At 69.1% G+C, this 57,005-nt stretch carries 54 protein-coding genes and 1 pseudogene (2 of these 55 running past the window's edge); 38 read left to right on the top strand and 17 right to left on the bottom strand.

All coding sequences use genetic code 11. The features are described from left to right. Both OG302_RS18785 and OG302_RS18780 read right to left on the bottom strand, forming a co-directional pair. Positions 1-244, bottom strand: partial view of an enoyl-CoA hydratase/isomerase family protein gene (locus tag OG302_RS18785; RefSeq protein WP_371527836.1) — the start only. 941 nt of this gene lie to the left of the window's left edge; only the first 244 of its 1,185 coding nucleotides appear in the window; the start codon lies at positions 242-244; the stop codon falls past the left edge of the window. A gap of 1 nt (position 245) precedes the next feature. After that, a complete protein-coding gene (locus OG302_RS18780) occupies positions 246-575 on the bottom strand; it encodes a hypothetical protein (protein WP_371527835.1) in 330 nt (109 codons plus the stop codon). Positions 576-990: 415 nt separating this feature from the next. On the opposite strand from OG302_RS18780, the gene OG302_RS18775 reads away from it, so the two are divergent. After that, positions 991-1,848: a hypothetical protein gene (locus tag OG302_RS18775; RefSeq protein ID WP_371527834.1), complete on the top strand. Its 858-nt coding sequence runs from the start codon at positions 991-993 to the stop codon at positions 1,846-1,848. Between the two features lie 30 nt (positions 1,849-1,878). On the opposite strand, the gene OG302_RS18770 is transcribed toward OG302_RS18775, so the two are convergent. Continuing rightward, positions 1,879-2,913, bottom strand: a complete 1,035-nt coding sequence (locus tag OG302_RS18770; protein WP_371527833.1) for a hypothetical protein — start codon at positions 2,911-2,913, stop codon at positions 1,879-1,881. Further along, positions 2,913-3,590 (bottom strand): hypothetical protein, encoded by a 678-nt coding sequence (locus tag OG302_RS18765; protein ID WP_371527832.1) that lies wholly within the window; start codon positions 3,588-3,590, stop codon positions 2,913-2,915. Before OG302_RS18765 ends, OG302_RS18770 begins: the two co-directional genes overlap by 1 nt. Positions 3,591-3,904: 314 nt before the next feature. On the opposite strand from OG302_RS18765, the gene OG302_RS18760 reads away from it, so the two are divergent. Further along, positions 3,905-4,546, top strand: coding sequence for a hypothetical protein (locus tag OG302_RS18760; protein WP_371527831.1), 642 nt, complete (start codon positions 3,905-3,907; stop codon positions 4,544-4,546). 413 nt (positions 4,547-4,959) lie between these two features. On the opposite strand, the gene OG302_RS18755 is transcribed toward OG302_RS18760, so the two are convergent. Beyond that, positions 4,960-5,808 carry a trypsin-like serine protease gene (locus OG302_RS18755; protein ID WP_371527830.1) on the bottom strand — a complete coding sequence of 283 codons (849 nt, stop codon included), beginning with the start codon at positions 5,806-5,808 and terminating at the stop codon, positions 4,960-4,962. Positions 5,809-6,552: 744 nt separating this feature from the next. On the opposite strand from OG302_RS18755, the gene OG302_RS18750 reads away from it, so the two are divergent. The 9 genes from OG302_RS18750 to OG302_RS18710 all read left to right on the top strand — a co-directional run bounded on the left by OG302_RS18750 (position 6,553) and on the right by OG302_RS18710 (position 13,260). Then, positions 6,553-7,287 carry an RcpC/CpaB family pilus assembly protein gene (locus OG302_RS18750; RefSeq protein ID WP_371527829.1) on the top strand — a complete coding sequence of 245 codons (735 nt, stop codon included), beginning with the start codon at positions 6,553-6,555 and terminating at the stop codon, positions 7,285-7,287. 17 nt (positions 7,288-7,304) lie between these two features. Further along, the gene (locus OG302_RS18745; RefSeq protein WP_361836939.1) at positions 7,305-8,177 is read left to right on the top strand and encodes a hypothetical protein; all 873 of its coding nucleotides are present in this window, start codon (positions 7,305-7,307) and stop codon (positions 8,175-8,177) included. Continuing rightward, positions 8,174-9,484, top strand: a complete 1,311-nt coding sequence (locus OG302_RS18740) for a CpaF family protein (RefSeq protein WP_371527828.1) — start codon at positions 8,174-8,176, stop codon at positions 9,482-9,484. The genes OG302_RS18745 and OG302_RS18740 overlap by 4 nt, the downstream gene beginning before the upstream one ends. Before the next feature lie 7 nt (positions 9,485-9,491). After that, positions 9,492-10,550 carry a type II secretion system F family protein gene (locus OG302_RS18735; RefSeq protein ID WP_371527827.1) on the top strand — a complete coding sequence of 353 codons (1,059 nt, stop codon included), beginning with the start codon at positions 9,492-9,494 and terminating at the stop codon, positions 10,548-10,550. Beyond that, positions 10,547-11,482 (top strand): type II secretion system F family protein, encoded by a 936-nt coding sequence (locus OG302_RS18730; protein WP_371527826.1) that lies wholly within the window; start codon positions 10,547-10,549, stop codon positions 11,480-11,482. The genes OG302_RS18735 and OG302_RS18730 overlap by 4 nt, the downstream gene beginning before the upstream one ends. An 80-nt stretch (positions 11,483-11,562) precedes the next feature. After that, positions 11,563-11,814 carry a hypothetical protein gene (locus OG302_RS18725; protein ID WP_361836948.1) on the top strand — a complete coding sequence of 84 codons (252 nt, stop codon included), beginning with the start codon at positions 11,563-11,565 and terminating at the stop codon, positions 11,812-11,814. 104 nt (positions 11,815-11,918) lie between these two features. After that, entirely contained in the window at positions 11,919-12,293 is a 375-nt protein-coding gene (locus OG302_RS18720) for a TadE family protein (protein ID WP_371527825.1), read from the top strand. A gap of 116 nt (positions 12,294-12,409) precedes the next feature. After that, positions 12,410-12,787 carry a TadE/TadG family type IV pilus assembly protein gene (locus OG302_RS18715; protein ID WP_371750161.1) on the top strand — a complete coding sequence of 126 codons (378 nt, stop codon included), beginning with the start codon at positions 12,410-12,412 and terminating at the stop codon, positions 12,785-12,787. Then, the gene (locus OG302_RS18710) at positions 12,784-13,260 is read left to right on the top strand and encodes a pilus assembly protein TadG-related protein (RefSeq protein ID WP_371527824.1); all 477 of its coding nucleotides are present in this window, start codon (positions 12,784-12,786) and stop codon (positions 13,258-13,260) included. The genes OG302_RS18715 and OG302_RS18710 overlap by 4 nt, the downstream gene beginning before the upstream one ends. Positions 13,261-13,286: 26 nt before the next feature. Here OG302_RS18710 and OG302_RS18705 read toward each other — a convergent pair whose 3' ends face one another. The 6 genes from OG302_RS18705 to OG302_RS18680 form a co-directional block, all read right to left on the bottom strand. Next, positions 13,287-13,631 (bottom strand): hypothetical protein, encoded by a 345-nt coding sequence (locus tag OG302_RS18705; RefSeq protein ID WP_371527823.1) that lies wholly within the window; start codon positions 13,629-13,631, stop codon positions 13,287-13,289. Between the two features lie 32 nt (positions 13,632-13,663). Next, a complete protein-coding gene (locus tag OG302_RS18700) occupies positions 13,664-14,299 on the bottom strand; it encodes a hypothetical protein (RefSeq protein WP_371527822.1) in 636 nt (211 codons plus the stop codon). Between the two features lie 70 nt (positions 14,300-14,369). Further along, a complete protein-coding gene (locus tag OG302_RS18695; RefSeq protein WP_371527821.1) occupies positions 14,370-14,849 on the bottom strand; it encodes a hypothetical protein in 480 nt (159 codons plus the stop codon). Continuing rightward, the gene (locus OG302_RS18690) at positions 14,822-16,357 is read right to left on the bottom strand and encodes a putative T7SS-secreted protein (protein WP_371527820.1); all 1,536 of its coding nucleotides are present in this window, start codon (positions 16,355-16,357) and stop codon (positions 14,822-14,824) included. Before OG302_RS18690 ends, OG302_RS18695 begins: the two co-directional genes overlap by 28 nt. Positions 16,358-16,458: 101 nt before the next feature. Then, positions 16,459-17,556: a hypothetical protein gene (locus tag OG302_RS18685; RefSeq protein ID WP_371527819.1), complete on the bottom strand. Its 1,098-nt coding sequence runs from the start codon at positions 17,554-17,556 to the stop codon at positions 16,459-16,461. Then, positions 17,544-18,191, bottom strand: coding sequence for a hypothetical protein (locus tag OG302_RS18680; protein WP_371527818.1), 648 nt, complete (start codon positions 18,189-18,191; stop codon positions 17,544-17,546). The genes OG302_RS18685 and OG302_RS18680 overlap by 13 nt, the downstream gene beginning before the upstream one ends. Positions 18,192-18,719: 528 nt before the next feature. On the opposite strand from OG302_RS18680, the gene OG302_RS18675 reads away from it, so the two are divergent. The 7 genes and pseudogenes from OG302_RS18675 (at position 18,720) to OG302_RS18645 (ending at position 28,217) form a co-directional block, all read left to right on the top strand. After that, complete coding sequence (locus OG302_RS18675; RefSeq protein ID WP_371527817.1) at positions 18,720-21,722, top strand: BTAD domain-containing putative transcriptional regulator; 3,003 nt, start codon at positions 18,720-18,722, stop codon at positions 21,720-21,722. Positions 21,723-21,821: 99 nt separating this feature from the next. Continuing rightward, positions 21,822-22,547, top strand: coding sequence for an A24 family peptidase (locus OG302_RS18670; protein ID WP_371527816.1), 726 nt, complete (start codon positions 21,822-21,824; stop codon positions 22,545-22,547). A gap of 80 nt (positions 22,548-22,627) precedes the next feature. Then, positions 22,628-23,827, top strand: coding sequence for a cyclic dehypoxanthinyl futalosine synthase (gene mqnC, locus OG302_RS18665; RefSeq protein WP_371527815.1), 1,200 nt, complete (start codon positions 22,628-22,630; stop codon positions 23,825-23,827). A gap of 7 nt (positions 23,828-23,834) precedes the next feature. After that, positions 23,835-24,434, top strand: coding sequence for a hypothetical protein (locus OG302_RS18660; protein ID WP_371527814.1), 600 nt, complete (start codon positions 23,835-23,837; stop codon positions 24,432-24,434). Between the two features lie 180 nt (positions 24,435-24,614). Beyond that, positions 24,615-25,307, top strand: a complete 693-nt coding sequence (locus OG302_RS18655; RefSeq protein ID WP_371527813.1) for a demethylmenaquinone methyltransferase — start codon at positions 24,615-24,617, stop codon at positions 25,305-25,307. 216 nt (positions 25,308-25,523) lie between these two features. Continuing rightward, positions 25,524-25,592: pseudogene (locus OG302_RS18650) on the top strand (zinc-ribbon domain-containing protein); the annotation flags it as partial. 24 nt (positions 25,593-25,616) lie between these two features. Next, a complete protein-coding gene (locus OG302_RS18645) occupies positions 25,617-28,217 on the top strand; it encodes a hypothetical protein (RefSeq protein ID WP_371750398.1) in 2,601 nt (866 codons plus the stop codon). Between the two features lie 59 nt (positions 28,218-28,276). On the opposite strand, the gene OG302_RS18640 is transcribed toward OG302_RS18645, so the two are convergent. Together OG302_RS18640 and OG302_RS18635 are read right to left on the bottom strand one after the other, a co-directional pair. After that, on the bottom strand, positions 28,277-28,561 hold the full coding sequence (locus OG302_RS18640; RefSeq protein WP_371750160.1) for a serine/threonine kinase: 285 nt from the start codon (positions 28,559-28,561) through the stop codon (positions 28,277-28,279). A gap of 108 nt (positions 28,562-28,669) precedes the next feature. After that, the gene (locus OG302_RS18635; protein ID WP_371527812.1) at positions 28,670-29,194 is read right to left on the bottom strand and encodes a GNAT family N-acetyltransferase; all 525 of its coding nucleotides are present in this window, start codon (positions 29,192-29,194) and stop codon (positions 28,670-28,672) included. Between the two features lie 97 nt (positions 29,195-29,291). On the opposite strand from OG302_RS18635, the gene OG302_RS18630 reads away from it, so the two are divergent. Together OG302_RS18630 and OG302_RS18625 are read left to right on the top strand one after the other, a co-directional pair. Next, on the top strand, positions 29,292-30,581 hold the full coding sequence (locus OG302_RS18630; RefSeq protein WP_361837010.1) for a geranylgeranyl reductase family protein: 1,290 nt from the start codon (positions 29,292-29,294) through the stop codon (positions 30,579-30,581). Positions 30,582-30,630: 49 nt separating this feature from the next. Continuing rightward, complete coding sequence (locus OG302_RS18625) at positions 30,631-30,957, top strand: putative quinol monooxygenase (RefSeq protein WP_371527811.1); 327 nt, start codon at positions 30,631-30,633, stop codon at positions 30,955-30,957. A gap of 76 nt (positions 30,958-31,033) precedes the next feature. On the opposite strand, the gene OG302_RS18620 is transcribed toward OG302_RS18625, so the two are convergent. Next, complete coding sequence (locus OG302_RS18620; RefSeq protein WP_361837016.1) at positions 31,034-31,849, bottom strand: C40 family peptidase; 816 nt, start codon at positions 31,847-31,849, stop codon at positions 31,034-31,036. Positions 31,850-32,778: 929 nt separating this feature from the next. Between OG302_RS18620 and OG302_RS18615 the strand changes: the two genes are divergently transcribed. The 15 genes from OG302_RS18615 to recQ all read left to right on the top strand — a co-directional run bounded on the left by OG302_RS18615 (position 32,779) and on the right by recQ (position 50,958). Further along, the gene (locus OG302_RS18615) at positions 32,779-33,138 is read left to right on the top strand and encodes an NADH-quinone oxidoreductase subunit A (RefSeq protein ID WP_003992243.1); all 360 of its coding nucleotides are present in this window, start codon (positions 32,779-32,781) and stop codon (positions 33,136-33,138) included. Positions 33,139-33,158: 20 nt separating this feature from the next. Beyond that, a complete protein-coding gene (locus OG302_RS18610) occupies positions 33,159-33,713 on the top strand; it encodes an NADH-quinone oxidoreductase subunit B family protein (RefSeq protein WP_160506582.1) in 555 nt (184 codons plus the stop codon). Continuing rightward, positions 33,710-34,432 (top strand): NADH-quinone oxidoreductase subunit C, encoded by a 723-nt coding sequence (locus tag OG302_RS18605; RefSeq protein WP_371527810.1) that lies wholly within the window; start codon positions 33,710-33,712, stop codon positions 34,430-34,432. Before OG302_RS18610 ends, OG302_RS18605 begins: the two co-directional genes overlap by 4 nt. After that, complete coding sequence (locus tag OG302_RS18600) at positions 34,432-35,754, top strand: NADH-quinone oxidoreductase subunit D (RefSeq protein ID WP_365823668.1); 1,323 nt, start codon at positions 34,432-34,434, stop codon at positions 35,752-35,754. Before OG302_RS18605 ends, OG302_RS18600 begins: the two co-directional genes overlap by 1 nt. A 41-nt stretch (positions 35,755-35,795) precedes the next feature. After that, positions 35,796-36,602 carry an NADH-quinone oxidoreductase subunit NuoE gene (gene nuoE, locus OG302_RS18595; RefSeq protein WP_371750159.1) on the top strand — a complete coding sequence of 269 codons (807 nt, stop codon included), beginning with the start codon at positions 35,796-35,798 and terminating at the stop codon, positions 36,600-36,602. Then, a complete protein-coding gene (gene nuoF, locus OG302_RS18590) occupies positions 36,602-37,963 on the top strand; it encodes an NADH-quinone oxidoreductase subunit NuoF (protein WP_371527809.1) in 1,362 nt (453 codons plus the stop codon). The genes nuoE and nuoF overlap by 1 nt, the downstream gene beginning before the upstream one ends. Further along, entirely contained in the window at positions 37,960-40,473 is a 2,514-nt protein-coding gene (locus OG302_RS18585; protein WP_371527808.1) for an NADH-quinone oxidoreductase subunit G, read from the top strand. Before nuoF ends, OG302_RS18585 begins: the two co-directional genes overlap by 4 nt. Beyond that, on the top strand, positions 40,470-41,855 hold the full coding sequence (gene nuoH, locus OG302_RS18580; protein WP_371527807.1) for an NADH-quinone oxidoreductase subunit NuoH: 1,386 nt from the start codon (positions 40,470-40,472) through the stop codon (positions 41,853-41,855). Before OG302_RS18585 ends, nuoH begins: the two co-directional genes overlap by 4 nt. After that, a complete protein-coding gene (nuoI, locus tag OG302_RS18575; RefSeq protein ID WP_371527806.1) occupies positions 41,848-42,519 on the top strand; it encodes an NADH-quinone oxidoreductase subunit NuoI in 672 nt (223 codons plus the stop codon). Before nuoH ends, nuoI begins: the two co-directional genes overlap by 8 nt. After that, a complete protein-coding gene (locus OG302_RS18570; protein WP_371527805.1) occupies positions 42,516-43,331 on the top strand; it encodes an NADH-quinone oxidoreductase subunit J in 816 nt (271 codons plus the stop codon). The genes nuoI and OG302_RS18570 overlap by 4 nt, the downstream gene beginning before the upstream one ends. Next, positions 43,328-43,627: an NADH-quinone oxidoreductase subunit NuoK gene (gene nuoK / locus OG302_RS18565; RefSeq protein WP_249588397.1), complete on the top strand. Its 300-nt coding sequence runs from the start codon at positions 43,328-43,330 to the stop codon at positions 43,625-43,627. Before OG302_RS18570 ends, nuoK begins: the two co-directional genes overlap by 4 nt. Positions 43,628-43,641: 14 nt before the next feature. Next, the gene (gene nuoL, locus OG302_RS18560) at positions 43,642-45,537 is read left to right on the top strand and encodes an NADH-quinone oxidoreductase subunit L (RefSeq protein WP_371527804.1); all 1,896 of its coding nucleotides are present in this window, start codon (positions 43,642-43,644) and stop codon (positions 45,535-45,537) included. 5 nt (positions 45,538-45,542) lie between these two features. After that, positions 45,543-47,114, top strand: coding sequence for an NADH-quinone oxidoreductase subunit M (locus tag OG302_RS18555; RefSeq protein ID WP_371527803.1), 1,572 nt, complete (start codon positions 45,543-45,545; stop codon positions 47,112-47,114). Further along, entirely contained in the window at positions 47,111-48,814 is a 1,704-nt protein-coding gene (nuoN, locus tag OG302_RS18550) for an NADH-quinone oxidoreductase subunit NuoN (RefSeq protein WP_371527802.1), read from the top strand. Before OG302_RS18555 ends, nuoN begins: the two co-directional genes overlap by 4 nt. 176 nt (positions 48,815-48,990) lie before the next feature. Beyond that, entirely contained in the window at positions 48,991-50,958 is a 1,968-nt protein-coding gene (gene recQ / locus OG302_RS18545; protein WP_371750158.1) for a DNA helicase RecQ, read from the top strand. 247 nt (positions 50,959-51,205) lie between these two features. Here recQ and fahA read toward each other — a convergent pair whose 3' ends face one another. Continuing rightward, the gene (gene fahA / locus OG302_RS18540) at positions 51,206-52,522 is read right to left on the bottom strand and encodes a fumarylacetoacetase (RefSeq protein WP_371527801.1); all 1,317 of its coding nucleotides are present in this window, start codon (positions 52,520-52,522) and stop codon (positions 51,206-51,208) included. A 193-nt stretch (positions 52,523-52,715) separates the two neighbouring features. Here fahA and OG302_RS18535 point away from each other — a divergent pair, with 193 nt between their 5' ends. Both OG302_RS18535 and OG302_RS18530 read left to right on the top strand, forming a co-directional pair. Further along, complete coding sequence (locus OG302_RS18535) at positions 52,716-53,972, top strand: ATP-grasp domain-containing protein (RefSeq protein ID WP_371527800.1); 1,257 nt, start codon at positions 52,716-52,718, stop codon at positions 53,970-53,972. A gap of 49 nt (positions 53,973-54,021) precedes the next feature. Beyond that, positions 54,022-55,224 (top strand): NAD(P)-binding domain-containing protein, encoded by a 1,203-nt coding sequence (locus OG302_RS18530; protein WP_371527799.1) that lies wholly within the window; start codon positions 54,022-54,024, stop codon positions 55,222-55,224. 30 nt (positions 55,225-55,254) lie between these two features. On the opposite strand, the gene OG302_RS18525 is transcribed toward OG302_RS18530, so the two are convergent. Both OG302_RS18525 and OG302_RS18520 read right to left on the bottom strand, forming a co-directional pair. Then, entirely contained in the window at positions 55,255-55,746 is a 492-nt protein-coding gene (locus tag OG302_RS18525) for a hypothetical protein (RefSeq protein WP_371527798.1), read from the bottom strand. A gap of 64 nt (positions 55,747-55,810) precedes the next feature. After that, a complete protein-coding gene (locus OG302_RS18520; protein WP_371527797.1) occupies positions 55,811-56,188 on the bottom strand; it encodes a hypothetical protein in 378 nt (125 codons plus the stop codon). Positions 56,189-56,356: 168 nt separating this feature from the next. Here OG302_RS18520 and OG302_RS18515 point away from each other — a divergent pair, with 168 nt between their 5' ends. Further along, positions 56,357-57,005: the 5' portion of an HAD family hydrolase gene (locus OG302_RS18515; protein WP_371527796.1), read on the top strand. It continues 167 nt past the right edge of the window; the window shows 649 of its 816 coding nt (coding positions 1-649); the start codon lies at positions 56,357-56,359; its stop codon lies beyond the right edge, outside the window.

Genomic DNA, 57,005 nt, shown 5'->3' with positions numbered 1-57,005 from the left:
AGGCCTTGTCGAACGACTCGTGACTCTTCCGTACGAGGGGCGTGACGTCCTGCCCTATGTACTCGGTGAAGGCGAGAGCGGTCTTGCCCTTCCACGCTCCGCACTCGATCCGCTCCAAGTCCCTTACTGCAGCGCCGAGTTCCGAGGCCAGACCGCCCAGCTTCTTCGCGAGCTCACGGGTGTCGGTCACGTCCCCGGGGGTGGGGTCCCAGCCGATGTGCGCGAGGGCAGGCCGCTTCCCCACGTCACTTGCCCTTCTTCTTCGAGTCCGCCTTCTTCGAGTCCGCGTCCGCCGACTTGAGCGACTCGGCCAGCTGCTGGTCCAGCTCCCCGAATTTCTCACCGATCTTGTTGATCATCTTGACGGCGCCGTGCGTGTGCTTGCCGAGCTGCTTGACGCCGTAACCCCACTCGTCGGCGAACTCGTGCACGTCCTCGACGAGCTTGCCCGCACCGACGACCGAGCCATCCGCCCCGCGGAGCGTGCGGCGCGCGGCATCCATGCGGTCACTGACGGTGGAGAACGTCTTCCGCAGGTCTTCGAAGATCGTGTCGTCGAGACGTAGGTCGCTCACGTGGTGTCCCCGGGTCCCTCTGGGTGGTCGATGTACCTGAGCCCGGCGGCAGTCCACACTTGAGGCCCGTGTGGCGAGAGTATCGCCAAGCGCTTTGACGCTATTCGTTGGGTGGAGGCCTTGCTAGGGCGAACGGGGCGGCGGGAGTGGGTGAAAGGGAGTCGAATGTGAAGGGGTGGTGAAGGCTAGATCTCGCGACGTCAGCGCGATTCAGGCGACCACCAGCACTTTTTCCGCCCCCTTTGCCTACCTCTTTGCTTTCATTTACTTCTGAATTTGCGGGGCTGTATGTCTGCTATTGCCGCGACCTCCTGTACTGGACAGGCGCTGGGGCGGGGGAAGTTGGGCGGCGGGGATGCTGGAGCATGGGGGCGGGGCGCACAGGCGCGGCCGGGGCAGGAGTAGGGGCAGAGACATGACCGCTGACGAGGACACCGACATGGACATCCGGGCAACAGTGAACGGCTTCAAGAACGTGGCCCCGCTCCCCGGCCTGCCCGACGCCTGGTACTGGTCCCCGGTCCGCACCCTGAACTTCACGGGCGCGCTCTCCGCCGACGGCAGCCGCCTGCTGCAACTGAGCGGCCGCGACGACTTTGACGAACAACTGGCAACAGCAACACTGGAGTTCGCAAGACGGCGCGAGCAGGACATCTTCAACCGCAACCCACACCTCGGCACGGCGGACGGCTTCACCCCGCCGCGTACGACCGAGGGGGAGGCCCGGACCTTCGACGTGGTGGTCGGCATAGCCCCCGAGGTCCACGACTTCTACAGCGTCGACAATCCCGCCCTCACCCCGCACGTACGCCTCGTCTTCCCGGCGTACTCCCATGAGTTCTCCGGACGCGAGACCCTCGACGAGGCGATCACCCGCTACCGCATGCTGCGGCTGCACGAGTTCGACCGCAGGGTCCCGCAGCCTTTCCTGAAGATGCGGTACGCCAACACCCGCACGCGCTCATGGAGCGACAATCCGGGGCGCGGCTTCACCAAGGAGCAGATCCTCGCGCACGAACTCCGCCTCCTGGAGAACGCCCCCGGCAGCTTCGTGGAGTTCGAGAACCGGCACGGGGCGGTGTGGCGGGTGGAGTGGCACGACGGCCCGTGGCTGCTCGCGGAGTGGGGAACGGCGGAGGACCCTGCGACTCCGGAGGCCCCTCCGGCTCCGGAGGCACCACCTGCGACTCCAGGGGCCCAGGAGGCGGTCGAGCCGCGGGAGATCGAGCTTGAGGAACTGCTCGACTTCGCCGCGGCTCGTCTGAGGGACTAGTCAGCCCAAGTCACCCTGTCCTCATTGTCCTCACCGGTTGATGGACTGGATCTCCTCGACACTGACCGGCTGATCGTTCCCGTACTCGCCGTCGGGGAGGTCACCGCCCGCGCCGCCGGTGCCGGTCCAGGTGATCTCCCAGGTGGCGGTGGCCTGGAGGTTGAAGGTGCCGTCGCCCGACGAGCGCCGGTAGGTGACGCCACAGGGCGGCGTCTGCTTCGACTTGCCCTTGGCGTACGGCTCCCCGATCGAACCGTCTTCGTTCAGCTCGCACTTGCCGGAGGCGGGGATCCGCACGGCGTCCTCGGTGCCCGGCTTGATGCTGAGCGCGGTGGGCTTCGCGGTGGTCGTCGCCTCGATGTGCAGCCCGGGAGCGTTGAGCGAGGCGGTGACGGACACGGGCTGGAAGTCACCCTTGTCCAGCCAGGCCCAGGTGGGGAGATTGACCTTGGACGGCCCGTCGGGGGCGAGGCTGACCTTGGTGCCGGGGACCTCGATCTGCTCGTACGCGAGACCTGCGAGGGTCTCCGGATCGATGGCCTGCGGGACGTCCGGGGTCTCGCCGTTCTCGACCCAGAACGGCTCCCTGTCGCACTTGAACTGGTCGGCCATGGAGGCGTTGGGGTTCTGCTGGGCCCCCCACCACATGCCGTCCTTCTCCTTGTCGATGTTGTAGCCGTCCTTGGCGTACGCCTGGTTCTGGTCGGACATGTCACCGAGAACATCGCGCGGCGCGTCAGGGTCGTGTCGCGCACCGAAGTAGAGCCGCTGCCGGTACTCCTGGAACTCGGTGGCCTTCCACTCCGGCGCGTACCAGCAGGCGGGCGGCGTCCAGTTGGTGTCGACGGACGCGACACGGCCGCCGCCCTTGTTGTTGCCGGAGGAGGTGTAGGAGATCTTGGCTACGGCGGCGACGGTGTTGCCCTTCTTCTCGGCCGAAGTGGTGCCGTTGGTCGGTCCGTCCTCACCGGCCAGTGCCGGGCCTGCGGGGCCCGCCGCGACGAATATCAGCGAGAAGCCGACGCCGGCCAATATGAGTGGCGCTCTGCGCCCCGCCCTCACCATCACCTGCACTCCTTCGCCTCGGTCGCCACCTCGACCTGCTTGGCCCGCCACAACCCCTTGTTGCTGTCGGATGCGGTCATGAGGACCTGCCAGGAGTCGAAGTCGCTGAGGCTCGCCTCGGTGTGGTGCACCTTCTTCGTCTTCACTTCCTTGCTGTACAGCTTGCTGCTGTCGCTGCAGAAGGTGACAACGGCTGACTTCTCGCTCTTCACCGGTTCGACCTTGATGTCGGTGAAGCGCATCTCTCCGGAAATCGTGAAGCCCTTGTCGACGCGCTGCTTGATCTGGTCCTTGGCGTACTTGAACGCCGGGCTCTGATACTCCGAGTAGAACTTGTAAGCGGCGTCTTCCGTGTCCTGCTTCACGATTCCGTAGCGAATCGACTTCACGAAGTTCTCGGCGTCGTTCGCCGCTGCGGTCTGGTTCGGGTCCGACACATTCGGCTTGTCGAAGACGAGCTGCACGCTTGAGGGAAACTTCATCTCGGGGCGGTCGGCGACGGGCGCATCACTCTTCTTCCCGCCCGGCGAAGCACTCTTCTTGCCCCCCTCATCCGCCCCCGCGATCTTGTCCTTGCCGGAGTCCTTGTCGTCCCCACCCCCGCATCCACTCAGCAGCAGGGCAGCGGCAGCCGCCAGCGAGGCGGCGGCTACGGGCAGGTGGCGACTGCGGTTCACGTGTGACTCCCGGTGGGGCGACAGTTCTACAAGCCATCTGAAGGTACTGAAGTGGTCAATGCCTTCGCCAGGCTTCGCTTTGCCGAGTAGTGAATGTCTCGTGAGGCCGAGACCGTACATAGCCCTCAGTTCGGGCGCACGCGGACGAATGTCCGTCCATAAGGCTGGGGCGGATTGCAGAGAAGTCCCGCCGATGTATGGCGAGCAGCCACTGCAGGTGGGACTTTCCCGCAACCGAGCCGCCCGAGTACAGGACAGCGGCATCGCCTCGTACGCTGACAGCCAGAGTCGACAAAGGGGACGGGGACAACAGCATGGCCCGCTACACCGAAGCGCAGACCATCGCCCGCGGCGGTTTCAGCATCAAGGTGCCGGAGACCTGGTGGGAGTTCGACGTCCGCCCGGAGTCGCGCGACGCCGGCATCCGGCAGATGATCAACGACCGCGTACGCGAGCGCCCCGAGCTGGAGCCGCACCGCAACACCTTCGAGGCCTTCCTGCGCAAGGCGTCCAAGGAGGCCTGGCAGTCCGGCGCCCTCTACTGCGGCTGCATGGCGGAGAGCTTCGGCGGCGACACGCCGATCACCGGCTCGGTCACGGTCTCCCTGGTCGGCGCCCGCACGTCGAACGGCGACGTGCTGCCGACCGACCCCGCAGCGATCGTGGCCCAGCTCGGCGTACGAGAGGCCAAGCGCGAGGGCGACACGTACCGCAAGGTGAAGACGGTCGACATCCCGGGAGTGGGGATGGCGGCGCGCACGTACGGCATCGAGGACATCTCGGTCCCCGGCGACGACCGCACGATCCGCGTCGTACTGATGCAGACGTTCATCCCGGTACCGGGCCAGGAGGGCAAGGTCGCGCTGGTGGCGGGAAGCAGCCAGGTCCTGGACCTGGCCGACTCCTTCTTCGACATCTTCGACGCAGTGACGTCAACATTCCGCTTCGCGGAATAGCCGTCGTAGAAGAAGTTGCTGCCCAACATGGTGATGGCACGGCTGCTGGCCGGAGCTGGCGGCCTTGCTCCCGGCCCCGGCATCGGACGCCGCCGGATGCAGCGACCCGCACATCCGCCTGCTCCTCCTCCCGGCGCTGGGTGACGTGGACGCCCCACCTGAAGCCGTGGACATGGTCGTCGAAGCATTGGCCGCGCAGGGTGCTCCGCCCGACTGCGAGCCGACCACCTGCCTGATGGGGAGAGCGCCGCGCTGCACGAAGCACTCGCCGGGGGAACCAACTTCCCGTGATTCGGACGTAGCTGGTAACTCCGCGCCTGAGCACGGGTACTTGCGGGGCGGAACGGCGGGAGAGCCCTGGCCCGGAGGATGATCCCGGCTCTCCCGACCGCACAGCCCAGCAGCGCGGCAGATCAGCGGCGGTTCATCGCCCGCTTTACCTTCTTGCCTGCCGCCGACTCATCCAGCGTCTTCCACAGCTTCGACGAACTCACCGACGTGTAGACGCCCGGTGCGCCCTGTGCCCCGCAGCCGTCGCCGTACGAGACGACGCCTATCTGGATCGGGGCCCTGCGGCCGGGGACGTTGCGGAAGATGGGGCCGCCGCTGTCGCCCTGGCAGGAGTCCTTGGACTCGACTCCCGCGCAGAAGTTGACCTTTGAGTCGTACTCGGCGTAGCTCGTCCTGCATTCCGCGTGGGAGAGGATGGGGACCTTTACCTTGCGGAGGCGGTCCGGGGTGTTGGGGAGTTCCGCGTCCGTGTTTCCCCAGCCCGCGACCGTGGCCTTCTGGCCGGGGCGGATCAGGGCGTCCGTACCCTGGGTGGGGAGCGCGATCGGGCTGATTCCCCTGACCGGCTTGCTGAGTTGGACGAACGCCACGTCGTACGCCTCCTGGCCCTTGAGGTAGCGCGGGTGCACGACCACGCCGCCCTTCGCCACGTTGCGCAGCTGGCCCTGGCCGGAGGCGGAAAGGACCGTGCGGCCCACCGCCACCTGGAGCTTCTTCGGCTTGGTGGGCTTGCCCGCGTCGTCCACCAAACAGTGCGCCGCCGTCATGACGGTGTCCGCGGTGACCAGGCTGCCGCCGCAGAACTGGCGGTCCAGCGGGCTGCCGGCGCCCTTGTCCATCAGGGCCGCCATGAACGGGTACGCGTCGGTGGGGACTTCGGTGCCGCCGATGATCGCGTGCGCCGGCGTCGCCGTGGCGACCAGCGTCAGGGACGCGCCCGCCGTGGCCAAGGCCGTGGCCGCGGACTTCATCCGACGCTTCGCGCCGCGGTCGGTCTTGCTTGGGCGACTTGAGTGACTTGAGTGAGTTGAGTGAAAGGAAAGTCTCATGGGGGGTTGAAATTCACTTCCGTGTCGAGCAGATCAGACCAGATACAACCAGATCAGATCGGGTCGGATCGGGGCAGATCAGAGCAGGATCTCTTGGTGCGGCGCGCACTTGACTCACCGTTGCCGCAGGTCTCGGGCGTGCGTGCCGGACTGTGAGACGGGGGAGCGCGGGTGCGGGTTCATTGAGCGGGGAGGGTTGGCCCCTGGGTTGGCACCCCGGGTGGCCCCCGCCCCGCCCCACGCCACCCCCACAAATGGCCGAAGTCCACCCAACCCGAAACTCCGGGAACCACTCCCGCCCCTCCCCGCGTCATCCGTGCGGTTGATGGATCAGTCGCCCATCGGACAACCGGGCGGCTGGTGTTCCTCATCACCGCACCGTGCGGAGCCCGTTGCGCAAACGTTGGTTATTCGCGTATGCACATCCCTGTCCCTCCCTGCCCTGCGGGAATGCGTGGGAACCATGGAGTACGGATTGCGCGTGGATAACGATGAGGGGTGCGGGCCGCAGCAGTCTTAACGCGCCTTGAGGGGCTTATGTGCTGCTGATACGGTGCGATGACTTGACACTGTGCCTGGGGCTGAATAGCCCGCCCGAGGCGGGCGAAGAGAGTCGCGAGTGTCTGAAAATGACCGAATCTTCTTGGGCGTGCGGGGAGCAGTTGCGTGAAGATCCAAGAGCGTACGGGGGCGGGCAACAGCCGTTCCGCCGCGCCGGTTCAGCCAGCGGTCGGTGAGCGCCTTCCCGCGCCGCCTCGCGAGCGCAAACCGGCACTTGCCGCCCTGGCCGTTCTGCTCATCCTCGTCGGCGCACTCGGCGCCACCGTTCTCGTGCTGCGCGCCGGAGAGCGCGTGGAGGTCGTGAAGGTGACGGCGGAGATCGCGGCGGGTGAGTCGGTGACCGACGACAACGTCACCTCCGTCATGGTCGCCGACGACGCGAGCATCAACTACGTGAAGTGGTCGCAGCTCGCCGAGCTGAGGAAGCTCAAGGCCACCAACACCATCCCCAAGGGTGCCGTCGCCGTCGGCGAGATGTTCTCCGGCAAGGGCGGGCTCCCCGCGGGCAAGTCGGCCGTGGGCGTCTCCCTCAAGGAGGGGCAGTACCCCGCGGACGGCCTGAAGTCCGGCGACAGCGTGGACGTCTACCAGGTCGGCGACTCGGCCTCCTCCAGCAGCCGCGACAAGGAGACCGGCGGCTCCGCCGGATCGAGCGCGAGTGACTCGCCGATCGTCTCGGGCGCCAAGGTCAGCTCCGTCGCGGACAAGAGCGACGCCACCGTGAGCACCGGTTCCCTCGGCATCACGCTCCTGGTGGACACCGCCGACGCCGCCGCCGTCACCAGGGCCGCGTCCGCCGGTGCCGTCTCGCTCGTCCAAGTGTCACCCAACGGCAACTAGAGGCGAGTAGAAGAGACATGGCGCTCATTGCTCTCGCTGCCGACAAGGGGTCCCCCGGAGTCACCACCGCGGCCGTCGCGCTCGCAGCCGTCTGGCCGCGGCGCGTGCTCGTCGCGGAGACCGACCCCGCGGGCGGCGACCTGGTCTACCGCAGTGCCGCCGCGCACGGCGGACCGCTCAACCCCAACACCGGGATGCTCAGCATCGCGGCCACCGCCCGCCGCGGCCTCGTGCCCGACCAACTCTGGGACCACACCCAGCCGTTGAGTGGAGGCCTTGAGGTGCTCGTCGGGCTCGGCGTCGCCGAGCAGGCCGCCGGGCTCGCGGGCCTCTGGCCGACCCTCGGGCGTGCCTTCTCGCAGCTCGCCGACTCCCCGCACGCGCCCGCGGATGTGATCGCCGACTGCGGTCGCATCAGTGGGGACACCCCTGCCGTCGAGCTCTTCCCGCAGGCCGCCCTCGTGCTGCTCGTCTCGCGGACCGAGCCCGAGGCCATCGCGCGCGTGCGTGACCGTGCCGCCGCCCTGGCCGCCAAGCTGCACGGCGGATCGCGTGGAGCCGCGTCGCTCGCGACCCCGCTCATCGGCGTACTCCTGATCGCCGACCCCTCGACTTCCGCCAAGCTCGTCCACCAGGTCAACGACATGCTGGTGGCCGCGCAGACCGGTGCCCGCGTCGTCGGCACCCTCGCCGAAGACCCCGCGGGCGCGGAGCAGTTGGCGGGCCGCAAGCGCGGGCGCCTCGACAAGTCCATGCTCATCCGCTCGGCCCGCAAGGTGACCGTCGACCTCTACCAGCAGTACGGCGCCGCCTGGGCCAACCCGAACGCGGGCATGCACGGGACCGCCGGCACCCACGGGAACGCGGGCACGCACGGGGCCGGCCGATGAGTGTTCCCGTCGATCACCAGCTCGTGAAGCGGTTCCGGCAGGACGCCGGTGACCGCATCGCCGAGCAGCGCCGCCTGGACCAGGTCTCCGGCGTCACCCCCATGTCGGGCGAGGACGAGCGGCAGTACGCCCGCGCCGTCATCGCCCAGATCCTGGAGGAGTACGCCCGGATAGAGATCAACGCCGGGCGGACCCCGCTGGACGCCGAGACCGAGGAGAAGTACGCGGCCGCCGTGCACGCGGCGCTCTTCGGCGTCGGACGGCTCCAGCCGCTGCTCGACGACCCGGACGTCGAGAACATCGACATCAACGGGTGCGACCAGGTCTTCGTCGGATACGCCGACGGGCGTGAGGCCAAGGCCGATCCGGTCGCCGAGACCGACGAGGAACTCGTCGAGCTCATCCAGATCCTGGGTGCGTACTCCGGTCTCTCCTCGCGCCCCTTCGACTCCGCCAACCCGCAGCTCGACCTCCGGCTCCCCGACGGCTCGCGTCTGTCGGCCGTCATGGACGTCACGCGGCGCCCCGCGCTCTCCATCCGACGTGCCCGCATGGGCAAGGTCTTCATGTCGGACCTGGTGGGCAACGGCACGGTGACCCCCGAGGTCGCGCACTTCCTGGCGTGCGCGGTGCGGGCCCGCAAGAACATCATGATCGCGGGCGCGACGAACGCCGGAAAGACGACCCTCCTTCGCGCCCTCGCCAACGAGATCCCGCCGCAGGAGCGTCTGGTGACCGTCGAGCGGGCCCTGGAGCTCGGCCTCGACCAGTTCGCCGACCTGCACCCGAACGTCGTCGCCTTCGAGGAGCGCCTGCCCAACTCCGAGGGCCAGGGCATGATCTCGATGGCGGAGCTCGTGCGCCGGTCGCTGCGCATGAACCCCTCGCGCGTCATCGTCGGTGAGGTCCTCGGCGACGAGATCGTGACGATGCTGAACGCGATGTCCCAGGGCAACGACGGTTCGCTCTCCACGATCCACGCCAACAGCTCGAGTGAGGTCTTCAACCGCATCTCGACGTACGCCCTCCAGGCCGCCGAGCGACTGCCCATCGAGGCCAGCCAGATGCTCGTGGCCGGAGCCGTCAACTTCGTCGTCTTCATCCAGCGGCGCAACAACTACCAGACCGGCGGCAAGCTCCAGCGCATGGTGACCTCGGTCCGCGAGGTCAACGGCGTCGACGGCCGTGTCCTGTCCAGCGAGGTCTTCGCGGAGGCCTCGAACGGGCAGGTCGTCGCGCACGCGCCGATCGCCTGCCTGGACGACCTGGCCCAATTCGGATACCGCCCCGCCGGGCAATGGGGGTGAGCACGACATGAACTCACTCGGCTCGATGGGCGGCCTCTTCTCGCTGCCCGTCCTGTACGCACTGGGCTGCGGCATCGCGGTCGGCGGTGGCCTCGCGGTCCTCGCGATCGCGCTGCGCGGTCTGCCGGTGAAACCCGAGCACGAGAAGCAGAAGGCCAGCGAGCGGATGAGCGAACTCATCCGGTTCGCGGGGCAGCGCGGCTCGCTCGCGATCGGCGTGGGACTGGTCGTCCTGCTGCTCACGCGCTGGGCGGTGGCGGGCATCGCGTCCGGCATCCTCGTCTTCTTCTGGGACAAGCTGTTCGGCGGAGCGGCCGAGGAGCGCTCGCAGATGAAGCGCGTCGAGGCCCTCGCCGCCTGGACGGAGTCCCTGCGCGACACCATCGCGGGCGCGGTCGGCCTGGAGCAGGCGATCCCCGCTTCGGCGCGGGCGGCTGCCCCGGTGCTCCGCCCCCACCTGGACGCCCTGGTGGACCGGCTGCGTGCGCGTACGCCGCTTCCCGAGGCCCTGCAGATACTGGCCGACGAGATCGACGACGCGTCCGCGGACATCATCGTGGCGGCGCTGATCCTGAACGCGAAGCTGCGCGGCCCCGGTCTGCGACAGGTGCTCGGCGCGCTCGCCAAGTCGGCGCGCGAAGAGGTCGACATGCGCCAGCGCGTGATGTCGCAGCGGGCGTCGACGCGACGCTCGGTGCAGATCGTGGTCGCGGTGTCGATCGCCTTCGTCCTCGGCCTCTCGATCTTCAACCGTGACTTCGTCGAGCCGTACGGCACGGCGGTCGGCCAGCTCGTACTCGCCTGTGTCTGCGGCCTGTTCGCGCTCGGCTTCTGGTGGCTGCGCAAGCTCTCCACCGTGGAGACGCCGGACCGCTTCCTGGTCCGGGACGAGCCCGGCGTGCAGTTCGTGCGGCCGCGGGGTCCGGGAACGGCTTCCGTCCCCGGTGCCGGTGAGCAGGCGCCCCTGACGGGCCCGTCCGGTCCGTACGGGCAGGCCGGCCAGCCCGGGCCGCAGGGCCAGCCCGGCCAGACCGGCTACGCGAATCCCGAAGGGGTACGTCGATGAGCCTGACGATGCCGATAGTGATCGGCGCGATCATGGGCCTGGGCATCTACGCCCTCGTACGTGCCCTGATGCCTTCCAAGCGGAGTGCGGTCGCCACGGTCGCGCGGATCGACGCGATGCGGGCGCGGGGGGCGGCCTACGAGTCGCACCGTGCTCCGGCCGGTGACGGCAAGAAGAACCCCGGCCGGCTGGGTTCGACACGTGCCCGGGTGGGCGCGCGGGTCGCCGAGTTCTACCTCGAGCAGGGCTGGGAGCAGCGGTCGCTGCGCGCCGACCTGGCGGTGCTCGACCGCAGCTGGGAGAAGTTCCTGGCGACGAAGACGCTGCTCGCGGCCACCGGGGTCTTCTTCGGGCCGTTCATCTTCGCCGTCATCTGGACGCTGGGTGTCGGCAGCAGTCCGATCATCCCGGTCTGGCTGGCGCTGACGTTCGGTGTTCTCTTCTTCTTCCTGCCGGACCTCGAGGTGCGTCGGGATGCCGCGGACAAGCGGCGCGACCTCCGTCGTGTCATCGGCGCCTACCTGGACCTGGTGTCGATGAGCCTGGCGGGTGGCCGCGGCCTCCCCGAGGCACTGATGGCGGCGGCGGAGATCTCCGACGGATGGGCGACGAAGCGGATCCGGAGCGCCCTGGCCGATGCGCGCATCACCGGCATCAGCCAGTGGCAGGCACTCGGCGCCCTCGGCGAGGAACTGGGCATCGAAGAGCTCAAGGACCTGTCGGCGTCGCTCGCCCTCGTGGCGGACGACGGCGCGAAGGTCCGCGAGTCGCTCGCTTCCCGCGCGGAGACGATGCGGCACCGCGAGATGGCCGAGATCGAGGGCAGCGCGGGCGAGAAGTCCCAGTCGATGCTCGTCGCCCAGCTCCTCCTCTGCGCGGGCTTCCTGGTCTTCCTGATCTTCCCCGCGGCCATGCGCGTGTTCCAGGTCTAGCGACTTTTACGGCGATGGACGGGCCGGCCGACGGGGGCGGCCCGACAACCTTCCCCCCACTCCTGAGAGGACAACTCACCATGAACGGACGGAACTTCAGCACCGGCAACCCGGCTGTGGACTTCCTGGTCACCTTCCTGAAGGGCCGCGTGCAGCGTGCCCGCTCCGGCGAGCTCGACCGCGGTGCGTCCGCGGTCGAGTGGGTCATCATCTCGGCGGTCGTCGTGGCGATCGTCGGCGTGGTCGCCGCCGTCATCAACGGCGCGCTGAAGGGCGGCGCGGAGGACGTGAAGAAGTGCATCGAGGGCGCTGACGCAGACGGCACCTGCTGATCAGCCGTTGACCGGGGAGCGAAGGGCGGGGACGAGTGCGCGGGTGCGTGAAGCGATGGGTACGCCGCAGGGTGGAGGCAGCCTCCACCCGCGGTGAATCCGGCATGACCGCGATCGAGTTCGTGCTGCTCACTCCGGTCCTCTTCTTCATGATCTTCGCGACGGTGCAGTTCGCGCTGTACTTCTTCGCGGATCATGTCGCGCAGGCCGCGGCCCAGGCGGGCGCGCGCAAGGCCCGCGCCACCGCCGACGAGAACGCGGGGTGGCGGGGCGATGCGCGGGACGTGGTCGACGACTACATCCGGCAGCTCGGCCCCCAGTTGGTCCTCAACCCGGACGTGAAGACGTTCGAGCCGAAGGCGAACACGGTCGGCGTGGAGATCACCGCGAAGGTGCCGACGGTCTTTCCCGGCCTCGACATGACGGTCCACGCGCGGTCGGCGGGCCCGGTGGAGCGGTTCGTGGAGGAGGACGGCTGATGAGGAACGCATGGGTCCGTGCTGTCCTCCATGGGCTGCGCGCAGAGGGCCGCGGGTCGGACGGCGGGTCGGGCCACAGGGCAGGCTGCCGGTCGGGTCACAGCTCGGATCGAGGGCTGTCGACCGTCGAGGTGGTCATCCTCGCGCCCGTGATGATCCTCTTCATCCTGGTCCTGGTGGCCTTCGGCCAGCTCGTCGACGGGCGGGGCGCCGTCGACGGCGCGGCGCGTGACGCGGCGCGTGCCGGTTCGATCCAGAAGGACCAGGGCACGGCGATGAGCGAGGCGAAGGCGGCAGCGGCGGCCAACCTCACGGACGTCTGCGTCGGCCCGGTCGACGTCAGGAAGACGAGCAACGGCTTCGTCTCCGGCACGTTCTTCACGGTGGAAGTGAGCTGCAAGGTGCGGGGTCTCGGCCTGCTCGGCCTCGACATGCAGACGACGCTGAAGGCCAGCTTCAGCTCGTCCCTCGACCCCTACCGGAGGTCGGCATGAGCGTCGGCGTGAGCATCGCTCCTCGTGTACGTGCCTGGGCCGCCGCCCGCCGCGAACGCCTCGACGACCGCGGCTCCGGCGCGGGCGCCGTCATCATCTTCGCGCTCGTCTTCCTCTCGCTCTCGGCCTTCGTCATCGACGGCGGCATGTCCATCTCCAAGCGGGAGCGGGCCGCGGACATCGCGGAACAGGCCGCGCGCTACGCCGCGCAGGACCTCGACACCGAGGGCATCTACGAAGGTGCCAAGGGCGCACCCATCAACTACGAGAACTGCGGCGCCCGAGCCCAGGAGTACGCCCGCTCGACGGGCATGCGCGGCGCGGACGTCGCGGCGACGCACTGCGTGACGGCGAACGCGAACCAGGTCGAGGTCGAGGTCCAGCTGACCTACAGCCCGGTGTTCACCGGGATGTTCTACGGCGGCGACGTGACGGTACGGGGACGCGCGATCGCGGAGAACGCGGTCGGCTGACGGGGCCGGTGTCCTGTTCGGCCCTGCTAGTCGCCCTCGCCCTTCTTCTTTCCCTTGCCGCCCTTTTCCTTCACGCCCTCCGAGACGTCCTTCGCGAGCTTGTCGTCCAGCTTCTTGAACTCGCGTACGACCGCGTCGGACATGTCGGCGAGGGCCTCCAACTGCTGGGTGATGTCCTCGCGGCCGTCTTCCCAGTTGGACTCGAAGTCCTCCAGCGCGTCGTACACCCCGCCGTCGCCGATGTCGTCCTTGTAGGACTCGAAGGTCTTCTTCGTGCGGTTCATGCGGTCCTTGACGGACCGCAACCGGCTTCCGTAGTCCTCCAGATCACTGAGCGGGAGCGCGAGGTCGCTCTTGCCCTTGCCTGCCATTCCGTGTCCCCCTCAGTGCTCTTCGGCCGCCGCTATACGAAGCGGAACGTGCCCGTCACCGCATCGAAGATGTCGTGGAACGCCTCGGCCAGGTCGAGGACGGGGCTGGCTCCGGAGACGATTATGACCTGTTCCGTGGTTCCGGGGACGGGTATATACGTCTGGGTCAGCGCCATGCGCAGGGTGCGGGTGTCGCCCTGGGCGACGGGTACGTCCTCGACGCCGACGGTGCGGGCGGCCATGCCGACTTCGGGGATCTCGACGGTGGTCACGGTGCGCCAGGCGTCGCCATCGCGGCGGGGCGTGATGGTACGCAGACTCTCGGAGATCACCCTGGGGTCGGTCGAGAGGGCCACGCCCTGCTTGTTCTTGGCGCCGATGACGGAGACGGTGACGGTTGCGGTCAGCGGGATTCCGTCGAAGTTCTCGGCCATGCAGCCCATGTAGAGGGCGCCGGAGTCGTGGGCTTCCTTCGCCATCTTGCGAAGGATGTTCGTCAAGTCAGCACGGTGGGGGCCGAGGTCAGGAATCTCCCGGACCCGCTCGTCGATGAGGGCACGGATGGTGGCTTCGCGGCCTTCGGGGCGGATGTCGAACTCCCACCAGGAATCCGGCACGGAGAGGGAGATGCCCACCGGCGCTGGAGGGCGGGGAGTCGGACTGCTCATGGTGACCGTTCTCTTCTTGAGGTGAGGCAGGACGCCGGACCGGCGAGGATGTCTGCTGGCTGGTGGAAGATCACGCCATGGGAATGTGCAGCTCGTCCGTCATGATGGAGAGCAGCCTGTCAGTCTCGATTTCCGGTGGGCTGTAGGTGAAGGACCTGATGCGCGAGACGAATTCACCGGGCAACGTGATGTGATACGTCTCGACGTAGTAGGCGAGGTCCTCGCGCCACAGCCACTCGCCATCGGTATAGAGGGAGCCGATACCGGAGAGGAGAGGCGCGTCAGGATCCAGGACATCCGGGCCCGCACTCATCTCACTCCAAATGCCTGTGCTGTTGCGCAGATAGGAGGTGATGCGATCTTCGTCGGGAACTCCTGCCGAGTTGGTGAATTCCCTGATGGAGCCGGACGTCGGGAGCCCCCAGCCCGGTGACAACTCTTCGAAGAATCCCGCGACTTTAATCATTGTTCCTCGTTGGAGTGTGGAATGTGGGGTGTGGAAGGTGGTCGTGAAGTCAGCTCTCAGGCCATGGGGAGGAAGGTCAGCCATGAACCGTTGTCCTTGATGAATGGAACAAACGGTCCGTCGCCGAATACTTCCTTCGGTACTCCTACCGCGTTGGTCGGCGCCTTCACCGGAACTCCCAGTTGGTTGGCCATATCTTGAATCACGTGAGGCTGGGCCACGCCTGAATGGCATGTCAACATCCTGATGGGCTCACCATTGTAGCCAGGGATACGGTTGATGGTGTCGAGTACGTGGTTGGGGTGAACCGCATGCCCACCAGCGTCCGCGCCGACTCGGTTCACCTCTCCGGCGATCATCTGCCCGTCGACGGTGCCGTGGATAATGACGTCCTGGTGCCCCGGTAGTCTTTGCGAGACATCGAAGTTGCGCAAGGTCGCCGAGTCGTACCCAATGGCGGTAACGCCATCCTTGTGGTAAATGGGCATGCCTGACGGTAGGAAATCGTCGGGGGTCCTGGTGGGCGGAGCAATTCTGCTGTCCTTGCTCTTGCCCATGAAGTCGAAAGCGACAGACCGTATGTTCTTGAGGTCGCGGACGTTGTTCGCGATGTTCTTGAGGCCGCCGCCGATACCTTTCATGGCTCCGGCGCCGAGTGCTTTCAGCCCGCCTGCTTTCCAGAGCTTGCCGAGCTTGGCCAGGCTGGTGATGCCCTTCGTCGCGGGTATGCAGTCGAGGGCGGCCCATATGAGGTCGCCCCAGCCTGCTTCGCCATTGGCGACCTTTCTTATGGTGTCCGCCATCACCACCAGGGCCGCAGCGAAGACCAGCCATCCGAGCGGCCCACCGACGATCATCACGATGATGCCGACAACGGCCACGATTATTTTGCAGACGGTGACGATCTCGTCCCAGTGGTCCGCGACCCAGTCGGTAGCCTCCTCCCACCAGTGACGGTTGGGGATGCCCGCGTCCGAGGCTTCCTCCAGCTTTTTCACCGTGCGACGGGCGGCGTCGTCGCGTATCCCCCTGGCCTGGTTGGCGAGCTTCTTCGCCGCGTCGAGTGCACTCTGGGCGGCGTCGACGTCGCCTTGGGCGGACTCTTGCTTCTCCTTGGCGCGGGTCGCGTTGCGCGTGGCCTGGCGGACCTCGGTCTCGTCCGGCTTCGGGACCTTCTTGCCGGAACTCTTGTCCGCGTCGTAGGAGTCGGCCTTCTTCGTGGCCGTCTTCACCCAGTCGTTCGCGCCCGTCAATGCGGTTTGGGCGGTGGAGAGTTGCTCGCGGGCCGCACGGCCGTCGCGCAGGGCCTTGTCCGCCTTGGTCTGAGCTTCCTCGAGATCCGGCCAGTAGGAGGCGAGGGCGTCTCCCGCGAGGTTGTAGCTCTTCTTGAGTTTCTTCAACTTGCCGGGGGCGTCCTCGAATTCCGCGGTGAAGGTGTCCGCGGTCTTCCCTGCCCAAGAGAGGATCGCGTCCTCACCGGCCATGCCCTTGATGTCGCGCAGGACTCTGGACACGTCGTCGGCGAAGTCGTGCAGGTTCTTCGCGAGATTCCGTACGCGATCCGGATCGCCAGGAGTCGGATCCTTGTCCAAGTCGAGTATGTGCCAGTCGGCTGGACGGTGTGACACGTGTTTCCCCCGTAACACCGGAAACGCTTGCGCTAGAACGTGCGGACGAGGCTATCGGCCTTGGGTCAGCGGTTGATCGACTGGATTTCCTGGACGTTCATGTCCTGGGTCGTCTCGAAGGTGCCGTCGGGCATCGTGTCGCCTGCGCCGCCCGTGCCCTCCCAGGAGATTTCCCAGGTGATGGAGGCCTTGAGCTGGAACGGCTTCCCGTCCGTGGCCCGGAGGTATTTGATGCCGCACGGCGGGTCCTGCTTCGACTTGCCCTTGGTGTAGGGCGTGCCGATGCTGCCGTCTTCGTTGATCTCGCATTCGCCGGATGCGGGGAAAGTTTCCGCGTCGGCAGTGCCCGGTTCCAGGTGGAGGCTCTTCGGCTTTGCCGTTGTCTCCGCCCAGAGCGGGGTGTTCGGGAGTTCCGCGCGGACCTTGACGTCCTTGAATGTTCCCTTGTCCAGCCACGCCCAAGTCGGCAGATTGACCGTCGACTTGGCCTCGGGCTTCAACTCCACTTTGGTGTCGGGGACCTTGACCTTGTCGTAGGCGTACTCGGCGAGCATCTCCGGAGTCGGGGCGTTCGGGTCGTCCGGGATCTCGCCCGCGTCCACCCAGAACATGATGCGGCCGCAGTCCCAGGACTTGGGGTCGGAGGGGTCGGGCGCGACGCCGCGCCAGAAGTATCCCTTCTTGCCCTCGTTGTAGTCCTTGTAGCCCTCGGCGACGCTGTTCTTGGGGGAGTGGAGGTCGAAGTTGTCCTCCGGCTTACCGTCCCGGTAGTGGTCGGTCCAGAGGCCGTTGCCGAACCACGACTGGTGGATGCCGACGTCGCCGCCGCCGTCGTTCTCCGCGAAGTCCTTGAGTTGTGCGGGAGTGAAAGCCGGCTCGTACCAACAGGCCGGGGGCTCCCAGTTGGGGTCGATGGGTGCGAGGTTGCCCTTCTTGCCCCCGCCGCCCCCGCCACTCACGTACTTAATTTTGATCTGGGAGGTCTTGGCCGACAGGTTTCCATTGTTGTCCGCGCCGCCCTCCACCGGGGCGGGGGGCGGCTGAGTGGTACCGCCGGGTATGTCGTCGGCCTGCGCTGTTCCTGCGGATCCCAGTGTCAGGGCGGCCACTCCGGCCGCCACGAGCCACTGCCGTGCGCGAAGGTTCCTGGTCATCCGCGGCATTCCTTGACCCTCCCCTGGACCTCGATCGTCTGCGCTTTCCACACCTTTGCGTCGCTCTTCGGCGGGCTCATGAGCACGCTGAACTTCTGGTAGCTGTCGAGCGATTCCTTGCCGTAATGGATCTTGCCGCCCTTGATGTCCTTGCTGAACGACTTCGCCTGGTTTCGGCAGAACGTGACGAGAACGGCTTTGCCCTCGCCCAGCTCGGTCGCCTGGGGCTTGAAGTAGCGGTCCGTTCCGGTGGGCACCCAGCCACCCTTGACCCACGTCTTGATCTGCGTCTTCGCGTACTGGGCCGCTTGTGCAGCCGAGTAGTACTTGTAGGCGGGGTCGTTCTCGTCCTGCTGCGCGATGCCGTGTTTCAGGGCGCGGATGTAGTTGGCTGCGTTGTCGACCGCCGCCGCCTGCTTGGGGTCCGACGGCTTGCTGAAGTCGAAGACCAGGTTCAGGTCCTTGGGCACGCTGAGGTCCGGGCTGCCGTCGTCCTTGGACGGAGAGGCGGACGGCTTGCCCCCGCCCTTCCCCGCCCCCTCGATCCCGTCCGAGGAGTCACTCCCGCCACCCCCACAGGCAGTCAGGAGCAGAGTCGCGCTCGTCACCAGCGCGGTCAGGGCGGGCATGGTGCGACGGGCCACGATTGCAGTCCCCCAGGGTTCGGCAGTTCGGCAGAGTTCGAGATGTGTGCAGGAGAGAATGGAGCCGGACGAAGTTATCAGGCGTGGGTTACCAGTACTGGTGGGCCCTGTGAAGGCTCTCGTGTTCCGTGCGGTGACGGAAGCGAACAGTCGTCAAGTGCTACGCGGGCGCAGCGAATCCGTGCCGGAACTGTGACGCGTGGCGCGGAGTGCCCTCCCCGAACGGGAAATAGCGGGCAATCAGCCGGTAACCGGGGAGAGGGAGAGCGGGCGGGATTCCGTCCCGGGCGCGTGCGGAGAGTTGGTCTTACGGTGCGAACCGTGGCTAAGCGGACACCCGTAGAAGGCTGCCCGAGGCCGCAGCCCCCGTTGCCCCTGTCTGACCTCCGGCCCCTTCCGTACCATCGCCTCAGTACGCTCAGCGCACAGACGTACCGCTGACCCAGATCGCACGATCGCCCGATCACACGATCGCCAGGTCGGTCGATCGACATCCGCTCCCTCTCAGAGGACAACAGGACACCCGCCATGGCGCGCACCACTTCAAGTTCGACAGGCGGCCCGTCGGCTCCACGGAATCGGACGCCGCAGCCGCTGCCCCGGCGTCGTCGTACGTTCGGGGACTTCGTCAAGGCGTTCTTCGCCTTTGTCGCGCTGGCCGCGCTGGTCGTCGGCGTGCCTGGCGCCCTCGCGTACTCCGTGGGGTGGCCGCTTCCGGGCGGGGCGCCCTCGCTGGACTGGTTGCAGCAGGAGATCACGGTCGGGACGTTCATCAACGTACTGACCGTCGTGGTCTGGCTGGCCTGGGCCCAGTTCACCGCCTGTGTGCTCGTCGAGGTGAAGGCCGCGCTCTCCGGCGTCGGGATGCCCAACCGCGTTCCCGGTGCGGGGGGCAGTCAGCTGCTCGCCCGGCAGCTCGTCGCCGCGCTGCTCCTGGTGGGCGCCACCGCAGCCAGCTTCGCGCCGGGGCTCTCGCAGTTCGGGCAGTCGTTGGAGGGGAACCAGAAGCCCGCGAGCGCCGCTTCCGCCCAGCAGACCCCGGGCGGTCTCTTCGGGCAGGAGCAGGCCGGGAGTGCCGCATCCGCCGTCGCCGAACAGGCCGAGCACGCTGCCGCACACGCGGGCAGCGGCACGGCCAAGGACGGGGACACGAAGTACTACCGGATCCAGCCGCCCGAGGGGCGTCACCACGACTCCATGTGGGAGATCGCCGAGCGGCACCTCGGGGACGGACGGCGGTACAAGGAGATCTACCAGCTCAACAAGGACCGGGAGCAGCCCGACGGGTCCCGCCTGTCCGAGGCCAGCCTCATCCGGCCCGGCTGGATCATGGAGATGCCCGCGGACGCGCACGGCGGCGAGCTCGTCGAGATGCCCGACGAGGCGCCCAAGGTCTCGCAGGACGTGAAGGAGCAGATCTCCGACTACGCCAAGTCCGGGGATCACCAGCAGGGCGGCGGCCAACAAGGAGCGGGTCAGCAAGGCGGCGCCCAAGAGCAGGGCGGCGGCCAGCAGGGCGACCGCGACACCGCGCACATCACCCTTCCCGAGCAGCGGCCCTCCGCGGGCGGGCACGGGCAGCAGGAAGCGCCCGTCGCCAGCAGTGGCAGCGAGTCCGAAGGGTTCTCCTTCGGACTGCCCGAGGCGCTCATCGGCGCTCCGCTCCTCGCCGCCGGTCTCCTCGGCGCGCTCGGCCGCCGTCGCCGTCACGCGCTGTGGCAGTCGGCCATGGGCGCCGTCGGCGGACGTCGCGGCATGGAGCCGCCGACGCCGACCGGGGGCGCGGCCGACGCGCAGGACGCGCTGCTCGTGGGCGCCGACCCCGAGGGCGTACGCCTTCTTGATCTGTCGCTCCGCGGGCTCGCCGCCTCCCTCGCCGAGGAGTCCCGCGCTCTGCCGACCGTCTACGCCGCCTGGCTCAGCAACGGCGATCTGCACCTCCAGCTCGCCCAGCCCGCGGGCCGGCCGCCCGCTCCCTGGCAGCTGGGGCAGGACCAGACGTTCTGGATGCTGTCGCGGTCCGACGCCGAGCGGTACGAGGACGTGGACACCGCCGCTCCCTACCCGGGGCTCGTCAGCCTCGGCACGCTCGACGACTCGCGGCTGCTGCTCAACCTCGAGGCCGTGCCCGGCGTCGTGTCGCTGAGCGGGCGCGAGGCCGACCGTGCCGCCGTGTTCGCCTCCGTCGCCGCCGAGCTCGCCACCAACGGCTGGTCCGACCGCATGACCATCACCCTCGTCGGCTTCGGGCAGGACCTGACGCCGCTCGCGCCCAACCGTCTGCGGCACCTCGACGACATCGAGGCGCTCATCGAGACGATGGAGGCGGAGACGCGGCAGCGGCGCGGCGCCCTGGGGGCGGCCGGGCACGACTCGGTCCTCACCGGGCGTACGGGGCCCGCGCAGCACACCCGCTGGGCGCCGCACCTGGTGCTGCTCGCCGCGGAGCCCACCGGGGACGACGCAGTGCAGCTCGCCGAACTGGCCGCGGACGCCAGCCGGTTGGGCATCGGCTACCTCGTCGGCACCGAGTCCGGTGATCTGCCGGGCGCCGCCTGGGAGATGGAGATCACCCCCGAGGGCAAGCTGCTCGCCCCGCTGCTCGGGCTCGAACTGGAGGCGCAGGCGCTGCCCGAGGCCCAGCAGCGGGCCGTCGTGGAGCTGTTCGTCGACGCCGATCCGGGCGAGGGCGGCGGAGAAGGCGGCAGTGCCGGCCGTACGGGCGCCACCCCGCCGTTCCTCGTCGACGTCACCGAGCAGGGGCGGCCCGCGGTCTACGCACGCCTCGTCGGCACGTACGAGATCATCGGCCTCGACACGCCGGACGGCGAGCGCAGCCCGCTGATGCACGAGGCGCTCGCGCTGCTCCTGCTGCACCGCGAGGGCGTGCACCCGCGGGTGCTCTCCTCCGCGCTGTGGCCGCGCGGTGTCACCGAGGACGTACGGGACGCGCTCATCGACCGGCTGCGGGAGTGGCTCGGCACCGAGCCCGACGGGTCGCCCCGGCTGCGGGCCGACCGGAGCGGGCGGCTCACGCTCGCCAAGTCCGTGGTCTCCGACCTGGACGTGCTGCGGTCGCTGTACCACGAGGCGACCCAGGGCCGCGGGGCCAGCAGCCGGGCCGTGCGCGGGCGGATGCTCACCGACGCGCTGGTGCTCGTCCGCGGGCCGCTGCTCTCCGACCGGCCGCAGGGGCGGTACGCCTGGCTCACGCACGAGATCATCGACGCGCAGCTGCCGCTGCTGGTCGCCGACATCGGGCTCGCCCTCTCCGAGTTCCACCTGGAGAAGGGGCGCGCGGAGAAGGCCATCGAGGCGCTGAACGCCTCGCTGAATTCCGCGCCGGGGGACGAGCGGCTCTGGAACGAGCTGCTGCGGGCCACGCACGCCGTGGGTGACCCGGCGCGGCTTCAGCGGGTGGCCGCCGATCTCGTTGCGCGGAGTGGGGCGCGGGGCGTGCCGCCTCGGACCGAGGCGTTGCTGGATGAGTTGCTTCCTGCTTGGCGTAGTGGGCTTTCCGCCGTCGGGTAGTTCGTCCGCTGCGGGGGGTGGGGCGGTTTCGAGCCCGCCGTTTCGCGGCGGATGTCTCCCACCCACCCGCCCGTATCTCCGCGTCTAGAGGGTGAACCGTTGGACCCCCTGGTGTACCTCGTCGTCGGCGGCGCCCTCTGGGGCGCCCTCGCCGGGCTTCTCGTGCCCCGTGCCGTCTACCGGCTCTCCGTGGCGCCCGACGAAGCCTGGCGTTCCGTATGCCCCGACGGGCACCCCCTCGGCGGTTGGGTCGGGTTCACGCGGTGCCCGCAGGGAGACCGCTTCGGGCCCCGCGGCCCGAGCGTCGCCCTCGCCACCGCCCTCGTCTGCGCCGCCCTGGCCGCCGCGACGGGACCGCGGCCCGAGCTCGCCGTCTGGCTGCTGGTCGCTCCCGTCGGCGTACTCCTCGCCGTCGTGGACTTCGGCGTGCACCGGCTGCCCGACGTGCTCACCCTGCCGCTCGCCGCGGCGGCCCTCGTCCTCCTCGGGGGCGCCGCGCTGCTGCCCGAGCACGGTGGTTCCTGGCTGCACGCGGTGTACGGGGCGCTGGCGCTCGGCGGCGCGTACTTCGTGCTCTTCCTCATCAGCCCGAACGGCATGGGCTTCGGCGACGTGAAGCTGGCGCTCGGCCTGGGGGCCGTCCTCGGCTGGTACGGGTGGGGCGCGGTGGTGCTCGGCACCTTCGCCGGGTTCCTGCTGGCCGCCCTGTACGGGACGGGGCTCGTCATCGCCCGCCGCGCCGGACGCAAGACGGCGATCCCGTTCGGGCCGTTCCTGATCGGCGGCGCGTTCGTGGGCCTGCTCATCGGGGCGTACGCCGCCTGACGTCGGGCGCCGGAACCGGCTGGCGTACGCTGAATCAGTCCGTCCAGAACCCTTACGAACCCTACGAAAGGGACGCCCCGGTGACCGAGAAGGCCGACCTTCAGTCCGTCCTCGACCGTGCCGCCGCAGGTGGGCGGATCAGCGAAGAAGAGGCGCTCGACCTCTACCGCGATGCCCCGCTGCACGCGCTCGGCGCCGCCGCCGACGCGATCCGCCGCCGCCGGTACGCCGGGACCGAGCACATCGCGACGTACATCATCGAGCGCAACATCAACTACACCAACGTGTGTGTGACGGCCTGCAAGTTCTGCGCCTTCTACGCGGCCCCGAAGGACACCAAGAAGGGCTGGACGCGCGACCTCGACGACATCCTGCGGCGCTGCGCCGAGACCGTCGAGCTCGGTGGCACGCAGGTCATGTTCCAGGGCGGGCACCACCCGGACTTCGGCGTCGAGTACTACGAAGAGCACTTCTCGGCGATCAAGAAGGCCTACCCCCAGCTGGTCATCCACTCGCTCGGCGCCTCCGAGATCGAGCACATGGCCCGCATCTCGAAGGTCTCCGCCGAGGAGGCGATCCAGCGGATCCACGCCGCCGGGCTCGACTCCTTCGCCGGTGCCGGTGCCGAGCTGCTCCCGGCCCGCCCGCGCAAGGCCATCGCCCCGCTCAAGGAGAGCGGCGAGCGCTGGCTGGAGATCATGGAGATCGCGCACGGCCTGGGCGTCGAGTCGACGTCCACGATGCTCATGGGCACGGGCGAGACCAACGCCGAGCGCATCGAGCACCTGCGGATGATCCGTGACGTGCAGGACCGGACCGGTGGCTTCCGGGCCTTCATCCCGTACACGTACCAGCCCGAGAACAACCACCTCAAGGGCCGTACGCAGGCGAGCATCTTCGAGTACATCCGCATGATCGCGATCTCGCGGATCTTCCTCGACAACGTGGCCCACATCCAGGGTTCCTGGCTGACCACCGGCAAGGAGGCCGGCCAGCTCACCCTGCACTACGGCGCGGACGACCTCGGCTCGGTGATGCTGGAGGAGAACGTCGTCTCCTCCGCCGGTGCCAAGCACCGCAACAACCTGCGCGACATGATCGACATGATCCGCACCGCCGACCGTGTCCCGGCCCAGCGCGCCACGACGTACGAGCACCTCGTCGTGCACGACGACCCGGCGAACGACCCGACCGACGACCGCGTCGCCTCGCACATCTCCTCCACGGCGATCGAGGGCGGCACGGCTCACCCCGAGCTGAAGCTCCTCGCCAGCAACTGAGGCCGCTTTGCGCACACTTCACGTCGCCGAGGGGTCGCCGGAGACGGCGGTCCTGGTCGACGGGGCGAGCGTCGCCGCCGTCGGCCCGTACGAGGAGCTTGCCGCCGCGCATCCGGACGCGCGCGTCCGGCGCTGGCCCGGCATCCTCACGCCGGGCCTGCTCAACGTGTACGGCCCCGAGCTCCTCGAGGACACCTATCACCCGGACCCGCGTGAGGCGGGCTGGCTCGGCACCGAGCCCATCGGCGGGGAGCGCGCGCGGGCGCTCTTCCGCTCCAATCCGTCCCGGGTGGGCGCCAGCGCCCGCCGGGGCGTACAGCGGCTCTTCGCGCACGGCACGGTGGCGGTCGCGGGCGAACTGCGGGCCCGCCCCGTCGTCGACACCGTCCGCAGGGCGGGCCTGGCGATCGGCCACCGCCCGCCGAGTCTGCCGGGCCCGGCGTCCCTGTCACCGACCCCGCTGGTCCTCCTGCCGCCCCTGACCCAGGGTGCCCCGGCCCGCTTCGCGATCTTCGACGTCCCCACCCGAGCCGAACTGGTAAGCCAGGGCACGGACACGTGCGTGGCAACGGTGCTGGCGGGCCGCCTGGTCTACCGAGCCCGCTAGGCCGCCCCGCAGGGGCGTTCAGGGGCGCGGGGAACGGCGCGAGCAACCACAACAGACCCGCATCCGCGGACCGGCCGCCACAAGGCAGACGCTCCCGCGAGGAAGCCCGCCGCAGGCGAAGCGGGCGGCAGCCAGAGAGCCGCCGCCAAGAGAGAAGACCGGCCTGACACAATGGGCCGGGTGACCCGCGCATCTCTGGACAAGCAGCCGCACGAAGTCGCCTCGATGTTCGACGACGTGGCGGAACGGTACGACCTCACGAACGACGTGCTGTCGCTCGGCCAGGCCCGGCTGTGGCGCAAGGAGGTCGCGAAGGCCGTCGACGCACGGCCCGCGCAGAAGGTCCTCGACCTGGCCGCGGGAACCGCCACCTCCTCGCAGCCCTTCGCGCGGGCAGGCGCGTACGTCGTGCCCTGCGACTTCTCGCTCGGCATGCTGCAGGTCGGCAAGGCACGCCACCCCTGGATGCCGTTCACGGCGGGGGACGCGACGAAGCTGCCGTTCAAGGACGACACGTTCGACGCCGTCACGATCTCCTTCGGCCTGCGCAACGTCCACGAGACGGACCAGGCGCTGCGCGAGATGTACCGCGTGACGAAGCCCGGCGGCCGGGTCGTCATCTGCGAGTTCTCGCACGCGACGTGGGCGCCGTTCCGCACGGTCTACGAGGAGTACCTGATGCGGGCGCTGCCGCCGGTCGCGCGCACGGTCTCCTCCAACCCCGACGCGTACGTCTACCTCGCGGAGTCCATCCGCTCCTGGCCGGACCAGCCGACGCTGGCCGCGCGGCTGCAGGACGCGGGCTGGTCGAAGGTGGCGTGGCGGAATCTGACGGGTGGCGTCGTGGCGCTGCACCGGGGGTTCAAGGCCTAGGCCCGCGGTGGGACGCCCACGACGGGGGAATGCGTGAAATCCTGCGTTGTGAACCGAGTTGACGGGAACCAGGCGCCGGGCAAGATGTGTCCGTTGTGATAGGACTCCGCCGACGCGACGGTGTCGATGCGGATCCGCTCTTTCGCACCGGCAGTTGCCATCGTCGCCCGAACGGGTCGGTCTTTCTGGTCATCTCCCCAATGACGGAGCGTCCCCATGGCGTCGAACTGCCCTCACTGCGGGGCACCCACCCCTGACGAGGCCCGCTTCTGCATGAAGTGCGGTCGAGAGCGCCCGCGTGAAACCACGGTGAGCGAGGGGCCCGTGGACCTGCCCGCGGCGGAACTCGGCGCTCCGACCTCCGCGGGCACGACGCCGGGTGAACCTGCGGCGGACGTACCCGGCGATGGGTCACCTGAAGGCGCACCCGGCGAAAAGGCAGCGGAAGGCCCGCCCGAGAGCACCCCCGCCGGCCCCGGCTACACCGCGGTCTCCCTCTCCGCACCCGAACTTCCGCCCACCCCGGCGGCCCCCGCGCCCGAGGCCCCCGCGTCCCCGCCCCCACCCGCGTACGTTCCGGGCGCACCCGCAGCCCCCTCGCCCCTCGGCGCCTTCTTCGGACGGGCGTTCCGCGGGGACTGGGCAGGGGCCGCGCAAGCCGCCCTGTGGCCCGTGGGGTTGGTGCTCGTCGCGGCCGTCGCGCTGGCCATGCCCTCCTACGGGCAGGGCGACGGCGGCGGTGACGTGGTCGTCGGTTTCGGTGACCGGCTCCGGATCGCCCTCGCACTGCTGCTCCAGGCCGTGGGCGGCGGCTTCGAGGTCTCGGGGAGCGGGCGGCAGCAGTCGTCCGTGTTCGGCGGTGACAGCTCCAGCATGGAGACCGCCATGGACGGCAGCGCCGCTCTGCACCTCATCCCGCTCACCGCCACCGCCCTGTGGATCGGGGCCCTCTTCATCGGCGTACGCATCCTGCGCACCCGCGTCCTCCTGCGTACCGGAGGCCGCGGCGGTGGCACGGCCGGGCTCGAATCGACCGTGCGCGTCACGCTGTTGGTGACGGTGGGCACCCTCGTGCTGGGCCTCTTCGCACAGCCCGAGATCGAGGGCGTCTCGCTCTCCTCGTCGCCGTTCCTTGCCGCGCTCGGCGCGCTCGTACTCGCACTCGCCGTCTCCTTCGGTGTGCTGCACCGCTACGACCTGGCCCCGTGGCTGGCCCAACGGCCGGGCTGGCAGGCGGCGTTCCGTGCCACCGGCACCGCGCTGCGTGCGCTGGCGGTCGTGCTTGTCCTGTGCTCGCTCGTCGCGTTCATCAGCCTCGCCCAGATCGACGACCTCGAAAGCCTCGCCGACCTCGACGAGGCGGACGTGTCCCCCCTGCTCATCGCCCTGCTCCTGCTGCCGAACCTCGGCATCGCCGCCCTCGGCCTCGGCTGGGGAGCGCCGCTCGACGCGTCCGTGCAGGGCAGCAGTTCGGCGTACGGCGGCGGCTACGAGAGTGAATCCTTCGGGCTCTCCGAGCTGGGGGACGTCACCAACGACTGGGCGATCGTGGGGGCGTTGACGCTCGGACTCGTGTGCGCGCTGGTCCTCGGCCTGCTGGCCGCGCGCCGCTCCGCGCACCGGGGTGAGCAGCTCCTCTCCGCGGGGGTCTTCTTCGGGCTCTTCCTGTTCCTCGCCGGAGTCGGCGGGGTCAGTGTCGACGCGTCCGGAAGCGCGTCGGCGGAGTTCGGTGGCGGAGGCGGCAGCGGCTCGGGCAAGGGCACCTTCGAGGCGGGCGTGAGCGTGCCGGACGCCCTGCTGTTCGGGCTGCTCTGGGTCTTCGCCGCCGCGCTCATCGCGCCGTTCCTGTTGCAGATGGCGGGGCAGCGGACGGGGTCCGTCGCGCCGCCGGTGCCGCCGCAGGTCCCGCCGGTGCCGGCCGGCCCCACGGGTGCGCCCGGAGCTTCCGACGCGGCCGGCTCCCTGGCCGACGCGCCCACCGAGGGCGCCGTCGGACTCGTGGGCCCCGTCTCGATGGACAAGCCCGCACCGGGAGTTGGCCCCACACCCTCCACGCCCCTCGCCCTGCCCGCGCCACAGCACGCGTACGACCCGGCCGCGTACGACCCGGCCGCGACCCCCGCCTACGCCCCCGCCTCCTACGACCCGCACGCCTACCAGCTGGGCCCGCAGCCCCCCGCCGCTCCCGAGCGCCGCACCGCCCTCTGGGTCGCCACCCTCACCGCGGCCTTCGTCATCGGCAGCGGTATCGCGGCGGGCGTCCTGCTCTGGCAGGACAGCAACGACGGCTCGGCCGACAAGGCCGGGGGCAAGGACGACAAGCCCGCCGTCAGCGGGAGCCAGGACCCGACGCAGCCGCCGTCGCCGTCCCCCTCGGACAGCCCCTTCGTCACCCCCACGGAGGAGCCGAGCGCGAGCCCGGACACCGTGGACGGCACCCCCGAATCCGAACTGCCCGCGGGCTACGACCGGGTGTCCGACGTGAGCGGCTTCGAGTTCGCCGTGCCCGAGGGCTGGAACCGGCAGGGCGAGGAGCGTCCCGGCCAGATCGTGTACGCCGGGTCGACCGGCCCGGAGCAGTTCCTCGTCGGCGTCGTCCCGAACGCCCCGTACACCTCGTACGAGAACTTCACGACCATCGAGAAGGACGCGAAGAAGGACCCGAAGAAGTCGGACTACCAGCGGGTGCGGCTCGAACCGAACACCTTCCAGGGGCGCAGCGGCGCGATCTGGGAGTACACCTACACCGACAGGGCGGGCCGCGAGATCCACGCGCTGGACCAGAGTTACGTCGCGGACAACGGCACCGAGTACGCCATCCAGCTCTCCTGGCGCGAGGACTCCTGGCCCGTGGGCGAGGGCGAGAAGATCCACGGGATCGCGCTCGAACACTGGCGGCTCAACGGCTGAGGCACCGGTAGCTGAGACACCGGGTGGCGCCACGAAGGCGGGCGCCACAGCGGTCGGCGTCAGAGCACGGCGCCGACCTCGTTGTCCGGTTCGTCCAGTTCCTGCCGCAGCCCGCCGTCCGGAGCTTCCGGGCGGCGGGGTTCGCGCACGCCCGCGCCGCCCTCGCCCTCGCCGGGGCCGAGCTCGAACCAGACGGTGACGACGGCATCGCGTGGGATCCACATCCCGGGGAGGGGGTACTGCCGGACCACGTGATCGAGGACGACCCGGTGGAAGTCGGGGCGGTCCGGCGCCGCGAGCAGCACGCCGTGCTTCGCCGCCGACTCGCGCGCGTCGACGGCCATGAGACCGATCAGCCGCGGCACGCGCACGTCGTCCGTCCCGGGCACATCGGCTGCGTCGGGCGTATTGGGCACGGTCGTCACCCCCTGCGGTACCCGCAGAGTAGACCGCTACAGGGTCAGCCGGAAGCGGTGCGCCTCCCGCTCCGACCCCGGGACCGGCAGGGTCTGCGCCAGCTCCATGCCGAGCCGCCGGGTCACCGCCACGGACCGTGCGTTGCGGGCGTCGACCATCGCCACCACGTCCCGTACGCCCGCCGCGCGCACCCGGTCCAGGGCCGCCCGCGCGGCGGCGGTCGCGTACCCCTTGCCCCAGGCGGCCCGGCCGAGCCGCCAGCCGATCTCGATCTCGCCCTTGGGTCCCCACTCGTGCGGCCAGGGCTGCGCCCCGGTGAAGCCGATCGGCTCACCGTCCGCGTCGAGCAACGTCCAGAAGCAGAAGCCGCGTTCGGCGTCGTGTCTGCGCTGCCGGGCGGTCAGCTCCTCGTACACCGAGAGCTCGGCCGACACGCCCCCGTGGAACTCCATGACATCCGGGTCGTCGAAGAGCCGGTGCCAGACGAAGGCGTCCTCGTGGGTCGGAACGCGCAGGTGTACGGCGGGCAGGGTCTTGGTCGGCAGTGCCTGCTTTGTCACGGGTGGCCCTTCGGCTGGCTGATCAGTACCGCTGCATAGACTGCCCATAACACGTGCCCGCCGGCACACAGATTTCGAGCCTTGGGGAGAACCCGCCGTGACCGAACCCCAGCCCCTCACCGAACACACCGCTGATGTGATCGTCGTCGGGGCCGGGCCAGCCGGTTCCACGACCGCCTATTACCTGGCGAAGGCCGGGCTTGACGTACTCCTGCTGGAGAAGACCGCGTTTCCCAGGGAGAAGGTCTGCGGCGACGGCCTGACGCCGCGCGCCACCAAACAGCTCGTGTCCATGGGGATCGACATCTCCGAGGAGGCGGGCTGGCTGCGCAACAAGGGCCTGCGCATCATCGGGGGCGGTGTACGGCTGCAGCTCGACTGGCCGGAACTCGCCGCCTACCCGAACTACGGCCTGGTCCGTAAGCGCGACGACTTCGACGAGCAGCTCGCACGTCAGGCCCAGAAGGCGGGCGCCAGGCTGCACGAGCGCTGCAACGTCGGCGCCCCCATCGTCGACGACCGCACGGGCCGCATCACCGGCGTGCACGCCAAGGTCGGCGAGGAGAAGACGCCGGTCACCTTCCACGCCCCGCTGGTGGTCGCCGCCGACGGCAACTCGACGCGGCTGTCCCTCGCGATGGGTCTGCACCGCCGCGACGACCGCCCGATGGGCGTCGCCGTCCGCACGTACTTCACCTCTCCCCGCCACGACGACGACTACCTGGAGTCCTGGCTGGAGCTGTGGGACCGGCGCGGCGCCGAGGACCGGCTCCTTCCCGGCTACGGCTGGATCTTCGGCATGGGTGACGGCACGTCGAACGTCGGGCTCGGCATCCTCGACTCCTCCGCCGCCTTCAAGGAGCTGGACTGGCGCGAGGTGTTGAAGGCCTGGTGCGCCTCGATGCCGGAGGACTGGGGCTACACCCCGGACAACATGACGATGCCGATCCGCGGCGCCGCCCTGCCGATGGCCTTCAACCGCCAGCCGCACTACACCAAGGGCCTGCTCCTGGTGGGCGACGCGGGCGGCATGGTGAACCCCTTCAACGGCGAGGGCATCGCGTACGCCATGGAGTCCGGGCAGATCGCGGCGGACGTCATCGTCCAGGCGCACGCCCGCCAGACCCCCGGCCAGCGCGAACTCGCCCTCCACCGCTACCCGAAGGTCCTCAAGGACACGTACGGCGGCTACTACACGCTGGGCCGCGCCTTCGTGAAGCTCATCGGCAACCCGAAGGTCATGAAGATCGCCACGCAGCGCGGCCTGACGCACCCGATGCTGATGCGCTTCACGCTGAAGATGCTGGCCAACCTCACCGACCCGACGGGCGGCGACGCGATGGACCGCATCATCAACGGCCTGAGCAAGGTGGCACCAAAGGCGTGACGCTCTGCCCGATTTGCCCTTACCCCGTGGGTGGTACGAGGCTGGCCGCATGATTTTCATCGCCGTCAAGTTCACCGTCCGCCCCGAGTACGCCGACAGCTGGCTGGAGCGGACCGCCGAGTTCACCCGGGCCACGCGCGCGGAGGAGGGCAACCTCTTCTACGACTGGTCCCGCAGCGTCGACGACCCCAACCAGTACGTCCTCCTGGAGGGCTTCGCCTCGCAGGAGGCGGGCGCGGCGCACGTCGGCTCCGACCACTTCAAGGCCGGTATGGAGTCGATGTCCGAATTGATCGCCTCCACCCCCGAGATCATCCACACCGAGATCCCGGGCAGCAGCTGGTCCGAGATGGGCGAGCTCTCGCCGAAGAGCTGAAGCCCCGCAACGCGCGCAGAAGGGCCGGGAACCCCACTGGGGGGTTCCCGGCCCTTCTGAGTGGCTGTGAGGGCCCTTAGAGGACGCGCACGGCGCCGTCGGCGGGGTAGCCCGACAGGTCCTGGATGACAACGCCCTTGCCGGGGTTGGCGGCGTCGAGGTACTGGCCGTTACCGATGTACACACCCACGTGGTACGCGGAGCCCGCGCCACCCCAGTAAAGGATGTCGCCCACCTGGACGTTGGAGAGCGAGACCGGCGTACCGGCGACCGACTGGTCCTGCGAGACGCGCGGAAGGTCCACGCCCGCCTGCTTGAACGCGGCCTGGACGAGGCTGGAGCAGTCCCAGGCGTTGGGTCCGGAGGCACCCATGACGTACGCGTCACCGAGCTGGGCCTTGAGGAAGCTGATGACCGAACCGACGCTGCCGCTGGCCGGGGCGGGCGCATCGGCGGTGGAGGCGCTGGAGCCGCCGGCGGCGCTGAGCGTCGTGCGCTCGGACGAACGCGAGGCGCGCTCCTCCTCCGCCTTCTTCTTGGCGGCGGCCTCGGCCTTCGCCTTGGCCTTTGCCTTGGCTTCGGCCTGCGCCTGGTCTTCCTTGGCCTGCTTGGCGGCCTTCACGGCGGCCGCGTCCTGCTCGGCACGGAGCTCGTAGCTGTCGGCGGTCTGCTGGGTGGCTTCCGCGGACTGCGCGATCTGCGTGGAGAGATCCGTGGTGAGCGTGGGCATTTCGATGGTCTCGGTCACCGGCTCGGCTGCGGTCGCCGTGCCAGCTGCCGCGGCCACTGCCAGGGTGCTGAGGACGCCACCGGCAACTCCGGCGCGCAGGGCCTGCTTCGTGGCGCTACGACGGGGCTTCCGGTGGCTGGGTATGTGAGCGGTGTGGGACATGAGAACAACCGCTATCAGGGAGTCAGGGTTCCCATCAAGAAACGTGGTCTGCGCCACAGTTGCCCCTGAGAGCCGCGAATCCCGGGCGTGTCACTTCTTATTGACGCCGTAACGGGCAATGCGGACAGGGGTGATCACGCCTGTGATCATGGGTTTTCTGCGATACGCCCGAATTGCCCGTGGACTACCACCGGTTGAGCCGGTTGGCCAAGCCCGGTTAATTCGCCGCTCATGGCGGTGTGGCGCAGGTCACAGGCATAGGCCCGGGGGATCTCTCCGAGATCCCGCCGAGACCTTCCCGAGATCTCCCGAAGAATTCAGGGGTGTTGCCCGTATGGGGGATCGGTGACGGATCGACGAGGGATCGACGACGGGCTCGTGCTGAGGGGGTGCCGATTCGACCTCGGGCGGATGTCCCTCCGGTCGCTCGTGAAGACGCCGCTCCGGTCGCTCGTGAATCGGTGCACGCGTTCAGTGGGCCGTTCGGGCCGTTCGGGCCGTTCGGGGCGTCCGGGGTCGTCCGTCGCCGCCCGCTGTCGTCCACTCCCGTCCACGCCTCTCCCGCCAAAGTGTGAACGAGCCGCCACTATCAAGCCATCGCGTCCAGCGCCAATTTGCTTGCGGCGGCCATCCCTTGATAGGGCGACCCCCTCCCGACCAGGGGTGACGCGCTGAGATGTCACCTCTGGTGATCACTCAGGCGCTTCGCGTATGAAGATCACCGCTCATCCGACTTCATGATCCTTCGTCAGGTGGTGGAGATCACAAAGCCGTTGTCGCACCCCGTGTCGCAGATCACAGACCGGCGGGCATAAGATGCGGGGCAGTTGGGCTTGTGACCTGCTTCACATGTACGCGATCTTCGTGAGGGCGGGGCGCAGTCCAGTGCAACCGCCAACAGTCAGTGCCGACTGAGAGGAGCGAGGAGCGTGAACGCCTATGCGCCCATCCTCGTGCTGGGAGCCCTCGGGGCAGGCTTTGCGATCTTCTCCGTGGTCATGGCCACGCTTATCGGTCCAAAGCGGTACAACCGCGCCAAGCTCGAGGCGTATGAGTGCGGTATCGAGCCGACGCCGACTCCGGCCGGCGGCGGGCGATTCCCGATCAAGTACTACCTGACGGCGATGCTCTTCATCGTCTTCGACATCGAGATCGTCTTCCTTTACCCCTGGGCCGTCACCTTCGACGCGCTGGGGATTTTCGGGCTCGTGGAGATGCTGCTCTTCGTGCTCACCGTCTTCGTCGCGTACGCGTACGTATGGCGGCGTGGCGGCCTGGAATGGGACTAAAGGTCTGAGGGGCCAAGAGCATGGGACTCGAAGAGAAACTGCCGAGCGGTTTTCTGCTGACCACCGTCGAACAAGCCGCGGGCTGGGTGCGCAAGTCATCCGTCTTCCCCGCGACCTTCGGCCTCGCGTGCTGCGCCATCGAGATGATGACGACGGGAGCCGGGCGTTATGACCTGGCTCGCTTCGGCATGGAGGTCTTCCGCGGTTCACCGCGTCAGGCCGACCTGATGATCGTGGCCGGACGTGTGAGCCAGAAGATGGCGCCGGTCCTGCGGCAGGTCTATGACCAGATGCCCAACCCCAAGTGGGTCATTTCCATGGGGGTTTGCGCTTCGTCGGGCGGGATGTTCAACAATTACGCGATTGTGCAGGGTGTGGACCACATCGTCCCTGTTGACATCTATTTGCCCGGATGTCCGCCGCGGCCCGAGATGCTGATGGACGCCATCCTCAAGCTTCACCAGAAGATCCAGGGCGGCAAGCTCGGGGTCAACGCCGAGGAAGCGGCCCGCGAGGCGGAGGAGGCGGCCCTCAAGGCCCTCCCCACCATCGAGATGAAGGGGCTGCTGCGGTGAGCGACGCGCACGAAGAGCACCTCAACGGAAACGGCGTTCCCGCCCCCCGCGACGAGGCCGGCGAGGTCATCGGCGTCCGCAAGGGCATGTTCGGCGCCAACAACGGCGGCGACACGTCCGGTTACGGCGGCCTGGTGCGCACGGTCACCCTGCCGGGCGCCACCGCGCGCCCGTACGGCGGGTGGTTCGACGAAGTCGCGGACGAACTGGAGGGGGCCCTGGAAGAGCAGGGGCTCCTGCCGGAGAACGCGATCGAGAAGACGGTCGTCGACCGCGACGAGCTCACCTTCCACATCGCGCGCGAGCACCTCGTCCGGGTCGCCCAGACCCTGCGCGACGACCCGGCCCTGCGCTTCGAGCTCTGCACGGGCGTCTCGGGGGTGCACTTCCTCGAGGACAAGGGCCGCGAGCTGCACGCCGTCTACCACCTGCGCTCGATCACCCACAATCGCCTGATCCGGCTCGAAGTCAGTGCCCCTGACGCCGATCCGCACGTCCCCTCGCTGGTCTCCGTCTATCCGACGAACGACTGGCACGAGCGCGAGGCGTACGACTTCTTCGGCCTGATCTTCGACGGTCACCCGGCGCTGACGCGGATCATGATGCCGGACGACTGGCAGGGCTTCCCGCAGCGCAAGGACTACCCCCTCGGCGGTATCCCCGTCGAGTACAAGGGCGCCCAGATCCCGGCTCCGGACCAGCGGAGGTCGTACAGCTGATGTCCACTTCTCATGCTTCCGCTCGGGAGACGACCGAGGGGACTGTATATACAGTCACCGGCGGCGACTGGGACGAGGTCGTCCAGTCCGCGGCCCGGTCCGACGACGAGCGCATCATCGTCAACATGGGTCCGCAGCACCCCTCCACCCATGGTGTGCTCCGGCTCATCCTGGAGATCGAGGGCGAGACCGTCTCCGAGGCCCGCTGCGGCATCGGCTATCTGCACACGGGCATCGAGAAGAACCTCGAATACCGCACGTGGACGCAGGGCACGACGTTCGTCACGCGCATGGATTATCTGACGCCGTTCTTCAACGAGGCGGCGTACTGCCTCGGGGTCGAGAAGCTCCTCGGCATCGAGGACCAGATCCCGGACCGCGCCTCGGTCATCCGCGTGCTCCTGATGGAGCTCAACCGGCTCTCCTCGCACCTGGTGTGCATCGCCACCGGCGGCATGGAGCTGGGCGCGACGACGATCATGATCTACGGATTCCGTGATCGTGAACTCGTTCTCGACATCTTCGAGTTGATCACCGGCCTGCGCATGAACCACGCGTACATCCGGCCCGGCGGACTCGCCCAGGACCTGCCCCCGGGCGCGGTGGACCAGATCCGCGAGTTCGTGAAGAAGATGCAGAAGAACCTCGGCGAGTACGACAAGCTCGCCACCGGGAACCCCATCTTCAAGGCCCGTATGCAGGACGTCGGCTACCTCGACCTCGCGGGCTGCATGGCCCTCGGCGCCACGGGACCCGTCCTGCGCTCGGCCGGTCTGCCGCACGACCTGCGCAAGGCGCAGCCCTACTGCGGCTACGAGAACTACGAGTTCGACGTGCCGACCGCCGACACCTGCGACTCCTACGGACGCTTCCTGATCCGCCTGGAGGAGATGCGCCAGTCGCTGCGCATCGTCGAGCAGTGCCTCGACCGCCTCGCGCCCGGCCCGGTCATGGTCGGAGACAAGAAGATCGCCTGGCCCGCCCAACTGGCGCTCGGCCCGGACGGCCTCGGCAACTCGCTCGACCACATCAAGAAGATCATGGGCACCTCCATGGAGGCCCTGATCCACCACTTCAAGCTGGTGACCGAGGGCTTCCGGGTCCCGGCCGGGCAGGCGTACACCGCGGTCGAGTCGCCCAAGGGCGAGCTCGGCGTGCATGTCGTCTCCGACGGCGGCACCCGCCCCTACCGGGTCCACTTCCGTGACCCGTCCTTCACCAACCTGCAGGCCATGGCGGCGATGTGCGAGGGCGGCCAGGTCGCCGACGTCATCGTCGCCGTCGCGTCCATCGACCCCGTGATGGGAGGCGTCGACCGGTGACCACCACTCCTTCCCAACAGGGTGCGGGCGTCAGCCTGGGCATGCCCCAACTCCCCGCCCCCGACTACCCGGCCGACGTACGGGCCAGGCTCGACGCGGACGCCAAGGAGATCATCTCCCGCTACCCGGACTCCCGGTCGGCGCTCCTCCCGCTGCTGCACCTGGTGCAGTCGGAGGAAGGTCACGTCACGCGCACGGGCATGGCCTTCTGCGCGGACGTCCTCGGCCTGACCACCGCCGAGGTCACCGCGGTCGCGACCTTCTACACGATGTACCGGCGCAAGCCCTCCGGTGACTATCAGGTCGGCGTCTGCACCAACACCCTGTGCGCCGTCATGGGCGGCGACGCGATCTTCGAGTCGCTGCAGGAGCACCTGGGTGTGGGCAACGAGGGGACCACAGAGGACGGCAAGGTCACGCTGGAGCACATCGAGTGCAACGCGGCCTGTGACTTCGCTCCCGTCGTGATGGTCAACTGGGAGTTCTTCGACAACCAGACTCCCGAGACCGCCAAGCGGCTCGTCGACGACCTGCGCGCGGGCGTGCAGGTCGAGCCGACCCGCGGCGCCCCCTTGTGCACGTACAAGGAGACGGCCCGGATCCTGGCGGGCTTCCCGGACGAGCGCGCCGGTGCCGTCGAGGCGACCGGCGGCGCGGGCCCGGCCTCGCTGATCGGACTGCGCCTGGCCAAGGGCGAGGTGGCTCAGCCGCGCGTGGTGCACCCGCGCGCGGGCGGCCCGCAGGACGAGGCGCCGGCCGAGCACCTCAGCTCGCACGACGCACCGCAGGAGACCTCGGCATCCGACCCGGCCCACCCGGCCGGACCGACCGCCGAGGAGGGGGAGTGATGACCTTGGCAGCCGAGATCGACAACGAGACGAGCCCCGAGAAGCTGCTCGCGCCGGTGCTTTCGGCGTTCTGGGACGAGGAGAAGTCCTGGACGCTGGACACCTACCGACGGCACGAGGGGTACGAAGGCCTGCGCAAGGCCCTGGCCATGGCGCCGGACGACCTCATCGCGTACGTGAAGGACTCCGGTCTGCGCGGCCGGGGCGGCGCGGGATTCCCCACCGGAATGAAATGGCAGTTCATTCCGCAGGGAGATGGAAAGCCGCACTATCTAGTTGTCAACGCCGACGAATCGGAGCCGGGGACCTGTAAGGACATCCCGCTCCTCTTCGCGAACCCGCATTCCCTCATCGAGGGGATCGTGATCGCGTGTTACGCGATCCGTTCTTCGCATGCCTTCATCTACCTGCGTGGTGAAGTCGTCCCCGTGCTCAGGCGGTTGCACGAGGCCGTGCGTGAGGCGAAAGAGGCGGGGTTCCTGGGCGAGAACATCCTGGGCAGCGGACTCGATCTCGAACTCACCGTGCACGCGGGCGCGGGCGCGTACATCTGTGGTGAGGAGACCGCGCTGCTCGACTCGCTCGAAGGCCGCCGTGGCCAGCCGCGACTGCGTCCCCCTTTCCCGGCCGTCGCGGGCCTCTACGCATGTCCCACTGTTGTCAATAACGTCGAGTCCATCGCGTCGGTTCCCGCGATCCTGAATCGCGGAAAAGACTGGTTCAAGTCGATGGGAAGCGAGAAGTCCCCGGGCTTCACGCTCTATTCGCTGAGCGGCCACGTCACCAGCCCCGGCCAGTACGAGGCGCCGCTCGGCATCACCCTGCGCCAGCTGCTCGACATGAGCGGCGGGATGCGGGCGGGCCACCGGCTCAAGTTCTGGACGCCGGGCGGCTCTTCGACGCCGATGTTCACCGACGAGCACCTCGACGTCCCGCTGGACTACGAGGGAGTGGGCGCCGCCGGGTCGATGCTCGGCACGAAGGCGCTCCAGTGCTTCGACGAGACGACGTGCGTGGTGCGGGCGGTCACGCGCTGGACCGAGTTCTACGCCCACGAGTCCTGCGGCAAGTGCACGCCCTGCCGCGAAGGGACGTACTGGCTGGTCCAGTTGCTCCGCGACATCGAGGCGGGCAAGGGCGTCATGTCCGATCTGGACAAGCTGAACGACATCGCCGACAACATCAACGGCAAGTCCTTCTGCGCCCTCGGTGACGGCGCCGCGTCGCCGATCTTCTCCTCGCTCAAGTACTTCCGCGAGGAGTACGAGGAGCACATCACCGGCAAGGGCTGCCCCTTCGACCCGGCCAAGTCGACTCTCTGGGCCGACCGGCCCGCCGCACATTCGGAGGTGAACGCATGACAGTGACCACCAACAGCGCTCCCTCCGGAGGGGGCGAGGCGGCGGTTCCGCCGGAGGACCTCGTATCGCTGACGATCGACGGCATCGAGATCAGCGTCCCCAAGGGGACCTTGGTCATCCGGGCCGCCGAGCTCCTCGGCATCGAGATCCCGCGGTTCTGCGACCACCCGCTGCTCGACCCCGCGGGCGCCTGCCGGCAGTGCATCGTCGAGGTGGAGGGCCAGCGCAAGCCGATGGCCTCCTGCACCATCACCTGCACCGACGGCATGGTCGTGAAGTCGCAGCTCTCCTCGCCGGTCGCCGAGAAGGCCCAGCGCGGCGTGATGGAGCTGCTCCTCATCAACCACCCGCTGGACTGCCCGGTCTGCGACAAGGGCGGCGAGTGCCCGCTGCAGAACCAGGCGATGCAGGTCGGCGACACGGACAGCCGCTTCGAGGGCAAGAAGCGGACGTACGAGAAGCCGGTGCCGATCTCCACGCAGGTGCTGCTCGACCGCGAGCGGTGCGTGCTGTGCGCGCGTTGCACCCGGTTCTCGAACCAGATCGCGGGCGACCCGATGATCGAGCTGATCGAGCGCGGTGCGCTCCAGCAGGTCGGCACGGGCGAGGGCGACCCCTTCGAGTCGTACTTCTCCGGGAACACCATCCAGATCTGCCCGGTCGGCGCGCTGACCTCGGCGGCGTACCGCTTCCGCTCCCGGCCCTTCGACCTGGTGTCGTCGCCGTCGGTGTGCGAGCACTGCGCGGGCGGCTGCGCCACCCGCACCGACCACCGGCGCGGCAAGGTCATGCGGCGGCTCGCGGCGGACGACCCCGAGGTCAACGAGGAGTGGCTCTGCGACAAGGGCCGCTTCGGCTTCCGTTACGCGCAGAAGCCGGACCGGCTCACCACGCCGCTGGTGCGCAACGCGGAGACGGGGGAGCTGGAGGCCGCCAGTTGGCCCGAGGCCCTCGAAGCCGCGGCCGCCGGGCTCGCCGCCGCGCGCGGCCGGGCCGGTGTGCTGACCGGCGGCCGTCTCACCGTCGAGGACGCCTACGCGTACAGCAAGTACGCGCGCGTGGCGCTCGACACGAACGACATCGACTTCCGCGCGCGCGTGCACAGCAGCGAGGAGGCAGACTTCCTCGCCGCCCGTGTCGCGGGCCGGGGCCGGGATCTCGACGGCGCCGGAGTCACGTACGCGGAAGTGGAGAAGGCGCCTGCGGTCCTGCTCGCCGGATTCGAGGCCGAGGAGGAGGCGCCCGGGATCTTCCTGCGCCTGCGCAAGGCCTGGCGCAAGCACGGCCAGCGGACGTTCTCGCTCGCCACGCATCAGACGCGGGGCCTGGAGAAGGCGGGCGGCACGCTGTTGCCCGCGGCTCCCGGCACCGAGACGCAGTGGCTCGACGCGCTGGCCGCCGGATCCGGTCTTGAGGGCGACGGCGCCAAGGCGGCCGAGGCGCTGCGCGCTCCGGGTGCGGTGATCGTGGTCGGCGAGCGGCTCGCCGCCGTACCGGGCGGGCTCACCGCAGCCGTACGGGCCGCGTCCGCGACCGGCGCGCGGCTGGTGTGGGTTCCGCGCCGGGCGGGGGAGCGCGGTGCCATCGAGGCCGGTGCGCTGCCCTCGCTGCTTCCCGGCGGGCGTCCGTCCACCGACCCGCGCGCGCGGGACGAGGTCGCGGCTGCCTGGCGCGTCGCCGAACTCCCGCACCGCTACGGCCGCGACACCGGCCAGATCATCGAGGCCGCGGCAACCGGCGAACTGGGCGCGCTCCTGGTGGCGGGTGTGGAGGTCGCCGACCTTCCCGACCCGGCACGCGCGCGTGAAGCACTCTCCGAGGTCGGGTTCCTGGTCTCGCTGGAGCTGCGGCCCAGTGAGGTCACCGCGAACGCCGACGTCGTGCTCCCCGTGGCCGCGGTCGCGGAGAAGCCCGGCACGTTCCTCAACTGGGAGGGCAGGGCGCGGATGTTCGACGCCGCGCTCAAGCCCGACCAGATGACGCGCACGCTGGCGCCGACGGACGCGCGGGTGCTGCACATGCTGGCCGACGCCGGGGACGTACATCTCGGTCTTCCCGACCTGGCCACCGCCCGGCGAGAGCTGGACCGGCTCGGCGGCTGGGAAGGAACGCACGCCACCGAGCCCCTGGAGACAGGTGCTCAGCCGCCGAGGCCCGCCTCCGGAGAGGCCGTTCTCGCGGGGCACCGGATGCTGCTCGACCAGGGCCGTCTCCAGGAGGGCGACGAGGCGCTGGCCGGTACCCGGCACGCCGCGGTCGCCAGGCTCTCCGCGGCCACCGCCGCCGAGGCCGGCGTGAAGGACGGCGACATGCTGGCCGTCACCGGCTCCGCGGGGACGGCCGAACTGCCGCTCCAGGTCACCGCGATGCCCGACCGTGTGGTGTGGCTGCCGCTGAACTCGACCGGGGGAGGCGTCACTTCCGACACCGGTGCGCGCCCCGGTGACCTCGTCCGCATCGGCCCGGCGCTCCTGCCGGAGCCCTCTGAGGCCCCGGAGGTGACGTCATGATGCACAACGTGGTGCCGCTCGCGGCGGAAGACCTGTCCATGTTCGGCCGCGACCCGTGGTGGCTGGTCGCCGTCAAGGCGGTCTTCTGCTTCGCGTTCCTGATGGTGACGGTGCTCTTCTCCATCGTGTGGGAGCGCAAGGTCGTCGCCTGGATGCAGCTGCGCATCGGCCCCAACCGGCACGGCCCCTGGGGCATGCTGCAGTCCCTCGCGGACGGCATCAAGCTGATGCTCAAGGAAGACCTGATCGTCAAGCGCGCGGACAAGGTGGTGTACATCCTCGCGCCGATCGTCGCGGCCATCCCGGCCTTCATGGCGATCGCGGTGATCCCCTTCGGGCCCGCGGGCAACGAGATCTCGATCTTCGGCCAGCGCACGACGATGCAGCTCACCGACCTGCCGATCGCGATGCTCTACATCCTCGCGGTCGCCTCGGTCGGCATCTACGGAATCGTGCTTGCGGGCTGGAGCTCCGGTTCGACCTATCCGCTCCTCGGTGGTCTGCGCTCCTGCGCGCAGATGATCTCGTACGAGATCGCGATGGGCGCCGCGTTCGCCTCGGTGTTCCTCTACTCCGGGTCGATGTCGACGTCGGCGATCGTGGAGGCGCAGGCGGACCGCTGGTACGTCCTGCTGCTCCCGGTGTCGTTCCTGATCTACATCGTGACGATGATCGGCGAGACCAACCGCGCCCCGTTCGACATGCCGGAGTCCGAGGGCGACCTCGTCGGCGGCTTCAACACCGAGTACTCGTCGATCAAGTTCGCGCTGTTCATGCTCGCCGAGTACGTCAACATGGTCACCGTCTCGGCGGTCTCGGTCACCCTCTTCCTGGGCGGCTGGCGGGCCCCGTATCCGGTCAGCACCTTCTGGGAGGGCGCGAACCACGGCTGGTGGCCGATGCTCTGGTTCGTGATCAAGGTCCAGCTGCTGCTGTTCTTCTTCATCTGGCTGCGCGGCACGCTGCCACGCGTCCGCTACGACCAGCTCATGAAGCTCGGCTGGAAGGTCCTGATCCCGGTCTCGGTCGTCTGGCTGATGCTCGTGGCCACGGTCAAGGCGATGCGGAACGAGAACTACGACTTCACCTCGATCGCGCTCTATGTGGGCGGCGGAGTCATCGCGTTGCTGTTGCTCTCCGTCGTCGTCGACATCTTCCGCGACAAGCGCGAGAAGGAAGCGGCGGCACGATCCGAGAGCGAGGAGCCGGTGGCCTTCGACCCGATGGCGGGCGGATTCCCGGTCCCGCCCCTGCCCGGACAGAGCCTGCCGCCCGTACCGCGACGACGCCCGCGCCAGGAGCGCGAGTTGATTGTCAGTGGTGGGACGGATACTCAAAGTGACGGAACCCGAAGTGACGGAAAGGAGGCGTCCGATGGCTGAGTCGAAGAAAGAGCCGCAGCACGAGCCACACGAGTCGAACCAATCGAAGCAGGGGTTCCAGAACCCCGTCGCGGGCTTCGGCGTGACCTTCAAGGCCATGTTCAAGAAGCGGCTGACCGAGCAGTATCCGGAGCAGGAGAAGACCACCGCTCCCCGCTTCCACGGCAGGCACCAGCTCAATCGCCATCCGGACGGCCTGGAGAAGTGCATCGGCTGTGAGCTCTGCGCCTGGGCCTGCCCCGCGGACGCGATCTATGTGGAGGGCGCGGACAACACCGAGGAGGAGCGCTACTCCCCGGGCGAGCGGTACGGCCGCGTCTACCAGATCAACTACGCCCGCTGCATCCTGTGCGGTCTGTGCATCGAGGCGTGCCCCACGCGCGCGTTGACGATGACGAACGAGTTCGAGCTGGCCGACAGCAGCCGCGAGAACCTCATCTACACCAAGGAGCAGCTGCTCGCGGGCCTGGAGGAAGGCATGGTCGAGTCACCGCACTCGATCTTCCCGGGCACGGACGAGCAGGACTACTACCGCGGTCTCGTGACGGAAGCCGCGCCGGGCACGGTGCCCCAAGTGGCTCTCTCCAAGGGGGAGACGCCCCAGGAGGCCGCCTCCACCTTCGGGGACTCCGAACCCGCGTCGGGGGAGGTGATCAACCGATGACGCAGCTCGCCGCCTACACCACCTCCACCGGTGAGGCCGTCCAGTTCTGGGTGCTCGGCGCGGTCGCCGTGATCGGCGCCCTGTGCACGATCCTCATGAAGAAGGCCGTGCACAGCGCGCTCTGTCTCGCCGGGACCATGATCATCCTGGCGGTCTTCTACCTCGCCAACGGTGCGTACTTCCTGGGCATCGTCCAGGTCGTCGTCTACACCGGCGCGATCATGATGCTCTTCCTCTTCGTGGTCATGCTCGTCGGTGTCACCGCCGCCGACTCCCTGAAGGAGACCATCAAGGGGCAGCGCTGGCTGGCCGGCATCTGTGGCTTCGGCTTCGCCCTCCTGCTCTTCGCGGGGATCGGGAACGCCTCGGTGAACGAATTCGCCGGACTCAGCAAGGCGAACGCCGGCGGCAACGTGGAGGGCCTCGCCGAGAGCATCTTCACGAAGTACGTCTTCGCGTTCGAGATCACCGGCGCGTTGCTCATCACCGCCACGGTCGGCGCGATGGTGCTGACCCACCGCGAGCGCACGGAACGCGCCAAGACGCAGCGGGAGATGTCCGAGGAGCGCGTGCGGTCCAATCACCTTCCGCCGCTGCCCGCCCCCGGTGTCTACGCCCGGCACAACGCCGTGGACGTCGCGGGTCTCCTCCCCGACGGCACCCCCTCCGAGCTCACGGTCAACAAGACGCTGCGTGAGCGCGGCCAGATCCGCGATGTGTCGGATGAGGCACTCGACGATCTGCGGGCCCTCGAACAGCGCTCCGCGGAGCGTCTGGAGCGGTCGCCCAAGACCGAGGAGGCGTCGAAGTGAATCCGGTCAACTACCTGTATCTCGCGGCGCTGTTGTTCTCGATCGGCGCCACCGGCGTACTGATCAGGCGGAACGCGATCGTGGTCTTCATGTGTATCGAGCTGATGCTCAACGCGTGCAACCTCGCCTTCGTGGCCTTCTCCCGGCTGCACGGCAATCTCGACGGCCAGATCATCGCCTTCTTCACGATGGTCGTCGCCGCGGCGGAAGTCGTGGTCGGCCTCGCGATCATCGTGTCGCTGTTCCGCTCCCGTCACTCGGCCTCGGTCGACGACGCCAGCCTGATGAAGCTGTAAGGGGTCGCTGAAAAGTGGAGAACCTGATCGCGCTGCTCGTAGCGGCGCCTCTGCTCGGAGCGGCCGTACTGCTGTGCGGCGGGCGGCGGTTGGACCGTGTCGGCCACTGGCTCGGCACGCTGCTCGCGGCCGCCTCCTTCGTCGTCGGTGTGATGCTCTTCGCCGACATGCTGGGCAAGGGCGCCGAGGAGCGCTCCCTGTCGCAGCACCTGTTCAGCTGGATCCCCGTGGAGGGTTTCCAGGCGGACGTCGCCTTCCAGCTCGACCAGCTGTCGATGACGTTCGTCCTGCTGATCACCGGTGTGGGCACCCTGATCCACATCTACTCCATCGGGTACATGGAGCACGACGAGCGGCGCCGCCGCTTCTTCGGCTATCTGAACCTGTTCCTCGCGGCGATGCTCATCCTCGTCCTCGCCGACAACTACCTTCTCCTGTACGTCGGATGGGAGGGCGTAGGCCTCGCCTCGTACCTCCTGATCGGCTTCTGGCAGCACAAGCCCAGCGCGGCCACCGCCGCGAAGAAGGCCTTCCTGGTCAACAGGGTCGGCGACATGGGCCTCTCGATCGCCATCATGCTGATGTTCACCACCTTCGGGACGTTCGCCTTCGGGCCCGTCCTGGAGGCGACGGGTGAGACGTCGGAGGGCAAGCTGACGGCCATCGGTCTGATGCTGCTGCTCGCGGCATGCGGAAAGTCGGCCCAGGTGCCGCTGCAGTCCTGGCTCGGCGACGCGATGGAGGGCCCGACCCCGGTCTCGGCCCTCATCCACGCGGCGACGATGGTGACCGCGGGCGTGTACTTGATCGTCCGCTCCGGCGCGATCTTCAACGGAGCACCGGACGCGCAGCTCGTCGTCACCGTCGTGGGCGCGGTCACGCTGCTCTTCGGTGCGATCGTCGGTTGCGCGAAGGACGACATCAAGAAGGCGCTCGCCGGATCGACGATGTCCCAGATCGGGTACATGATCCTGGCCGCGGGCCTCGGCCCCATCGGCTACGTCTTCGCGATCATGCACCTGGTGACGCACGGCTTCTTCAAGGCCGGGCTCTTCCTCGGGGCCGGTTCGGTCATGCACGGCATGAACGACGAGGTCGACATGCGGAAGTACGGCGGCCTCAGGAAGTACATGCCGGTCACCTTCGTGACCTTCGGGCTCGGCTATCTGGCGATCATCGGCTTCCCCGGTCTGTCCGGCTTCTTCTCCAAGGACAAGATCATCGAGGCCGCCTTCGCCAAGGGCGGCACGGAGGGCTGGATCCTCGGCTCGGTCGCGCTGCTCGGCGCCGCGATCACCGCGTTCTACATGACGCGCGTGATGATCATGACCTTCTTCGGTGAGAAGCGCTGGCAGCCCGACGCGGACGGCCACGAGCCGCACCCGCACGAGTCGCCCAGGTCCATGACGATCCCGATGATCGTGCTCGCCTTCGGGTCGGTCTTCGCGGGTGGCTTCTTCAGCATCGGCGACCACTTCATGCACTGGCTGGAGCCGGTCACCCAGCACGACCACGGTGACTCGCCGCTGAGCGCCACCACGGTCACGGGCGCCACCATGGTCGTCCTGGTCATCGGTGTGGCGCTGGCCTACGTCCAGTACGGCCGCCGTCCCGTCCCGGTCACCGCCCCGCGCGGTTCGCTGCTCACCCGGGCGGCCCGTCGCGATCTCCTCCAGGACGACTTCAACCACGTCGTCCTGGTCCGCGGCGGAGAGCACCTCACCCGGTCCCTGGTCTACGTCGACCACACCCTGGTCGACGGAGTAGTCAACGGCACGGCGGCTTCGGTCGGCGGGCTCTCCGGGCGGCTGCGCAAGATGCAGAACGGCTATGCCCGCTCCTACGCGGTCTCGATGTTCGGCGGCGTTGCGGTACTCATCGCCGCGACCCTGCTGATGAGGGCGGTCTGATACCGATGTCCTTTCCTCTGCTGACAGCGACGGCGGCCCTGCCCGCGATCGGAGCGATCGCCACGGCAGCCGTCCCGGCCGCAAGGCGCACCGCCGCCAAGTGGCTCGCGCTGCTCGTGTCGCTCGCCACGCTCGCGCTCGCCGTGACCGTGCTCGTGCGGTTCGACCCCGACGGGGCCCGCTATCAACTGACCGAGTCGCGTTCGTGGATCGCGGAATTCGGGGTGCGGTACGAGCTCGGCGTGGACGGCATCGGTGTCGCCCTCATCGCGCTCACCGCCCTCCTGATGCCCTTCATCATCCTGGCGGGCTGGCACGACGCCGACCCCCTGGAGACGAAGTCCTCGCGCTGGCGGCCGACCCAGGGCTTCTTCGCCCTGATCCTCGCCGTCGAGGCGATGGTGATCATGTCGTTCGAGGCCACCGACGTCTTCCTCTTCTACATCTTCTTCGAAGCCATGCTCATCCCGATGTACTTCCTCATCGGCGGCTTCGGGGACCGTGCCCACGCGGGCAGCGACGAGAACGCGTCGGCGCAACGCTCGTACGCGGCCGTGAAGTTCCTCCTCTACAACCTCGTCGGCGGCCTGATCATGCTGGCCGCCGTGATCGGTCTCTATGTGGTGGCGGGGAACTTCTCGCTCCAGGAGATCACCGAGGCGCGGGCCAACGGCTCGCTGGAGATGGCGACCAGCACCGAGCGGTGGCTGTTCCTCGGCTTCTTCTTCGCCTTCGCGGTGAAGGCACCGCTGTGGCCGCTGCACACCTGGCTGCCGAACGCGATGGGCGAGGCCACGGCCCCGGTCGCCGTGCTGATCACGGCAGTCGTCGACAAGGTCGGCACCTTCGCGATGCTGCGCTTCTGCCTCGGGCTCTTCCCCGAGGCGAGCAAGTGGGCGACGCCGGCCATCCTCGTGCTCGCGCTGATCAGCATCATCTACGGCGCCCTGCTCGCGGTCGGCCAGCGCGACATCAAGCGCCTGGTGGCGTACGCGTCGATCTCGCACTTCGGGTTCATCATTCTCGGCATCTTCGCGATGACCTCGCAGGGCCAGTCCGGCGCGACGCTCTACATGGTCAACCACGGGATCTCGACGGCCGCCCTGATGCTGGTGGCGGGATTCCTGATCTCGCGGCGCGGTTCGCGGCTCATCGCGGACTACGGAGGGGTGCAGAAGGTCGCACCGGTGCTCGCGGGAACCTTCCTGATCGGCGGTCTCGCGACGCTCTCGCTGCCGGGACTCGCGCCGTTCGTGAGTGAATTCCTCGTCCTGGTCGGCGCGTTCGCGCGCTATCCGGTGGCCGGGATCATCGCCACCATCGGCATCGTGCTCGCCGCGCTCTACACCCTCGTCCTCTACCAGCGGACGATGACGGGCCCGGTGAAGCCGGAGGTCTCGGCCATGCCGGACCTGCGGGTGCGTGAGCTCCTGGTCGTCGCACCGCTGATCGCGCTCCTCATCGGCCTCGGGGTCTACCCGAAGCCGCTCACCGAGCTGGTGAACCCGGCGGTCAAGCACACCATGTCCGACGTACAGCAGAAGGACCCGAAGCCCGACGTGGAGGCGGCCAAGTGAGCGCATCAGCCGTCCACAGCCTGTGGACAATGGCGTCGGCCGCGGCGCCGCAGGACGCGATCGACAAGATCGACACTCCCACCATCGAGTACGCGCAGCTGTCGCCGACGTTGATCGTCATCGGCGCGGCGGTCCTCGGGATCCTCATCGAGGCCTTCGTGCCGCGGAAGTCCCGTTACTACGCGCAGGTGTTCGTGGCGGTCGTCGCCCTCACCGCGGCCTTCGCCGCGGTCGTCGGCCTCGCCGCCACCGGGTACGGCACGACGAAGGCGCATATCGCGGCGATGGGCGCGATCGCGGTCGACGGACCGGCGCTCTTCCTGCAGGGCACGATCCTCCTCGCGGGGCTCGTCGCGATCTTCACCTTCGCGGAGCGGCGGCTCGATCCGGTGGCGCACGGCGTTGGGGCCTCCCCTGCTCGAACGAAGTTGAGAGCTTGGGGACGGGTCGACTCGTTCGCCGCGCAGGCCGGTTCCGTGCCGGGCAGCGAGAGCGAACAGGCCGCCACCAAGGCGGGGTTCACCACCACCGAGGTGTTCCCGCTGGCGCTCTTCGCGATCGGCGGGATGCTCGTCTTCCCGTCGGCGAACGACCTCCTGACGCTCTTCATCGCCCTTGAGGTCTTCTCGCTGCCGCTCTACCTGCTCTGCGCGCTCGCCCGCCGTAAGCGCCTCATGTCGCAGGAAGCCGCCGTCAAGTACTTCCTGCTCGGCTCGTTCTCCTCGGCGTTCCTGCTCTTCGGGATCGCCCTGCTGTACGGGTACGCGGGCTCGGTGTCGTACGGCACCATCGCGAAGGTCATCGACGGCAGCGTCCAGACGGTCAACCCGGCGCTCGCCGACACCATGGGCAACGACGCGCTGCTCCTGATCGGCGCCGCGATGATCGTCATGGGCCTGCTCTTCAAGGTCGGCGCGGTGCCGTTCCACATGTGGACCCCGGATGTGTACGAGGGCGCGCCCACCCCCGTCACCGGCTTCATGGCCGCGGCGACGAAGGTGGCCGCCTTCGGCGCGCTGCTCCGGCTCCTCTACGTGGTCCTGCCGGGCCTGCGCTGGGACTGGCGCCCTGTGATGTGGGGCGTCGTGGTCCTCACGATGCTGGCCGGCGCGATCGTCGCGATCACGCAGACCGACATCAAGCGGCTCCTCGCGTACTCCTCCATCGCCCACGCGGGCTTCATCCTCGCCGGTGTCATCGCCATGACCCCGGACGGCATCTCGTCGGTCCTCTTCTACCTCGGGGCCTACTCCTTCGTGACGATCGGCGCGTTCGCGGTGGTCACGCTGGTGCGGGACGCGGGCGGAGAGGCCACGCACCTGTCGAAGTGGGCCGGGCTCGGCCGGCGCTCGCCGCTGGTCGCCGCCGTCTTCGCGGTGTTCCTGCTCGCCTTCGCCGGCATTCCGCTGACCTCCGGGTTCTCCGGAAAGTTCGCGGTGTTCAAGGCGGCGGCCGAGGGTGGCGCCGGTGCGCTCGTCGTGGTCGGTGTGATCTCGTCCGCGATCGCGGCGTTCTTCTACATCCGCGTGATCGTGCTCATGTTCTTCAGCGAGCCGAAGGCCGACGGCCCGACCGTCGCCGTGCCCTCGCCGTTGACGATGACGGCGATCGGCGTGGGCGTCGCGGTGACGCTGGTACTGGGTGTGGCCCCGCAGTACTTCCTGGATCTGGCGAACCAGGCGGGGGTCTTCGTCCGCTAGCCCGTCCGCTCCGCTGGTCCACCTGTTCTACTCGCCGCCGCCCGGCACCCCGTCCGACAGGGGTGCCGGGCGGCGGCCTGTGGATAACTTCGAGGGTTGTCGGTGCGGAGCCCTATCGTGGGGGCAGTGGTCGAAGCGCGACGTGCGGGGGCAGGGCGATGGATGGGAACGATGGCATGAGCGAGGTGGCCGTACCGAACGCGGTGGCCGTACCCGGCGCGGTGGCGGAGAGTGACGCGCTGCGGACGCTGCACCGCGTCTTCGGGTATGACGCCTTCCGCGGTGAGCAGGAAGCGATCATCGAGCACGTGGTCGCGGGCGGGGACTCCGTTGTCCTGATGCCCACCGGTGGCGGCAAGTCCCTCTGCTATCAGATCCCGGCCCTGGTGCGGCCCGGCACCGGCGTGGTCGTCTCGCCCCTCATCGCGCTCATGCAGGACCAGGTGGACGCGCTGCGCGCACTCGGCGTGCGGGCCGGGTTCATCAACTCCACGCAGGACTTCGACGAGCGGCGCGTGATGGAGGCCGCGTTCCTCGCGGGGGAGCTCGACGTCCTCTATCTCGCGCCGGAGCGGCTGCGCCTGGAGGGGACGCTCGATCTGCTCTCCCGCGCCAAGATCTCCGTCTTCGCGATCGACGAGGCGCACTGTGTCGCGCAGTGGGGCCACGACTTCCGCCCCGACTACCTGGCGCTCTCCCTCCTCGGCGAGCGCTGGCCGGACGTGCCGCGGATCGCCCTGACGGCGACGGCGACGCACGCCACGCACCGCGAGATCACCGAGCGGCTCGGCATGCCGGACGCGAAGCACTTCGTGGCGAGCTTCGACCGGCCCAACATCCAGTACCGCATCGTGCCGAAGGCCGAGCCGAAGAAGCAGCTCCTCTCCTTCCTCAAGGAGGAGCACGCGGGTGACGCGGGCATCGTGTACTGCCTCTCGCGCAATTCGGTCGAGAAGACCGCCGAGTTCCTGTGCCGCAACGGCATCGAGGCCGTGCCGTACCACGCGGGTCTGGACGGCGGGACGCGTGCCACCCACCAGTCGCGGTTCCTCCGGGAGGAGGGCCTGGTCGTCTGCGCCACGATCGCCTTCGGCATGGGCATCGACAAGCCGGACGTCCGGTTCGTCGCCCACCTCGACCTGCCGAAGTCGGTCGAGGGGTACTACCAGGAGACGGGCCGCGCCGGACGTGACGGACTCCCGTCGACGGCCTGGATGGCGTACGGCCTGCAGGACGTCGTCCAGCAGCGGAAGATGATCCAGGGCAGCGAGGGGGACGAGGCGTTCCGCCGCCGGGCGGCCTCGCACCTGGACTCGATGCTGGCGCTGTGCGAGACGGCCCAGTGCCGCAGGGCCCAGCTCCTCACGTACTTCGGCCAGGACGCGGACGGCTCGTCCTGCGGCAACTGCGACACCTGCCTCACACCCCCGGAGACCTGGGACGGCACGGTCCCGGCCCAGAAGGTCCTCTCGACGATCGTGCGGCTCCAGCGCGAGCGCGGCCAGAAGTTCGGCGCGGGGCAGATCATCGACATCCTGCTCGGCAGGAAGACCGCGAAGATCATCCAGTTCGACCACGACCAGCTCTCGGTCTTCGGCATCGGCGAGGAGCTGGCGGAGGCCGAATGGCGGGGCGTGGTGCGGCAGTTGCTGGCGCAGGGACTCCTCGCGGTCGAGGGGGAGTACGGCACGCTCGTTCTGACCGAGGAGAGCGGTTCCGTCCTCGGCCGGGAGCGGGAGGTGCGGTTGCGCAAGGAGCCCAAGCGGCCCGCCGCGGCGAAGGCCGCCAAGGGAGAGCGGAAGGCGAAGGCCGCGGCGGCGGTCGCGGAGCTGCCGGAGGAAGCGGTGCCGGTGTTCGAAGCGCTGCGGGCGTGGCGCGGTGCGCAGGCCAAGGAGCTGGGCCTGCCGGCGTACGTGATCTTCCACGACGCCACGCTGCGGGAGATCGCCACGCTGCGCCCCTCGTCCCTGGCGGAGCTCGGCGGGGTCAGCGGCCTGGGCGAGAAGAAGCTGGCGACGTACGGGGAGGGAGTGCTGGAGGTCCTGGCGGAGCTGGGAGGGGCGGCCACGTCGGTGCCCGCGCAGGCTCCGCGGGCCCCGGAGCCCCAGGACGAGGAGTGGCCGGAGCCCCCGGACGAGTTCTGAGTGCCTTGAGCAGCGTGGCAGACGCGCCGAGAGGGCAGCGCCCCAAAGGGGCGCGGGGCGCGGGGAAGCGCGCGATCAGCCACGAGGGCGCGGGAGGCGGACGGGGCTTGCTTCCGGTGGGTTAGGCGCGGGGCGTTGGGCCCGGCTTCCGGCAGGGGCGCGGGGGAGTGCGCGATCAGCCACGACGGCGCCGCGGACGATCCGCGCGGTAGGTGGCCGGGGGTGACTCCACCCCCGGCCAGCAGCCTCAACGCGCCGAGGTGACCCTGCCGGACACTTCGCCGAGGCCCACCCGGGTGCCGTCCGGGCCCGGGGCCCACGCCGTGAGCGTGACCTCGTCGCCGTCCTCGAGGAACGTCCGCTTGCCGTCGGGCAGTTCGAGGGGATCGCGGCCGTTCCAGGTGATCTCGATCAGGGAGCCGTACTGCCCCTCGGCGGGCCCGCTCACGGTGCCCGAGCCGTACAGGTCACCCGTGCGCAGGGACGCGCCGTTCGCCGTCATGTGGGCCAGCTGCTGGGCGGCCGTCCAGTAGACGGTGGAGAAGGGCGGCTCGGAGATGACGTGGCCGTTCAGGGTCACGGTGATGCGCAGGTCGTAGCCGCCGGGCTCGTCCGCGACGGACTCCGCCGAGTCGTCCAGGTAGGGGAGGAGCTCGTGCGTGCGCTCCGGAGGGGCGACCCGCGCCGCGTCCAGGGCTTCAAGCGGGGTGATCCACGCGGAGACGGAGGTGGCGAAGGACTTGCCGAGGAACGGTCCGAGCGGAACGTACTCCCAGGCCTGGATGTCCCGCGCCGACCAGTCGTTGAGGAGGCTCAGCCCGAAGACGTGCTCCCGGAAGTCCGCGAGCGGCACCGGAGTGCCCAGCTCCGACGGCGTACCCACGACGAAGCCGACTTCGGCCTCGATGTCGAGGCGGACGGAGGGCCCGAAGACCGGGGCCGTCTCGGCGGGAGCCTTGCGCTGCCCCGACGGGCGCACCACCTCGGTCCCGGAGACCACAACGGTGCCGGAGCGGCCGTGGTAACCGATGGGCAGGTGCTTCCAGTTGGGGGTCAGCGGGGCCGGTGCGTCCGGACGGAAGATCTGCCCCAGGTGAGTCGCGTGGTGCTCGGAGGCATAGAAGTCCACATAGTCCGCGACCTCGAAGGGCAGGTGCAGCGTGACCTCGGACAGGGGGTACAGCAGGGGGCGCACGACCTCGCGGTGCGCCGGGATCGTGACCCACGCGGTGAGCGCGCGACGCACGTCGGACCACGCCGTGCGCCCCGCGGCGAGCAGCGGGTTCAGCGTGGGCCCGGCGAGCAGCGAGACATAGGGCGAGCCGAGCGCGGCGGCAGCGGCACCCGCGTCCAGGACATGATCGCCGAGCCGTACGCCGACGCGGCGCTCCGCGGCCCCGTCGGAGCTCCCACCGGCGTCCCCAGGGCCTCCGGCCAGGGAGAACACGCCGTACGGGAGATTGTGCGGCCCGAAGGGATCGCCCTCCGCGAGAGCGAAGGGGTCGCCTACGGAGTGGACGGAAGGGTCGCTCCCGGCCGGGTCGAGCGGGGTGTGCTCGGACATGCGTACCTGCCTCGCTTTCCATATGGGTGTGCCACACGTTACGTGGGAACCTTCGATTGGGGCAGTGTCTAAAGAGTTCGCAATGTCCGGATAAACCTTGCTGGACTGGTCAGTTCCGGCTTAGCGTCCTTTGGGGGACGCGGACGGGGTGGGTCCGGGTCATACGGAGGGACACGTGGGGGGACCCGTGGCCATGAGGAACGACAGCGTGCCCTTCGCGGTCGACCGTGAGGTGCCCGGCCTGATCGTGAAGTTCGGCAGCTATCCGCTGCACCACGGCGGCGTAGGCGCGATCCGCAGCCTCGGCCGGCTCGGCGTGCCCATGTACGCGATCACGGAGGACCGTTTCACACCGGCCGCGGCCTCCCGCCATCTCACCGGCGCGTTTCCCTGGCCGACCACCGGGGCGGAGGAGCCGGCGCGGCTCATCGACGGGATGCTGCGCATCGCGCGCCGGATCGGCAGACCCACGGTCCTGATCCCGACCGACGAGGAAGCGGCCGTCCTGATCGCCGAGCATCAGGAGCCGCTGAGCGCCGCCGGATTCCTCTTCCCGCGCGTGGACCCGGAGTTACCCCGCCGCCTCGCCAGCAAGCAAGGCCTGCACGAGCTGTGCGTGAAGCACGGCATCGCCTCGCCCGCCGCGTCCTTCCCCGAGAGCTACGGGGACGTAAAGGAGTTCGCCGCCACGGCGGTCTTCCCGGTGGTCGCCAAGAACCGCGAGGCGTTCACGCGCCGCACCCGGCCCGCGGTGAACGGGACGACGCGCATAGAGACATTGGAGGGCCTGCTCGGCCTCGCCCGTGACTGGGGCGAGCGGCCCGGAGTGATACTCCAGGAGTACCTGCCCCGGGAGCAGGCCGAGGACTGGATCGTGCACGCGTACTTCGACGCGGACTCGGCGCCGCGCGCACTGTTCACGGGCGTCAAGGTGCGCTCCTGGCCGCCGCACGCGGGGATGACGGCGAATGCGTACGTCGTCGACAATCCGGAACTCGCGGACCTCGCCGCCCGTTTCATCAAGCAGATCGGCTTCACCGGCGTCATCGACCTGGACCTGCGCTTCGACCGGCGCGACGGTCAGTACAAACTGCTCGACTTCAACCCCCGCATGGGCGCGCAGTTCCGGCTCTTCGAGAACGAGTCCGGGATCGACGTCGTCCGCGCGATGCACCTCCACCTGACAGGGCGCCCGGTTCCGGAGGGGGAACAGCGCGCCGGGAATCGGTACGTCGTGGAGAACATCGACCTGCCCGCCCTCCTCGCCTACCGCCGCAGTGGCTACACCACACCGCACGCGCCCCCGCACGCGAGCGGCACGGAACTGGCGTGGCTCGCGGCGGACGACATGAAGCCGTTCTTCACGATGCTCGCGCGTTTCGTGCGACCGGGGGCGAAGCATCTCTATCAGTTGTGGCGGACGAACCGCCGCGGCAGCAGCACGGGTTAGGCCCACGAAGCAGGCACACGCGGAAAGTGACGTCCTGGGGAGGGACTTCGTGATCCATCCAGTAGCAGTCATCGGGGCGGGGCCGTTCGGCCTTTCCACCGCGGCCCATCTGCGGGCCCGTGGCATTCCGGTGCGGGTCTTCGGCGACCCGATGGTGAGCTGGCGCGCGCACATGCCCGCGGGCATGCTCCTGAAGTCGACCCCGGTGGCGTCGAGCATCGACGCCCCGCAGCGCGGCCACAACCTCGTCGACTACTGCGACGCGGCGGGCATACCGCGTCTGGTCACCGACGAGGACATCATCCCCATCGAGACCTTCGTCGCCTACGGGGAGTGGTTCAAGGACAAGCTGGTGCCCGATCTGGAGCAGGTGCGGGTGGTGTCGGTGCACCGCAAGGGCACGTCGGGCTTCGACCTGAAGCTGGACTCCGGCGAGCAGTTCACGGCCCGCGCGGTGGTGGTCGCCACCGGCCTCTCGGGGCTCGCGCAGCTGCCGCCCGCGCTCGTCGCGGCGGCACCGGACGGGCCGGCCCCCTCGGGGGCCGTCTCGCACAGCTCGCAGCACAGCGACCTGTCGCGGTTCGCGGGGCGTGAGCTGATCGTGGTCGGCGCGGGACAGTCGGCCCTGGAGACGGCCGTGCTCGCCGCCGAAGCGGGCGCGACCGTACGGGTGGTGGCGCGCGGCAAGGGATCGGTGGCCTTCGGCTCCCCTCCGTGGAAGCAGCCGAAGCTGCGCCCCGAGTCCCCATTCGGCCGTGCCTGGTCGCTCCACGCGCTCAGCTACTACCCCCACCCCTACCGCTACCTGCCCCCGCAGGCCCGCCACTTCCTGGTCCGCCGCATCCTCGGCCCGCTGGGCGCGTGGTGGCTGCGCGACCGCTACGAGGGCAAGGTCGAGACGCGCGAGGTCCGCCGCCTCATCTCGGCGGACGTCCGGGAGGGCAGCCCGGTCCTGCGCCTTGAGACTCTGGGCGGCCGCATCCGGGAGCTCTCCGCCGACCACGTCATCGCGGCCACGGGCTATCGGGTCGACATCGCGGCGATGGACTTCCTGGACCCCGCCCTCCGCGCCCGCCTGGCGGCGAGCCGCGGCACGCCGAAGCTGGGCGCGGGCTACGTCTCGTCCATCCCGGGCCTGTACTTCACGGGGCTCCCGGCGGCGGCGTCGTACGGCCCGGTGATGCGATTCGTATGCGGCACGGAGTTCGCCTCGCCGCGGCTGGCGGGGCATCTGGCGCGGGCGCACGGGTGAGGGGGGCGGGCCCTGGGTGCGGAACGGCGATCACGGGGAGAGCGAGCCGAACGACTCCAGGAAATCGGCAAGGACGTGCCCCGAGAACGGGTCGGTGGCCGGGTCCTCCGGCGTGACGAGACTGACGGAGAAGTACGCGCCGAGGAGAAGTCCCGCGCCTTCGAGGGCTGTCGCGGTCTCGGGGGCCGTGCACCGGACCCCGGTCACCTGTCCGGCACGCAGCGGCTGGGCGTGGAGCCGGTAGAACACGGAGAAGGGGCCTTCGCCCGTGCCGTCGAGGGCGTAGCCGTTCGCGCCCCAGAAGTCTTCCATCTCCTGGCCCGACGAGAAGGTGATGATGTCCGGGTGGTCATCGCCGGCATCGGCGGCCGGGAGTTCCCAGTCGGCGGACGATGCCCCGACCGGCTCCCCGCAGAGGAAGAGGCCGGGCCACCGTTGGCGCCGACGTGCGACGAACTGCCGTACGGCGACGGGGAATGTCATATCCACGATGAAGTCGCTCGCGTGCCCCGTGATGTCCATGGCTTGACGCTAGGCCGTCGTGTCCGGCCGGACCGCGTCGAACGCCGCCCCGGAGGCGGCGGGCTCAGTCATCGCTCGGCAGGGTCCAGGCGGCGGAGTCCTTCGGCGGAGCCGGGCGGATCTCGAAGGTGGAGAGGTCGACGTCCTCGTTTTCGTCGCCTGATGGCTGCCGCCCCTCCTCATCGGGGAGGAAATAGATGCCATAGGCCCAGAACGCGGGGAACTCATGGCACATGAGGTCCGGGTACGGGGAGATCTCCAGGCGCCCGTACCTCTCGTTGACCCGGGCCACGGCCTCCGCGCGGGAGATGCCGAAGCGGGTCACTGCTTCGTCGACGATCTCTCCGAAGTATTCGAGCATGCCGTCGTCCAGCCGCATCACGAATGCTGATCTCTGCGGGGGTGCGCGGCGCGTGAGGGGCGTGGGTGGCTCGTTCGTCATGGCTTCTCCGGGTCCGGCGTCCAGGCCGAGTACTACCGTAAGGACGGCCCGCGCAGACACGTCCCGGTGAATCCCGCGAGCGCCGGTTGTGCGACCAGCGCACTCCGCGCGTCACAGCTCTTGTGAACGTTGCCATCGGCAGGGCCCGGGATCCGTATTCTCTGGATCATGGCCCCCCCCCTCGCATATTCACTCATCGCCACTGACCTGGACGGAACGCTGCTGCGCGGCGACGACACCGTCTCCGACCGGTCGTTGGCCGTGCTGTCGGCGACAGCCGCGGCGGGGGCGCGCCACCTGGTCGTGACCGGGCGGCCCGCGCCCCGGGTGAAGCCGCTCCTCGACGATCTGGGGACCGGTGGCCTCGCCGTCTGCGGGCAGGGGGCGCAGTTGTACGACTCCGGGGCCGACCGCATGATCTGGTCCGTGACGCTGGACCGCGAGCTCGCCGAGGCCGGGCTCGGGAAGATCGAGGCGGAGGTGGGGCAGGTCTACGCCGCCGTGGACCAGGACGGCGTGGACGGACTCACCCTCATCGAGCCCGGATACCTGATGCCGCACCCCACCCTGCCCGCCGTGCGCGTGCGGAGGCGCGACGCGCTCTGGGCCGAACCCATCAGCAAGGTGCTCCTGCGCCATCCCGAGTTGACCGACGACGAGTTGGCCGCCGTCGCCCGTGATGCCGTCGGGCCGCTCGCCACCGTCACCATGTCGGGGCCCGGCACCGTCGAACTCCAGCCGCGCGGGGTGACGAAGGCGACCGGGCTCGCGCTCGCCGCCGAGCGGCTCGGGATGACCTCCGAGGACACCATCGCCT

Origin of the sequence: Streptomyces sp. NBC_01283, assembly GCF_041435335.1 — a bacterium.
Taxonomy (GTDB): domain Bacteria; phylum Actinomycetota; class Actinomycetes; order Streptomycetales; family Streptomycetaceae; genus Streptomyces.
The sequence above is the reverse complement of the archived record's forward strand: the minus strand, read 5'-3'. Positions and strand labels throughout refer to the sequence as shown.

Bases quoted from the DNA above. Each gene is read 5' to 3' on its own strand.
- OG302_RS18775 (WP_371527834.1), top strand. From the start codon at position 991: ATGACCGCTGACGAGGACACCGACATGGACATCCGGGCAACAGTGAAC.
- OG302_RS18770 (WP_371527833.1), bottom strand. From the start codon at position 2,913: ATGGTGAGGGCGGGGCGCAGAGCGCCACTCATATTGGCCGGCGTCGGC.
- OG302_RS18760 (WP_371527831.1), top strand. From the start codon at position 3,905: ATGGCCCGCTACACCGAAGCGCAGACCATCGCCCGCGGCGGTTTCAGC.
- OG302_RS18755 (WP_371527830.1), bottom strand. From the start codon at position 5,808: ATGAAGTCCGCGGCCACGGCCTTGGCCACGGCGGGCGCGTCCCTGACG.
- OG302_RS18745 (WP_361836939.1), top strand. From the start codon at position 7,305: ATGGCGCTCATTGCTCTCGCTGCCGACAAGGGGTCCCCCGGAGTCACC.
- OG302_RS18740 (WP_371527828.1), top strand. From the start codon at position 8,174: ATGAGTGTTCCCGTCGATCACCAGCTCGTGAAGCGGTTCCGGCAGGAC.
- OG302_RS18735 (WP_371527827.1), top strand. From the start codon at position 9,492: ATGAACTCACTCGGCTCGATGGGCGGCCTCTTCTCGCTGCCCGTCCTG.
- OG302_RS18730 (WP_371527826.1), top strand. From the start codon at position 10,547: ATGAGCCTGACGATGCCGATAGTGATCGGCGCGATCATGGGCCTGGGC.
- OG302_RS18725 (WP_361836948.1), top strand. From the start codon at position 11,563: ATGAACGGACGGAACTTCAGCACCGGCAACCCGGCTGTGGACTTCCTG.
- OG302_RS18720 (WP_371527825.1), top strand. From the start codon at position 11,919: ATGACCGCGATCGAGTTCGTGCTGCTCACTCCGGTCCTCTTCTTCATG.
- OG302_RS18710 (WP_371527824.1), top strand. From the start codon at position 12,784: ATGAGCGTCGGCGTGAGCATCGCTCCTCGTGTACGTGCCTGGGCCGCC.
- OG302_RS18705 (WP_371527823.1), bottom strand. From the start codon at position 13,631: ATGGCAGGCAAGGGCAAGAGCGACCTCGCGCTCCCGCTCAGTGATCTG.
- OG302_RS18700 (WP_371527822.1), bottom strand. From the start codon at position 14,299: ATGAGCAGTCCGACTCCCCGCCCTCCAGCGCCGGTGGGCATCTCCCTC.
- OG302_RS18695 (WP_371527821.1), bottom strand. From the start codon at position 14,849: ATGGCTGACCTTCCTCCCCATGGCCTGAGAGCTGACTTCACGACCACC.
- OG302_RS18685 (WP_371527819.1), bottom strand. From the start codon at position 17,556: ATGCCGCGGATGACCAGGAACCTTCGCGCACGGCAGTGGCTCGTGGCG.
- OG302_RS18675 (WP_371527817.1), top strand. From the start codon at position 18,720: ATGGCGCGCACCACTTCAAGTTCGACAGGCGGCCCGTCGGCTCCACGG.
- OG302_RS18640 (WP_371750160.1), bottom strand. From the start codon at position 28,561: ATGGCCGTCGACGCGCGCGAGTCGGCGGCGAAGCACGGCGTGCTGCTC.
- OG302_RS18625 (WP_371527811.1), top strand. From the start codon at position 30,631: ATGATTTTCATCGCCGTCAAGTTCACCGTCCGCCCCGAGTACGCCGAC.
- OG302_RS18620 (WP_361837016.1), bottom strand. From the start codon at position 31,849: ATGTCCCACACCGCTCACATACCCAGCCACCGGAAGCCCCGTCGTAGC.
- OG302_RS18610 (WP_160506582.1), top strand. From the start codon at position 33,159: ATGGGACTCGAAGAGAAACTGCCGAGCGGTTTTCTGCTGACCACCGTC.
- OG302_RS18600 (WP_365823668.1), top strand. From the start codon at position 34,432: ATGTCCACTTCTCATGCTTCCGCTCGGGAGACGACCGAGGGGACTGTA.
- nuoE (WP_371750159.1), top strand. From the start codon at position 35,796: ATGCCCCAACTCCCCGCCCCCGACTACCCGGCCGACGTACGGGCCAGG.
- nuoF (WP_371527809.1), top strand. From the start codon at position 36,602: ATGACCTTGGCAGCCGAGATCGACAACGAGACGAGCCCCGAGAAGCTG.
- OG302_RS18585 (WP_371527808.1), top strand. From the start codon at position 37,960: ATGACAGTGACCACCAACAGCGCTCCCTCCGGAGGGGGCGAGGCGGCG.
- nuoH (WP_371527807.1), top strand. From the start codon at position 40,470: ATGATGCACAACGTGGTGCCGCTCGCGGCGGAAGACCTGTCCATGTTC.
- nuoI (WP_371527806.1), top strand. From the start codon at position 41,848: ATGGCTGAGTCGAAGAAAGAGCCGCAGCACGAGCCACACGAGTCGAAC.
- OG302_RS18570 (WP_371527805.1), top strand. From the start codon at position 42,516: ATGACGCAGCTCGCCGCCTACACCACCTCCACCGGTGAGGCCGTCCAG.
- OG302_RS18555 (WP_371527803.1), top strand. From the start codon at position 45,543: ATGTCCTTTCCTCTGCTGACAGCGACGGCGGCCCTGCCCGCGATCGGA.
- recQ (WP_371750158.1), top strand. From the start codon at position 48,991: ATGAGCGAGGTGGCCGTACCGAACGCGGTGGCCGTACCCGGCGCGGTG.
- fahA (WP_371527801.1), bottom strand. From the start codon at position 52,522: ATGTCCGAGCACACCCCGCTCGACCCGGCCGGGAGCGACCCTTCCGTC.
- OG302_RS18535 (WP_371527800.1), top strand. From the start codon at position 52,716: ATGAGGAACGACAGCGTGCCCTTCGCGGTCGACCGTGAGGTGCCCGGC.
- OG302_RS18525 (WP_371527798.1), bottom strand. From the start codon at position 55,746: ATGGACATCACGGGGCACGCGAGCGACTTCATCGTGGATATGACATTC.
- OG302_RS18520 (WP_371527797.1), bottom strand. From the start codon at position 56,188: ATGACGAACGAGCCACCCACGCCCCTCACGCGCCGCGCACCCCCGCAG.